Source organism: Mesorhizobium japonicum MAFF 303099, from assembly GCF_000009625.1.
Taxonomy (GTDB): domain Bacteria; phylum Pseudomonadota; class Alphaproteobacteria; order Rhizobiales; family Rhizobiaceae; genus Mesorhizobium; species Mesorhizobium japonicum.
The window spans coordinates 109875-165133 of the sequence record NC_002678.2; the positions used below are offsets into that span (position 1 = coordinate 109875).

Consider the following 55259-nt stretch of genomic DNA (forward strand, 5'->3'; position numbering starts at 1 on the left):
CAGTCGAAGCCGGGCGCGGTCATCGGCACGTCGACCGTCGGGTCGGCTGCGAGAGCCGGCACGGACAGGACGGCAAGAAGACCGGCACTTGCGACCACAAGGCGATACACTCGAACTCCCCGGACGAAGAGTCAGAAGAAATCTTGGCGACCAAGCTAGACCGATTTACGACAAAACGGAATCCTGTTTCTGGCTGCAACCGTTTGCCGTTGGCAGAACCGCGGCCTGCAAGCGCAGGACAGCCGGCATTGCCGGGAAAATGTCGGCGTGCAAAATGGCCGTCTTGCAAGGAAAAATCGTGATGAACGGCCTGACTCGTCTCATCGCTGGAACAGCCATCACACTGTTCGCCTGCGGTCTCGTCATGGCCGAGCCATTGACGCTCGCCATCGCCAAGGCCGCGGTCGTATCCGATCAAGCGTCGGGACAGAGGGCACTCAACCTGAAGATGACACCGGACAGCGCAAAGGCATTCGCCGACTTCACCAAGGCGAATGTCGGGAAGGTGGTCGATCTCAGCGTCGACGGTGCCGTGGTGGCGTCGCCGCGCCTGGTCGAACCCATCCTAGGCGGTGAGGTGATGCTCAGCGGCGCCTTCGCCGCGGGCGAACTCCAGCGCCTCGCGGAACGGATTTCGGCGGGAGGTGCGAAAGTCACGGTCGAGGTGAAGGCTGAACAGCCTTTGTGAAGGCTGGGCAGGCCCGTTCGCTGTTTGGCGCTGGTCAAAACCAGGCAGGCTTGGCACAGTCGCGCAAACAGGAGTCCCTTCATGGCAAAGAAGCCGGCGGCGCATGCGACGAAACCAAAACCCTGGACCGAGATGGCGACGCATCTGGTCGACGTCGCCATGGGCCGCAAGCCCGCCGATCTCGTCATCCGCAACGGCCGCTGGGTGAACGTTCACTCCGGCGAGATCATCGCCGGCACCGATATCGCCATTGCCGGCGGCCGCTTCGCCTATTGCGGGCCGAATGCCAGCCACGCCATCGGCCAGGGCACCAAGGTTGTCGATGCCGGCGGGCGCTATCTGGTGCCAGGCCTCTGCGACGCGCACATGCATGTCGAGAGCGGCATGGTGACGGTGACCGAGTTCTGCCGTGCCGTCATCCCGCACGGCACCACGTCGATGTTCATCGATCCGCACGAGATCGCCAATGTGCTCGGCTTGCCGGGCGTGCGGCTGATGCATGACGAGGCGGTGGCGATGCCCATCAACGTGCATGTGCAGATGCCGTCCTGCGTGCCGTCGGCGCCCGGGTTGGAACATGCCGGCGCCGAGCTGACGGTCGCCGATGTTGCCGAGGCCATGACCTGGGAAAACATCATCGGGCTCGGCGAAGTGATGAATTTCCCCGGTGTCGCCGCAAACGATCCTGTCATGTCGGGCGAGATCGCGGCGACGGTTCGTGCTGGCAAGACGGTCGGCGGCCACTATGCCTCGCGCGACCTCGGCCTGCCGTTCCATGGCTACGTCGCCGGCGGACCCGAAGACGACCACGAAGGCACGCGCGCCGAGGATGCCATCGCACGTGTCCGCCAGGGCATGAAGGCGATGCTGCGGCTGGGCTCGGCCTGGTACGACGTTGCCTCGCAGATCAAGGCGGTGACCGAAGGCGGCATCGATCCGCGCAACTTCATCCTGTGCACCGACGACAGCCATTCCGGCACGCTGGTGCATGAAGGCCACATGGACCGGGTGGTGCGCCACGCCATCCAACAGGGGCTGAAGCCGGTGACGGCGATCCAGATGGCGACGATCAACACTGCCCAGCATTTCAGGCTGGAACGCGAAATCGGTTCGATCGCACCGGGACGGTTGGCCGACCTGCTGATTGTCTCCGACCTCGCCGCAATGACCATCGATGAGGTTTATGCGCGCGGTGTCAGGTTGGCCAAGGGTGGCAAGCTCGACATTGACATTCCGGCCTATGATTACCCGAAGACGGCGAAGAACACCGTCAAGTTGGGCAAAAAACTCAGGGCCGGCGATTTCGACATCACGGCGCCCAAGGGTGCCAACGAGGTGCGGGTGCGCGTCATCGGCGTCATCGAGAACCAGGCGCCGACACGGGCGCTGGAGGCCGATCTGCCGGTCGAGGACGGGCTGGTCGCCATGGACCGCCGCAACGACGTCTGCCAGATCGCGCTGGTCGAGCGGCACAGGGGCACGGGCGGCGTCACCAACGCCTTCGTCTCCGGCTTCGGCTATATGGGCGATTGCGCCATGGCCTCGAGCGTGGCGCATGACGCCCATCACATCATCTGCGTCGGCACCAACAAGCAGGACATGGCGCTGGCGGTCAACCGGCTGGGCCAAGTCGGCGGCGGCGTCGTGCTGTTCTCCAAGGGCAAGGAACTGGCGCTGGTCGAAATGCCGATCGCCGGCCTGATGTCGGACGAGCGCGCCGAGATCGTCGCCGCCAAGGCCGAGAAACTGACCGAGGCGATGCGCAAGATGGGGTGTTCCCTGAACAACGCATACATGCAGCACTCGCTGCTGGCGTTGGTGGTCATTCCGGAGCTGAGGATTTCCGACGTCGGGCTGATCGATGTGACGACGTTCCAGAAAGTCGATCTGTTCGTCTAGACCAAAGCCGCCGCCGGCGACTCGCTCACCCGCCGGTGACGATGGTCAGCACCTTGAACGGCGTGGTGATGACGACCTCGGCGACCGATCCGACGGCCTTGCCGAGGCCCTGGCCGAGATTGTTGAGTTGCGCCGGATCGGGTTCGTCGGAGGCCAGGCCGGCAGGGGTACGCAGCCGGTTGCCGAGCAACTGCACCAGGATCGGATTGTCGGCGAATTTCGCGTGGTTTAGGCCACCGTCGCCGCCCTTGGCCTTGGTCAGGTCGACCACGGAGACGCCATAGCTGGCGAGATCGGCCGCATTGCCGTAGTCGCCCACACGCGGCTTGTCGCCGGAGATAAATGAAGACAATTTGAGCGCCCGGTCATCGCCTGACAACAGCACGGCAAACGGCTTGTCCGGCTTGCCGTAACGCATCATCTGCTTTTTGAACACGTCGACATCGATGTCGGGCGAAGCCAGGACGACATAGCCGAGCTTGCCGCCGAGATCGCGGTCGCCGGTGATGGCGAGCTGGCGCAGCGCCTCCATGGTCAGCCAGGTTCCCATCGAATGAGCGATGATGTCGATGCTCTTGACCCGCGTCTTGGCGAGCATTCTGAGCGTCGCCTCGAGGTCGTCACGGGCGGCGTTGGCGCTGTCCTTGTCGTAGATATAGCCCGTCGTCTTGGCGCTCGACGCCCAGGAGAACAGCACCGGCGTACCGGGATATTTCGTATCATGGGCGATCTGCGTCAGCCGGTAGACGCCGTCGTCGAAGCCGTTGTTGAAGCCGTGCACGAACACCAGCGCGCGGTCGCCGCGCATGGCGATGTCGGCGCCGACCGCCTTGGCGAATTGCGGGGCGTCGCCATAATGGACGACATTGGTGGCCGTGAATTGCTTGGCCGGGTTCGAGTTGGCCGAGCCCTTGGCCCGCTCGATGGCGCCGACCTGGTGGACCTTCGGCACGGTGACGTCGACGCGGGCGTAGCTGGTGGTCAACGAGCGATCGCCGTTAAATACCTGCCGCGGATCCTTGGTCGCCTGCTGCCGGGTGGTGGCGACGAAAATTTCGTGCGTGGCCGCGATGTCGGACGCTGGTACCGAGACCGTCGTCTTGTTGAGCAGATCATGCGTGTTCTGGCCGGCACAACCGGCAATGGCGAGCGCCAACGCGACGACGAAACTGTTCAAGCGCAAGCTCAAGCGCCGGCTCCCGTAACGGGGGACGTCAAAGGCATGACGTCACCGCTATTCCGATAGAGCCAGAGACCGGCGCGGTCCAGTTCAAAATGGACCAAGGCCTCCGCAAGGCTGGATTGGCATGGCAAACGCGTGGCGCCGCATCTACTGCCCGAGCAGGCTGATGCGGTCGGTCACGTCCCGGTCGCTGGCAAAGCCGTCATCTTCGCGCAGCCGCTGGCCGATCATCTTCACCAGGACCGGATTGTCGGCGAATTTGGTATGGTTGAAGCTGTCGCTGCCCTTGACCTCGGAGAGATCGACCACCGTCACGCCATAGGAGGCAAGATCGGCTGCATCCTTGTAGTCGCCGACGCGCGGCCGTGAACCGGCGATCAGGCCGGAAAGCCTCAGCGCGCGGTCGTCGTCGGACAACAGCAGGATGAACGGCTTGTCGGGCTTGCCGTAGCGGCGCATCTGGCTCTTGAACACGTCGACATCGATGTCGGGCGAGGCGAGCACCACGTCGCCGAGCTTGCCGCCGAGGTCGCGGTCGCCGCTGATGGCCATCTGGCGGAGCGTTTCCATGGTTACCCAGGTTCCCATCGAATGCGCGACAATGTCGATGCGACGCGCGCCGGACTGCTGCAGCATGCGCAACGTCACTTCGAGCTGGTCGCGTGCCGCGCTGGCACTTTCCTTGTCATAGACATAGTCGGTGGTCTTGGCGCCCGACGCCCAGGAAAACAGCACCGGCGTGCCGGGATAGCCGGAATCGTGGACGATCTGGGTCAGGCGGTAGACTGCATCGTCGAAACCGGTGTTGTAGCCGTGCACGAAGACCATGACGCGGCCGCCACGCGCCGCGATGTCGGCGTTCAGCGCGCTGGAGAATTTCGGCTGCGTGTCGTAGCCGACAACCTCGGAAGCCATGAAATATTTGGCCGGATCATCCGACTTGCCGCGCGAGCGCCGCTCGATCTGGCCGGTCTGGTGGAGTCCCGGGACGGTGACGTTGACGCGGGCATAGTTCAGCGTTGCCGAGCGCTCGCCGTCGAAAACCTTGTTGGGATCGTCGGATTTCTTGCGCGTCGTGGCGATGAAGATCGAATGGTTGCCGGCGATTTCCGTCACCGGCGCGGCGACGATGGCGCTGCCAAGCAATTCCTGCGTTTGCGGGCCGGCGCAGCCGGCGACGAGCACGGCGAGACAAACAGTAACGATCTTCTTCAAAGGCACGTCTGAAATTTCCACTCCGGCCAAAAGGCCCATCTACCCCTGCGACACCTCCCGGACAGGCAGAGTGCGGCAGAACTAAGTCGTGTCCAGCCGAAATGTGGTCGGCGCCTGGTTAAGGCCATCATACTGTTGCGCGAAAGCCAAAGTGGCGGAAGAAACGCTGAGAAACGGCTCGAAGCGGATGCCGGGTGCGTCCGCGCCGAAGACTGGCATCGCTTCGATTTCGCGGCCAGCCGATACAAAGGTGTGAACAGATGCGTCCAAGCGATTGCAAATATTATACGAATTTCGGTCGAAGAGGGCTGTAAGCGGTCGGCCAATGGCGTTGCGAGGCCGGATATGCAATAGGCAGGATCGGCTGCGAGAGATCAGCATGCAATAAACAGACGTTGTGCGGCCAGGTTGATGACAGGGGGGCCGCGCAGACATGCGGCACAAGGTGGCTTTCCGATGAACAGTTTTTCCTCCCGCGTCGCCACCGCTGCGGCGGCGATCCGCCAGATCTTTCCGGAAACGCCGCTGCAGGAAAACGACTATCTGTCGAAGAAGACCGGCGCGCGGGTGCTGCTGAAGCGGGAGGACCTGTCGCCGGTGCGCTCCTACAAGATCCGTGGCGCCTTCAACTTCTTCCGCAAGGCGCTCGGCGAGGGCAACCAGGCAGAGCTGTTCGTCTGTGCGTCCGCCGGCAACCATGCCCAGGGTTTTGCCTTCGTCTGCCGCCATTTCGGCAAAAAGGGCGTGGTGTTCATGCCGGTGACAACGCCGCAGCAGAAGATCGACAAGACCAGGCTGTTCGGCGGTGATTTCGTCGAGATCAGGCTGGTCGGCGACTTTTTCGACGACTGCTATCGCGCCGCCTTCGAATTCACCGAAAGGTCGGGTGCCCACATGGTGCCGCCCTTCGACCACAAGGACATTATCGAGGGCCAGGCGACGGTCGCCTATGAGATCGCGGCCCAGATGGCGGGTGCGCGCATGCCTGACATCGTCATGCTGCCGGTCGGCGGTGGCGGGCTCGCCGCCGGCGTCACGCACTATTTCGCCGATCAGGGCCGCGAGGCGCGTTTTGTCTTCTGCGAGCCGGCCGGCGCGCCGAGCCTGCACGACAGCCTCGCGGCCGGAAAACGGCTGAAGCTCGCCAAGGTCGACAACTTCGTCGACGGCGCGGCGGTGGCCGAAATCGGCCGCGAACCCTTGCGGTTTCTCAAGGAATTCGCTGCTGACACCGTGCGGCTGATCCCGGAAAACCGGCTCTGCGCCACCATGATCGAGATGCTCAATGTCGAAGGCGTCGTGCTCGAGCCGGCCGGCGCATTGGCCATCGACGCATTGAAGGATTTTTCCAGGAAGGAGATCCGTGGCAAGACCATTGTCGCCGTGGTCTCAGGCGGCAATTTCGATTTCGAGCGGCTGCCGGATGTCAAGGAACGGGCGCTGCGCTTCGAAGGCCTGAAGAAATATTTCATCATCCGCTTCCCGCAGCGGCCGGGCGCGCTGCGCGACTTCCTCGAAATGCTGGGACCCGACGACGACATTGCCCGCTTCGAGTATCTGAAGAAGTCCGCGCGCAATTTCGGCTCGGTGCTGATCGGCATCGAAACCAAGGACCGTCGCAATTTCGACCTGCTCAAGGCAAATTTCGAGGCCGAGGGCGTCCAGTATCAGGACATCACCGACAACGAGACATTGGCGGGCTTCATCATATGAGCGCAAAGGTTTTCATCGCTCTGTTTTCCGGCATCAATGTCGGCGGCAACCGCATCGTCAAGATGGCGGAACTGCGCTCCTTCTTCGAGGATCTCGGCTTTTCCGACGTCGCCACCTATGTGCAGAGCGGCAATGTCGTGTTCCGGGCCGGCAAGGGCGACGCCACGGCGCTGACCAGACAGATCGAAGCGGCCTTCGAGAAGAAATGGGGTTTTCATTCGCGCATCTTGGTGCGCGATCTCTCCTGGTTCGAGCGGCTGGTGAGCGAAAATCCCTATCCGGAAGCGGCCGCCGACCACACCAAGCTCCACGCCTATGCGCTGGATCGTGAGCCGACCGCCGAAGAGGTGGCGCGGCTGGCTGAAAAATGCACCGGCCCCGAGCGCTTCGAGGTCAAGGGAGACGTGCTCTACCTCAGCGCGCCGGACGGGCTCGGCAAATCGGTCTTCGCCAACCTCATTCCGCGCGTTCTGAAGGTGCCGGGCACCGCGCGCAACTGGCGCTCGGTGCTGGCGCTGCTGGAGATGGCCGGTCAGGCCGGTAAGAACTAGGCTGGTTACGTCGCTGCCGGCTTCCAGTCGAAGGTCAGTTCTTCGCGGAAGGCAAAGCGCTTGATGTGGTCGGCGACGACACTTTCCAGGCGCTCGAGCGATCCCGCTTCGTCGCTTGATACCACGATGTGCAATGCTGCCGCGTCCGCATCCATGACGGTGCGGCCCAGCGACGTCAGGTCGATGGTGCCGTGGGTCGGGTTGAACTCGACGGGAAATTTGTGCGCCCAGTGCTTGCACAGCTGCTGCAGGTAGCGGCTGGCGTGCTCGGTGGCGACGTCGGCACGGCTGGATGGCATGAATGACTTCTCCTGGTCTTGGCGCTGGCCTGCCGGCCAGGCGTGATGACCGGTCAGATAGGTAGCGTGGTGCGAAACGGCAAAGGCGGCCGGCTTTTACCCCGGCCGCCTCGCTTCAAGATGGCGTGATTGCTACCAGCTTCCGGTGTTGGCCATCGAAGCCCAGGGTTCGGCCTTGGCTTTCGCCGGGCCCTTCTGCAGAAGCTCGATGGAGATGCCGTCCGGCGACCGGATGAAGGCCATATTGCCGTCGCGCGGCGGCCGGTTGATGGTGACGCCATTGTCCATCAGATGCTGGCAGGTGGCGTAGATGTCATCGACCTCATAGGCGAGGTGGCCGAAATTGCGCCCGCCCTTGTAGTCTTCCGGATCCCAGTTGTAGGTGAGTTCGATCAGCGGCGCCTTGTCGTTGATGCCGCTTTGCTCGTCTTCGGAGGCGGCGAGGAAGATCAGCGTGAAACGGCCCTGCTCGTTTTCGTAGCGGCGGACCTCCTTCAGCCCGAGCTTGTTGCAGTAGAAATCGAGCGAGGCATCGACGTCGGCGACGCGGACCATGGTGTGCAGATAGCGCATGAGTTTTCCTCGATCTGTTGGGGTGCGGCGCAACATAGAGTCGGCCCGGCGAAAGGGCAATCTCCCGCGGTCGGCGACGCCGGCAAAGAACAAATCCGGTATTCCCGCAATGAACCGTGAAAAAAGGCAGGGAAGGTCTTGCACACACCGGAAGCCGCGGTGTTAATCTGGTGTCAAGAATCAGTTGCGGTGTTCTTGAAAAAAGGGGGCATTCTTATGGGGGAAAAGGCCTCTTTGACGGGGCGGGCCGGAACCCTTGGCGACGCCTTGAAGCGCGACGAAGGCGGCGATGCCGCCGACCTGACCGAAATTGCCGGCGCCATCAAGTGGTTCGATGTGGCCAAAGGTTACGGGTTCATCCTACCCGATGACGGTGTCTCGGGCGATATCCTCCTCCATGTGACATGTCTTCGACGGGACGGTTTCCAAACTGCCCTGGAGGGCGCGCGCGTGGTCTGCCTTGTCAAGCAGGGCGATCGCGGTCTGCAGGCTTTCCGTGTGCTTTCCATGGATGTCACCACCGCCGTCCATCCCGCGGAAATGCAGGAACAGCGCACGCATGTCGCGGTGACGCCGGAGAGCGGGCTTGAACGCGCTTTGGTCAAGTGGTTCAACCGCACCAAGGGCTTCGGCTTCCTGACGCGTGGCGAAGGCACCGAGGACATTTTCGTCCATATGGAGACCTTGCGCCGTTATGGCATCACCGAGCTTCGGCCGGGGCAGGTCGTGCTTGTCCGTTTCGGCCGCGGTGACAAAGGCCTTATGGCCGCCGAAATTCACCCCGATATGGGCACCTTGCCGGTTTCGCACTAGGACGATTTCGGCCGAGGATCTTGGATGACTCGCAGGAACTGGCTGACGGCGGGCGTGTTTTGCGCCATTGCTGCGGTGATCGTCGCCGCAGGTGCTTTCTTCTATTCAGAACGGCCGACCTCGGCCGACAGCCGGGCGATGATCCTTCCGGTCGACCCGGCGCCGCTGGTCGTGGTGACGAAAGACGGGAATCGCTCTTTTTCCATCGAAATCGCCGACACCGATGCGGAGCGCGAGGCCGGCCTGATGTTTCGCCAGGACATGGCGGACGATCACGGCATGCTGTTCGTTTTCGAGATACAGCAGCAGGTCAGCTTCTGGATGCAGAACACGCCGATGCCGCTTGACCTGATCTTTGTCGGCCAGGATGGCAAGATCCGCGCCGTCAAGCATGGCGAGCCGCAATCCCAGGCCATCATTTCACCTGGCGTGCCCGTGCGCTTCGTGCTCGAGCTCAAGGCTGGCGCCGCCGCCAAATACGGCATCGGATATGGCGACCTGTTGCGCCACCCGGCAATCGGCACCGTATCCGGACCAGGCATGCCACCGCCGGACAATGGCGATGCACCCAACGGCGGCGGCTGAACGCGAGGTAGGGCAGCCGATGCAGTTCTTCTCCCATGGCGGGTTCGATCTTGCCTTCCTCGACCGCCAGCCGGCGTCGGGGCAGGGCGATCCCGTGCTCATGATCCACGGCTTCGCCTCGAGCCACTACGTCAACTGGGTGTCTCCCGGCTGGTTCAAGACGCTCAACGATGCCGGCTATCGCGCCATCGCCTTCGACAATCGCGGCCACGGCTCGTCGTCGAAGAGCTATGAAGAGGCCGATTATACGCCTGCGAAAATGGCCTCGGATGCCGCCGCCTTGCTCGATCATCTCGGTATCGAACGGGCCCATGTCATGGGCTATTCGATGGGTGCTCGCATCGCGGCGTTTCTGGCTCTGTCCGATCCGGACAAGGTGGCGACGCTGGTCTTTGGCGGCCTCGGCATCGGCATGATCGACGGCGTCGGCGATTGGGATCCGATCGCCGCGGCCCTGCTTGCCGACGATCCGGCCACGACCACCCATCCGCGTGGCCGCTCTTTCCGCGCCTTCGCCGACCAGACCCGCAGCGATCGCCGGGCGCTTGCCGCCTGCATCGCCACATCGCGGGAGTTGCTGAGCGAGCAGGACGTTGCCCGCATCGCCCAGCCGACGCTGGTCGCGGTCGGCACCACGGACGACATTGGCGGCTCGCCGGACGACCTCGCCGCCCTGATGCCGAACGCCAGGGCTTTCCACATCGAGGGCAGGGATCATATGCTGGCGGTCGGGGACAAGACCTTTAAGCAACGCGTGCTGGAGTTTTATGCTGAATATCCGCTTTGATCGGACGGCGCGGGGAAGCGGGCGACACTGGCACAGTGGGGAGAAGCGTGCCCGCGACACCGGGCGCGGTCGCGCGGGGTAATCTCGGCAAACGTTCCTGTCCTTGATGGCTGGGGCTGGCTCTCCTGGCGGCAATGACATCGATGATTGGGCGCTTTTGACTGATTGCTCTAACCGGCGGTGAGAGCCTCCAGCGACCGCGCCATGTTCAGCCTGGCCTGCGGCTCGAAGCGCTGGCGAAATTCCTCGGTGTGGAAAATGCGCGGGCGGGCGAGGAAATCCTTCAGCACGGCACCTCGCCCGGCACGCCACATCGGCTCCTCCACCCAGCCATATTCGCGGCGGACCGCGCGTTCATAGGCGTCGAATGCATGCGGCGCGGCGCCCAGGATCGAAAGGTCCATGTCGAGGAAGAGACTGGCGTCGCGTGTGGCCGCGTCGTCATGGAACCGAGGCACCTGGTGGGTGGCAGTGGCGAGGATCATCGCGCCGATGCGATCCAGGCGCTCCGGGTCGGTTCGGCTCGCGAGCTTTTGCGCGGCAAGCGCGGCACTTCTTGCCTCATTGTCCTTGGCCTTGCTGTCATAGATCGCGTCGTGGAACCAGATCGCCGCTTCAACAGCCTGGGGATCACTGAGCAGCGCTCGATGGTCTGCGGCCAGCGCCAGCATCGCCTCGATATGGGCGAGGTTGTGATAATGGCGATCCTCGGCTCGGTAGAGCGCCGAGAGTTCCTGTTTCAGCAGTTCGTCGATCAAGGGCTGGTCTTTCATTTTCGTCATCCGCCCAGTTAATCGATCTCAGCCTCTTCGAGCCAGTCACTTCGAACCCTTGCATGGGCCGGGGCTCTGAGGAATGTTGCCGGTCCAGGAATATCCAACCCAGGAGGCTGACATGACCAATACGTCCGGCAGCGAGAACCCTAGACCGGGGACGATTGACATGAAGCTGGAGGCCGTCATCATCGCCGTTGCGGATGCCGACCGGTCCAAGCGTTTCTACAGCGGCCTGGGTTGGCGGCTCGACGCGGACTTCGTCGTCGGCGATGCCTTTCGGGTCGTGCAGTTCACGCCCCAGGGTTCGCCGTGCTCGATCCATTTCGGCAAGGGCCTGACATCAGCCGCGCCGGGCTCGGCGAAGGGACTGTATCTCGTGGTGTCCGATATCGAGGCGGCGCATGCCGAACTCGTGGCGCGCGGCGTCGAAGCGAGCGAGGTGTTCCACCGCGCGGGGCCCGGGCAGCCGGCGATCAGCGGCAGGCATCCGGAAGGGCGCAGCTATTCATCCTATGTCACGTTCAGCGATCCGGACGGCAACAGCTTCATACTGCAGGAAATCACCCAGCGACTGCCTGGACGCGTGGATCCCACCGACACCCTATTCACGTCGTCGCGCGAGCTTGCCGCGGCGCTGCGCCGTGCGGCGGCGGCACATGGCGAACACGAGCAACGAACCGGCGGACAGTATGACGTGAACTGGCCCGACTGGTATGCCGAATATATGGTGGCGGAACAGGCCGGCACGCCACTGCCGACTTGAACCGAGGTCCATCGCAGCGCGGTGTCATCGGCACCGCGCTGACCTTGAGCCCGCCATTAGATCGTCCGGGCGGCTGGGCGCGGAAGGCCGCTTCTGACGGCTCGGCGATCAAGGGTTCGTTTTCCATGGCTGCTTGAATTCCTGCGAACCAAATCCATTTGACACAGCACTAAGGAAAATTGAGTTCAATCATGCTATGATCTGGCTTATATGTGCGGCCGGACAACAGGCAAGCCAGCAGGACGCAGGACGAGACGTCGATGAACAGCATCAGCATTTCCCGCCATAGCGCGTTGCAGCCGGTCGATCCGATCTGGCGTTCGATCCGCGACGAAGCGATGGACGCGGTCAACCGCGACCCCCTGCTGGCCGCTTTCCTCTATTCGACGATCCTCAACCAGGAGAGCCTGGAAGAGGCCGTCATCCACCGGATCGCCGAGCGGCTTGCCCATCAGGATATCGGCTCCGATCTGATCCGCCAGACCTTCAAGACCATGCTGGCCGACGACAAGGAATGGCCGACCACTGTGCGTGTCGACATCCAGGCCTATTACGACCGCGACCCGGCTTGCGACCGTTTCATCATGCCGGTGCTCTATTTCAAGGGCTTTCACGCCATCCAGACCCACAGGCTGGCGCATTGGCTGTGGAATCAGGGCCGCAAGGATTTCGCGCTCTATCTGCAAAGCCGCTCGTCCTCGGTCTTCCAGACCGACATCAACCCGGCCGCGCGGATCGGCAAGGGCATCTTCATCGACCACGCCACCGGCCTCGTCGTCGGCGAGACCGCGGTCATCGAGGACGATGTGTCGATCCTGCATGGCGTGACGCTGGGCGGCACCGGCAAGGCTGGCGGCGACCGCCATCCCAAGATCCGCCGTGGCGTGCTGATCGGCGCCGGCGCCAAGATTCTCGGCAATATCGAGATTGGCCATTGCTCCAAGGTCGCCGCCGGGTCGGTGGTGCTGTCGCCCGTGCCGCACAACAAGACTGTGGCCGGCGTGCCGGCCCGCGTGGTCGGTGAGACCGGCTGCGACCAGCCTTCGCGCCAGATGGACCAGCTCCTGCCGTCGCAGTCGATGGACCAGGTGGTCAGCTTCGATATCTGATTTCAGCGCCGGCGCGCCGTCCGGCGCGATTGCGATTTTGCCCGGCGGCGCTGCCGCTTCCGGTGCAATACGGCTGGCTTGCCTTTACATCGCCATTGTCGACGTGCCAGAAGCGCCCTTCAAACCAGCAAGCCCGATGATCGGAGAAGACTGTCGAAGCCGGACGAAATCAGAAAGCTGGACGCCTATTTCAAGCGCGTCTTCCAGAACCCCAAGCTTGAGGTCAAGGCACGGCCGCGCAAGGAAGATTCGGCCGAAGTCTATGTCGGAGACGAATTCCTTGGCATCGTCTTCAAGGACGAGGACGACGGCGACTATAATTTCTCGATGGCGATCCTCGACATCGATCTGGGCTGAGCTCGTATCAAATGGCAGGCCGCGCCTGACGCGGCCTGCCATTGTCTCTCAATGTCCGGTCTTCAGCATTCGCCCGGCCTCTGCCATCATCGCCGCGTCGAGTGCCTGCCAGTCGCCAAGGAATTCCTTGGGAAAGCGGTAAGTGAGGCTGAGATCGTCGCCGACATGGACGTCCCGTTCGCACGGCGCCAGCGATTGACCGGCATTCGGCCCGCTCAGGCAGCGGGCCACGAAAGGGTCCTTTCCCGCCCGCTTGCCGACCACCAGCACCTCGTTCAGATAGCCTGATTTCTCGTTGAAGCCGTAGACCGTCGTGCCGCCCGCTCCCGGAACGCCGGGCTGGACGATCAGCGCGCTGTAGATCGGCGCAAACCGGCCGCTCATGTCGCGCGACATCATCTGCTGTTCGAAGGACAGGAAGATGATGCTTCTGTTGGCTTCCGAGTGATTGAAATCGTCGCGGGCCGCCTCACTGTACCCGTCCATCTGGGGATAGCGCAGATAAAGGTCGAGACGCGAAGCGACGCCGTCACGCCGGGCCTGTTCGAAGCGGATGAAATTGGCCGGCACGGAAATCACATTGTTGCCGATCACGACCCGGCGCACCGTCGTGTCGTCGGTGTATCCGGCCATGGCGATGGCATGGCCGAACCATTTGCCGCCAAGGCTGATCGCCACCGACAGCAAGGCAAGTGCGGCGAAGGCATAGAACACCCGCTTCATCAGCGTGGAATCGACCACAGTGAGTTCAGGGCCGTCGGCGATCGCTGCCTGCTTCATCTCGGTCCTTATCCCAACCGCCATTCCCGGTGTCCCCCGGCGGCACACATCGCGCGGCACGGCTCTTGCAGCCTTCCAGAAACGACTGTGCGATTTCATGGTAAATGCAAGGTTAAGATGGCTCAGATGGAACTCTTCCTGTTTGCTTTTGTCGTCGGGCTGACGGTGTGCGGGCTGACAGGCTCGACCATGGAACTGGTCTCGGGCCGCAAGGTCGCCTTCGCCGAGCCCTATGTGTCGTCCGCGCATGTGCTGCGCTCGCTGGCGGCCACCGCTGGCGCAGGGCCGTTCATGCTGGTCAACGATGCCCTCGATGCCCGCCGCGAGAAGCGTATTTCGACGATGGCGCTCTTGTCATGCGGCTGCACGGCGATTGCCTGGTCCCTGGCGCTGGGCATCGTCGTGCTTACCATTGCCTCATGGGCGATCGGTCTCCTAGGGTCCGGCATCTGAGACGATTCGGAGGCCGACAATGCCGCTTTATGCGATCGATGGAGCGGAGCCCAGCTTCGCCGATGCCGGCTCGAACTGGATCGCGCCCGATGCAACGCTGATCGGCGACATCAGGGTCGGCCGCAATGCCGGCTTCTGGTTCGGCGTCGTCATTCGCGGCGACAATGAGCCGATCATTGTCGGCGCCGACACCAATGTGCAGGAACACACGGTCATGCACACCGATCCCGGCTTTCCGCTGACCATCGGCGAGGGCTGCACGATTGGCCATCGGGCCATGCTGCATGGCTGCACGATCGGCGACAACAGCCTGATCGGCATGGGCGCCATCGTGCTGAACGGCGCCAGGATCGGCAAGAATTCGCTGGTCGGCGCCGGCGCGCTGGTCACCGAAGGCAAGGAGTTTCCGGACAATTCGCTGATCGTCGGCTCTCCGGCCAAGGCGATCAGGGTGCTGGACGATGCGGCCGTCGAAAGATTGCGCGGCTCGGCCGCGCACTACGTCGCCAATGGCAAGCGCTTCAAGGCGGGGCTGAAGAAGGTCTGAGGCAGTCTCGGCCGATCCGTGTCGCCTGCGGTCTCATAGCGGGTCGAGCAATTATCTATTAAAGCCGCGCCTTGCTATGGCATCACGCAGCAATGAAGCACCGGCTTCAAAGCCGGCTTTGTCGGCTTCCTCGAAGGCTGTCGTATAGTCATCGATGCGGGTTGCGAGAGTCGGGTCGGCGCCAGCCGCCAAAAGCAGGTGGATCGCCTCGGCGCTACGAATGCCCACCGAATAGTGAAGCGGCGTCCAGTCGTTCACGCCCCGCATATTGGGATCGGCGCCAGCCTCGATCAACACCCGCACGACTTCCAGCCTGTCGGCCCGGTCGGTGGACAGCGCCGCAATGATTGCCGGAAACCCGCCGTGATCCTGATAATTCGGATCCGAACCTGCATCCAGCAACGTCGAGATGAAGCCGACCGGGCTCCAATAGATCGCGTACTCCAGCGGATGTCCGAGGCCGAGTTCGAACGGCATGCGCTCGTCGAACCAGCCGGGCGAACCGCCCAGCGCTTTGCCAAGGCCATCGAAGTCACCGGCCTTGAAGGCATCGTCGATCGCCTTGAACAGACGATGACGCTCGCATCGATCTTCCGGGATCTCCAACATCGCCGTGGTCCAGAGGACGAAACCAACAGCCTATGATGCCCCGATCCGCCGTCCGTGCAAAGGAGGCGCTGGATGGTCGGATGCGCCTGCCCAGCCCTGATTGGGTTTCGAGCTTCCGCCAGAAATGGCGGAGCCGGCCCGGGGACAGGGCCGGCTCCTTAGACCCGGTCGTTGGGGACGGGGAGGGTGGGGACTCGACCGGGTTTCTCCTCAAGCGTGTCGCGTCGATGCGGCGCGCTTAACCTCCGTTGCATGCATGTCGCAAACCACTGCCCCTGTGGGCGACATGCATTGGCGTCCTAGCGGACGCTGGCGACCGCGTCGGAGCGGCCGTCGTTGATCGTCACCCAAACGCCGGAATTCTCCGTCGATTGACGCTTGAGATAGGTGTAGTCGGTGTCCGTCCAGGACAGCACCTTGGTTTCCAGATTGTCGAGGATGAACTCGCCGAGGCTGGTGCGCACTGTCAGCACGGCGTGGCCGTCGCCATTCGGCTGGCGCGCAACCGTCATCAGGAGATCGCCCGCCGGCACGCCCGCGTCCATCAGTTCGCGGCGCTTCTCCAGCGCATAGTCCTCGCAATCGCCATAGCCATTGTCGGGATAGGCCCAGTACTCCTCGACGCCGTAGTTTTCCATGTCGGTGCGCGGCTTAACGCGGGTGTTGACCGAATTGTTGATGTTGACGATCGTCGCCCAGAGCTTGCGGCTCAGGTCGACCGGCGCGCCCTTGGGCGTCTTCTCGTTGCATTCGCCAGGGATGCGCTGGCAGAATTCATAGTGGCCGACAGGCTGCGTGGTACGGCCGCCCGTATGCATATAGGCCGGTCCCGCGGCATATGCTGATCCCCAAGCGGAAAGCTGCATCGCCATTGCCATCAGCAACAGCTTGCCCCTCGTTTTTTTCATTTTCTAGTCTCCCCGTTCGAAGGAGACATTGCCACAGCTGGATTTATTTGACGCAAAAGCGCGAAGCAGACTTTAAGTAAAACGCCAATAGAATAAACATAAAATTTGAATCATTTGAGTATTGAATTGTTTGGATTGCCCGGGTTGGCATCGGCGCCCGAGGCGTCGTGCCCGGCGCCTCGAATGGCAGCCTCGGCCTGTCCGAAGCGAACCCGCCCACTTGCGAAGAGACAGATCGCTGTCGCCCGGAAATAAAAAACCGGCCATGCAGGGCCGGTTTGATTGCAGCGTCCGTTGGATCCGGTCAGGCGCGCGGCGTGTTGAATTCGGAATCGAGCGTTTCGGGGCGCTGGATGACGGCGAACTCGATGGCGACGCCATCCTCGAAATGACGAACGATCTGCCCGCGCATGGTGCCGAGCATGACCTGGACGCCTATCGCCGGCTTGACGTCGATCTCGATCGCGGCGCCGGACAGCGACAGGTCGATGATCCGGCACTGGTATTGGCGGCCATCGGTGAGCTGCAGCACGCTGGTCGGATTGCGCGGCGCGACGCGCTCGTGGCGGCGGTCTTCCGGCAGGTCGAGTTCGTGCTTGTTGGCAAGCCAGGTCAGCTGCGCCGCCAGCTTGTCCTTCTTGCGGTCGGACGCGATCACCGTCATGGCGAAGCCGTCCTGCAGCGTGCGCGTGACAACGCCTTCGATGCGGCCGATATGGTCGATATAGGCGATCACCTTTTCGCCGGGCATGCCGATGCGATCGGTGCGGAACGCGACATTGCCGGGTGACATGTCGACAACCTGGCAAGGATGCTCGGTGCGGTCTTCCAGCATGAATCGCCCGTATATCTTGACCCGGACGCGCTGAAAGTTACGCCTTTCAGCTTGGGACGGCGCGTAGTCGACCGCCGCTGACCTCATGACTGCCTACACCCCGTTTGGCATTCCCACGCGTCAATGCGAGGAACTTCATCACAGAAGTACAACAAAGCGGGTTAACAAAGGGGAAAAACGAGCCTGCGAGACCGTGCGATCATCAACTATTCGTCGCGCCCGCCGTCGAAGACGACGAGATGGCGGATGCGGCGCGCCCGGCCAAGCGCCGAGATCGTATCGGGCGCCTCGAGTTCGGCTGGAACAAGCGAGGGAACGTCGATCGCCGGACGGTTGTTGAGCATCTCTTTCTCCGGGTCGATGACACGAATCGAATCGATCATTGCGTCCGTGATCGGGTCGGCGCCCAGCCAGAACGGCTTCTCAGCGGCACTGATCACGCCAAGGCAACGCGGGTTCTCGACGCCGCCGTCAAGCGGCAAGGCAAGCAATTCGAACTTGTTGGAGCGGCCATTGCGGCTGAAGCCCTCGAAATTGATCAGCACCACCGATTTCTGGTCGAAAACCCCGTGAATCAGCCGTGAGACCAGACGCTGATCCTTCTCGCGCCACAGCGACGGGAAGGAGAATCCCTTGAGTTCGCGGCCATAACAGGCGCAAAGCCTGGTGCCGGCCAGGCGGAAGACAGGTTGGCCGCGTGTGTCCTTTTCCAGGATGAACGTGTCGGCCAAAAGCGACTTGATATCGGCCGGCTCGACTTCCGAACGCTTCGGAGCGGGGCGTCCGTCACGCAGGCGATTCCAATAATGGAACAGCGTGATCGATCCGTTTTGGTTCATGGTATGCTGCTCCGCGCATTCTGTCGTCTGATGTCCCATCGGTGAACAGAAGGGCGCCCTCCGATGACCTACATGCGTTGCGGAGCAGGAAGCGTGCCAGCGTCGTTAACACTTGTTCACGGGTCGGGGCCGTTAAGGTTAACAACTGGTTTACGTTGCCCCCGAGCAGGCCCTGTGGCACACCAAAACCACTCCAGAAGCGGTCGTTTCGCGACGATCGGCAGCACTTCAGTCAAGAGTTTTAGGGGAGCAGGGGGCTCGACCGGCCGTTCAAGGGAAACCTTGGACGGCTTCTTTTTGATTCGCACTGGGGCGATTCGCCGTTTGCGGTTCCAATTGCCGTGATCTAGATGCTCGCCAGATCGAACTAGCCCAAGATCGAACCACCACCGAGTGCGATTGCAGATGAGCGAGCCGCAAAATCCAACCGAGGCCGAACCGGCCGAAAGCATGCCGCCGCCTGCGCGCGAACCGGTGTTCAATCTGCCGCCGATCGTACTGGCGGTGATCGGCATTTGCGCGGCCGTCTTCCTGCTGCAGCAATATGTGCTGAACGACGCGCAGCAGATAACGCTGCTCTACGATGGAGCCTTCATTCCAGTCCTCTATACCGGGCAATACGGCTTCGACTGGTTCCTGTTCACACGACCCTTCACCTATGCCTTCATGCATGGCGGGTTTGCCCATATCGCCATCAATATGGTGTGGCTCGCCGCCTTTGGTTCGCCACTAGCCAATCGGCTCGGCGGGCTCCGGTTCGCTCTGTTCTTCGCTGTTACCGGACTGGCTTCCGTGGCGCTCTTCTGGGCCATGCACCCCTATGGTGAAGCACCGCTGGTCGGCGCCTCCGGTGCCATATCAGGCATGATGGGTGCCGCGGCGCGCTTCGGTTTCCGCACCGACCGTTCGGCCGGCAAGGCGGCCTTCGCCGGCCCCGTGCTGCCGATCTCGCTTGTCGTGCGTTCGCGCGGTGTCGTGGTCTTCCTTGCCGTGTGGATGATCATCAACCTCGCCACAGGCCTGCTCGGATTTGCGCCTGGAGTAGATGGGCAGATCGCCTGGGAGGCTCATATTGGTGGCTTCGTCGCCGGCTTTTTCGGCCTGCGCTGGTTCGATCGGCGATGGCCGCCGCCCGAATGGGAGACCGCCGACCGTCGCACTTGAAATGCAACCGATCACGGCGCACGATGTTCACTCTTACGTGAAAACCGGTCTGGGCAGGGACCGGCAGGCGAAGCAGAGGAGGACGCCATGACGGTTAAGGCAATTCTGGAAAAAAAGGGCCACGACGTGCTGACGCTCGGGCCGAACGAAAAGCTCAGCGAAGCCATCCGCATCCTGGCCGAACACAAGATCGGCGCGCTGGTCATCACCAATGGCGATCACAAGATTGTCGGCATCCTGTCGGAACGCGACATCGTGCGGGTTGTCGCCAAGGAAGGTGCCGCCGCGCTCGATATCGCTGTGCGTTCGGCAATGACGCCGAAGGTGAAGATCTGCAACGAGAACCACACCGTCAATGAGGTGATGGAGATCATGACCAGGGGTCGTTTCCGCCATCTGCCGGTGGAGAAGGACGGTCTGCTCGATGGCATCGTCTCCATCGGCGACGTGGTCAAGCGCCGCATCGAGGATGTCGAGCGCGAGGCCGACGAGATCAGGGCCTACATCGCCACCGCTTGAGCGGTGAAAGGAACCGCCGGCCGGAGACCCGACCGGCGGAACCGTAGTCTATCGGTTGTCGAGTTCGGAGCGGACGAGTTCGAGGCCGCGCCGGGTGATGCGATAGGGACCGCCGCCCGACGACGAAACCGCCTTCTTGCGTTTCAGCTTTCGAAACAGGTCGAGATCGACGCCCGGATGGTGCCAGCCATCGCGGGTCAGGCATTTGACGGAGGCGATCCGTTTCTTCTGGTTCTTTTCGATTTCAATGCGTCCGCCCTGCGCAAGCATGTGCAGGATGCGTTGTCCCACAGCGCCGCGCGTCCTCTTGGACGCGCAAAGGACGCTGTGGCAATTATAATGTGGCACATGATCCTTTCCGAAAATCAATTCCGATTTTCGGGGTCATGTGCTGCGCGAAATATCCATGTGGAGAGTTTCCGGGAAACGAAAAATGCCGCCGCCGCGAAGCTTCGCGGCACGGGGTTTCAGGTTTTCTGCCCTGCCTCGCTACGAGGTCAGGGCCTTACCGGGACTGAGCGTAAGTGGACATCCACTCTCCATTGGGATGGGCGTCCTATAGGCAAAGGCGGCTGAAAAGGCCAGCCTGCGGCTTTGCGCTTGTCTCTTTTGGCGGTTTGCACTAGCGAAGCGGGTACGATTTGTGCCCCTGAATGTGTAGTGACATTCAGCATCCATCCCGAATTTGACGGCAGGCCATGACCATCATCGATACCCGCACGCCCGACGCAAAACGCCTGATCCCCGGCGCCACCGGTGACTGGGAAATCATCATCGGTCTCGAAGTGCACGCGCAGGTCATCTCGGAAGCAAAACTGTTTTCCGGCGCCTCGACTGCCTTCGGCGCGGCCCCCAACGCCAATGTCAGCCTGGTCGATGCGGCAATGCCGGGCATGCTGCCTGTCATCAACGAGGAATGCGTCAAGCAGGCGATCCGCACCGGGCTCGGGCTGAAGGCGCAGATCAACCACAAGTCGGTTTTCGACCGGAAGAACTATTTTTATCCCGATCTGCCGCAGGGCTATCAGATCTCGCAGTTCAAGCAGCCGATCGTCGGCGAGGGCACCGTCATCGTTTCGGTCGGCCCCGACCGCCAGGGCGAGTTCGAGGACATCGAGGTCGGCATCGAGCGGCTGCATCTGGAACAGGATGCCGGCAAGTCGATGCACGACCAGCATCCGACCATGTCCTATGTCGACCTCAACCGCTCCGGCGTGGCGCTGATGGAAATCGTCTCCAAGCCCGACCTGCGTTCCGGCGACGAGGCCAAGGCTTATGTCACCAAGCTGCGCACCATCATGCGCTATCTCGGCACCTGCGACGGCAACATGGATGAAGGCTCGCTGCGCGCCGACGTCAACGTCTCGGTGCGCCGGCCCGGTGGCGAGTTCGGCACCCGCTGCGAGATCAAGAACATGAACTCGATCCGCTTCATCGGCCAGGCCATCGACTATGAGGCGCGGCGCCAGATCGCCATTCTCGAGGACGGCGGCAAGATCGATCAGGAAACGCGGCTGTACGATGCCGTCAAGGGCGAGACGCGCTCCATGCGCTCGAAGGAAGAAGCGCACGACTACCGCTATTTCCCTGATCCCGATCTTCTGCCGCTGGAATTCGATCAGGCCTATGTCGATGCTTTGGCCAAAGAGCTGCCGGAACTGCCCGACGACAAGAAGGCGCGGCTGATCACCTCGCTGGGTCTCTCGACCTACGACGCTTCGATCCTGGTGTCGGAAAAGTCGGTCGCCGACTATTTCGAGAAGGTGGCCGCCGGCCGCGACGGCAAGCTCGCCGCCAACTGGGTCATCAACGATCTGCTCGGCCAGTTGAACAAGGTCGGCAAGGACATTGAAAATGCTCCCGTTTCGCCCGACCAGCTCGGCGCGATCATCGACCTGATCAAGGACGGCACCATCTCCGGCAAGATCGCCAAGGACCTGTTCGAGATCGTCTGGAGCGAAGGCGGCGATCCACGTGCGCTGGTCGAAAGCCGTGGCATGAAGCAGGTCACCGACACCGGCGCCATCGAGAAGGCGGTCGACGAGGTGATCGCGGCCAATCCCGACAAGGTGGAACAGGCGCGCGCCAAGCCGACCATGGCCGGCTGGTTCGTTGGCCAGGTGATGAAAGCGACGGGCGGCAAGGCCAATCCGCAGGCGGTCAACGACCTCGTCAAGGCCAAGCTCGGCATCGAGTAAGGTCATGTTCGTCCGCACCGCAGGCGAACGCGATCTCGTTGCCATCCGCGCGCTGCTGGTCGAAACTTGGCATGCCACCTATGACGCGATCTATGGCGCTGCCAAGGTCACCGAAATCACCGATGCGTGGCACTCGATCGCCTCGTTGAAGGCGCGGCTGATCAAGCCGAACAGCGAGTTCCTCGTCGCCGATGACGGCAAGCGCATCGGCGGCGTGGCCTTTGCCGAGGGCATTGGTGGCGGAGAAGAAGTTGTCCTGAAACAGCTCTTCGTGTTTCCAGCCCTGCAGAGCAGGGGCATCGGCGGCATGTTGCTGGACGAGATCATCGAGAGTTTTCCGGAAGCCCGGGCCATCCGTCTGGAAGTGGAGGCGCAAAACGCCCGCGCCATCGCCTTCTACGAAGCGAACGGCTTCGTGCGATCCGGCGATGCCGGCGAACACGCGGATGCCTCCGGCGAGCCGACATTGGTCTACCGCCGGTCTCTTGCCGGCTGATTCCTTCGAAGCGAGCCTCTCTTGTTCACCTTCGCGCGAGCGGCGCTGCATGCGCCCGTTTTCGTTTGACGGCCTGAAGGCCCCACACCAAAGCTACCGGTGCTGGCCGCGCGGAAGCCGGAATGGACCGGAACGCTGGGCAGCGCTGGGGGGAACCATGCCAAGCTTGCCGGAACTGATGCCGACGCAGGTGTCGGACGAAACCTTTGGTGGCGTCACCTACCACATAGCGGGCGAACTGGTGCCCGTGCTTTCGGTCGATGTGACGCAAATGCCTGTCTATTTCGAGCACCACATCCTGTTGTGGAAGAACTCCACCATCACCATCGGCCTGAAAACGCTGAAGGGCGCGCTGAAGCGTATGATGGCCGGCATGCAGATCTTCGTCACCGAGGCGTCGGGAGCGGGCATCATCGCCTTCAGCCGTGATGGACCCGGCCACATCGTGCCGATCCATCTCAGGCGTGGCGAGGAGATCCAGGTGCGCGAACACCAGTTCCTCGCCGCCACTGGCAATGTCGACTACACATTCGAGCGTGTGCGCGGCCTGGCGACGATGCTGTTCGGCCAGAGCGGCTTCTTCATCGACCGTTTTCGCGGCGATGGCGGCGACGGCATTGTCTGGCTGCACGGCTACGGCAATGTCTTCGAAAAGACGCTTGCTGCTGGCGAGACCATCGACATCGAGCCGGGCGGCTGGCTGTTCAAGGATGCCTCCGTCAGGATGGAAACCAAGATCGATCGCCTGTCGAGCGGCTTCTTCGGCGCCAATATGAACTTCATCGTCAACCGCTTCACCGGCCCGGGCCGCGTCGGCATCCAGTCGATGTATCTGCATATGCCGACGGAGGAGTAAGCGTGTGCCGGAGATCGCGGATGGGTGGCGCCAGGGCACAAAGCGTGGCGTAGCCCGATCCGCTCAGGCAACGGGAACGTCCACATTGTCGATCAGTCGCGTCTTGCCCAGCCAGGCGGCGGCGAGAACACGGCCCGCGCGGTCGCGGCGCCAGGGCGCAAGCGTCAGGCTTTCGCGGGCCTCGACATAGTCGATCTTCTGGAAGCCTGCAGCGATGAGCGCGCGGTTGGCTTCTCCGGTTGCGTCATCTTGATGGGTGCCTGCCGCCAGTGCCGCTGCCGCCTTGTGCAGGATCACGTTGAGCCGGCGGGCGACAGCGAGTTCAGCCTCGTCGAGATAGGCGTTGCGTGACGACATTGCGAGGCCATGCGCGTCGCGTATGGTCGGGGCGCCGATGATCTCGACGGGAAGGTCGAGGTCGCGGCAGAGCTGCCTGACGACGCAAAGCTGCTGGTAGTCCTTCTCGCCAAAGACCGCACAGTCGGGCGTCGCCTGCAGAAAAAGCTTGGCCACCACGGTGGCGACGCCCTCGAAGAAGGTGGGGCGGAAGTCCGATTCGAGCCCGGCGGACGGGCCGCCGACCGAGATCCTGGTGGCAAAGCCGGCGGGATACATCGCGCCGACCGTCGGCGTGAAGGCAAGATCGGCCTTGACCCTTGCCAGCAGGTCGAGGTCGCGGGCGAGCTGGCGCGGGTACTTGTCGAGATCCTCGCTCGGCGCGAATTGCGTCGGGTTGACGAAGATCGACACCACGCAGCGCTCTGCTTTTTCCCTGGCGATCCTGATCAGGGAGAGATGACCCTCATGCAGCGCGCCCATGGTTGGCACCATGGCAACGCGCAGGCCGTCGCGCCGCCAGTCACTGACCTGCGCGCGAAGTGCAGCGACGCTGTTGACGACCTCGGGACGGCTCATGATTCATCCCCGCCGTTTAAGTCCGAAGAGGCTTTTGAACCCGAAAAGACATGGCTAGGGCCGGGGAAAGTCCGGTCTCGCACCTCCGCTGCGTAGCGCTCGGCGGCGTTCGCGATCACGCTGCGCAGGTCGGCATATTCCTTGACGAATTTCGGCACGCGATCGACGGTTAGCCCGACCATGTCGTCGATGACCAGAATCTGGCCATCGCAGTCGCCGCTGGCACCGATGCCGATGGTTGGAATGGCGATGCGGCGTGTGATGTCGGCGGCGACCGCCTCGATGGTGCCCTCGATGACCACGGAGAACGCGCCGGCCTTTTCGACGGCGCGCGCGTCCGCCATCAGCGCCGCGACAGTCTCATCCGTGCGGCCCTTGATCTTGTAGCCGCCGTCCTTTTCCACCGATTGCGGCAGCAGGCCGATATGACCCATGACCGGAATGCCGGCGGCGGCGATTGCCGCAATCTGCCCGGCCATGTCGACGCCGCCTTCAAGCTTCACCGCCTGGCAGCCGGTCTCGTCAACGATGCGCCGCGCTGAGGCCACAGCCTGCGCCGCCGAATCCTCGTAGCTGCCGGCCGGCATATCGACGACCACGCAGGCCCTGGCCGAGCCGCGCATCACCGCTTGCCCATGCGCGATCATCATCCCCAGCGAGGCGCCGAGCGTCGTCGCATGGCCATGCAGGACCATGGAGACGCTGTCGCCGACCAGAAGCAGGTCGACATGCGGGTCGAGCAGGCGGGCGACGGGATAGGTGTAGGCGGTCAGGCAGACCAACGGGACGCCGCCCTTACGGCGGCGAATCAGCTCCGCGCCGATGCGAATGTCGGTGGTCGGCAGTTTCGTGGCCAATCGTCACCTCCCTCGGCCCATGGCTGGATTGGATATCCGCATGGGCGCGCTGAGCTTTAGAAAGAGCGCAAAGGCTTGGCAAGCGCACATCCTGTCGCCTCTGCGGATCGCAGGCCTGTGTCGGCACCCCGGCGCGCCATTTGCGCGCTCCCCGTGGCAAAACCCTTGCCTTCCCGAAGGCCTGACGCCATAAGCAGGAAACAGGCGCCGCCAGCGCAAAGGGCTCTGAGATGAAGACTTTCCTGACGCAGTTTTTCACCTGGTGGAACAGCCAGACGCTGGGAACACGTCTGCACACCTGGCGGTACGGCAAGAGGGTTGGCCAGGACGAGGTCGGCAATGTTTATTACGAAGGTGGCATCGATTCGGAAGGTCGCACGCGCCGCTGGGTCATCTACCGCAACTATTCGGAAGCTTCGGCCATACCGCCGGGCTGGCATGGCTGGATCCACCACCGCGTCGATCTCGCCCCGGCCAGCGAGGACTACAAGCCGCGCGACTGGCAGAAGCCGCATCAGCCCAATCTGACCGGCACGCCGGCGGCCTACCGCCCGAAGGGCTCGGTGCTGACCAATCAGCATCGCCCACAGGTTACCGGTGACTACGACGCCTGGACGCCAGGGTCGTAACGGCCCCGGCTTGTACGATACTCCGACTTGTCACAGCACGAAGTGCAGGCCGGTCCTTTGTCGCCACAATTGGTGTTTAGCTGCTTGCTGATCAGAAAACGGCGACTAGCCTTGGCGATCGACGGAATCACCCGGGCACGAACCACCGGTACCCCTATATGAGCTTTTTCAATCGGATATCGACGGGCGGTCTGACGCTAGCCGCCGGCCTCGCCGTCAGCACCGCGGCCTTTGCGGCGTCGCCCGCACCGGCGACACCCGCCGCTCCCGCACCAGCCGCGCCCGCGGGATCGGATCGCATCACCAACCCGGTTGCCGAGTTTGCCGGCATCGACAAGATCACCGGCCGCATCATCACCTTCGACGTCTACATCGATGAGACGGTGCAGTTCGGCGCTTTGCAGGTGACGCCGCGCGTCTGTTATTCCCGGCCGCAGAACGAGGAGCCGAAGACCGATTCCTTCGTCGAGGTCGACGAGATCACGCTCGACCGCAAGATCCGCCGCATCTTCACCGGCTGGATGTTCGCCGAAAGCCCGGGCCTCAACGCCGTCGAGCATGCCGTCTATGACGTCTGGCTGAAGGAATGCAAACAGAAGTCCGATGTGCCGGCGCCGGATGCCACCAAGGCTGATGCACCCAAGGCCGATGCTTCGAAGCCGGTCGCGACCAAACCAGCCGCCGCCAAGCCTGCGGCCAGCCCGGATGCGGAACAGCCCGATCCCACGCAACCGGATACATCAGACGCCAACTGATCCCTGGGAACCGTCGTGGCCACCATGCGTTGGACCACAGACGACCGCGCATCGACGCGCCCGGAGGATATTTCGATGTCGGACACCAAGCGAATCACGGCCAGCAAGAAAGAACTGCTGGAACTCGAAAAAGGGTTCTGGACCGGCGACGCGGCCTATTACGCGGCCAATGCCGATACGGAATGCCTGGTGGCCTTTCCGCAAATGGCAAAGGCGATGGACAATGCCGACTTGGCCAAGACCGCGACCAAACCCAATCGCTGGCGCGATCTCGATATCGAGCTCAAGGGAATAATCGAGCCTGGCAGCGACATCATCATGCTGACCTATGAGGCGCATGCGACACGCGAGAACGGCGAACCCTACGCCGCGCTGGTCAGCACCGGCTATGTCCATCGCGTCAACGGCTGGAAGATGATGTTCCACTCGCAGACGCCGATCGAGGTAGCGGCCGCGAAGTAGGGCCCAATCCCTACGGAAAAAAGATAGCCTCGCCCTTCAGTGCTTCGGCCAACATCTTCTCATACTTGCCGCGCGGGACGTCGACAGCGCCGAAGCGCTTGAGGTGCTCTGTGGTGAATTGCGTATCAAGCAGAGCGAAGCCACGTGCCTTCAAGCGCTCGACAAGATGCACGAGGCAGATTTTCGACGCATCCGTCTCCTTGGAAAACATGCTTTCGCCGAAGAAAACCCGTCCAAGCGACACGCCATAGAGGCCGCCGACCAACTGGTCCTCGCGCCAGGCCTCGACCGAATGGCAATGGCCCATTCGGTGCAACTGGACATAGGCCTCGCGGATCGGCGCGTTGATCCAGGTCGAGCGCCGCTCCTCGCGCTTTTCGGCACAGCCGTCGATCGTCGCCTCGAAATCGAAGTCGAAACGGATGTCGAACAGGCTTTTGCGGATCGTCTTCCGCAGGCTTTTGGGCGTGTGGAACCCGTCGAGCGGGATGATGCCGCGCGTCTCCGGCCGCACCCAGAACACTTCTGGGTCGCTGGCGCTTTCGGCCATCGGGAAGACGCCCGAAGCGTAGGCCTTGAGCAGAAGGTCGGTAGGGATGCGATAGCCAGGCGCGTAAGGGCGGGTCATCGCGTCCCCGGACTACTCTTCCTTGGCCAGGTATTTTTCCAGCCAGTGGATGTCATAGTCGCCATTGGCGATGTCGGCATTGCCGACCAGATCGCGAAACAGCGGCAACGTCGTCTTGATGCCGTCGACGACGAATTCATCCAGCGCCCGGCGCAGCCGCATCATGCATTCGACGCGGTTGCGCCCATGCACGATCAGCTTGCCGATCAGGCTGTCGTAATAGGGCGGGATCTTGTAGCCGGAATAGACGCCGGAATCGACGCGGATGCCGAGACCGCCTGGCGTGTGGAAATGCGTGATGGTGCCGGGCGAGGGGGTGAAGGTGCGCGGATCCTCGGCATTGATACGGCATTCGATGGCGTGGCCATTGAACTTGATGTCTTCCTGCTTGACCGAAAGACCGCCGCCGGAAGCGACGCGGATCTGTTCATGCACGAGATCGATGCCGGTGATTGCTTCCGTCACCGGATGCTCGACCTGCAGGCGCGTGTTCATCTCGATGAAATAGAACTCGCCATTCTCGTAGAGGAACTCGATCGTGCCGGCGCCGGAATAGCCGAGATCGGCAATGGCCTTGGCGCAGATGCCGCCGATGCGGGACCGCTCCTCGGCGTTGAGCGCCGGCGAATTGGCCTCTTCCCAGACCTTCTGGTGACGCCGTTGCAGCGAACAGTCGCGCTCACCAAAATGCACGCCGCGGCCAAATCCGTCGCCGAACACTTGCACTTCGATGTGCCGCGGCTTCTGCAGGTACTTCTCGATGTAGACGGCGTCGTCGCCAAAAGCCGCGCCTGCTTCCGAGCGCGCCGTCTGCAGGGCGACCTCGAGGTCGGCCTCGCTGTGCGCGACCTTCATGCCGCGCCCGCCGCCGCCGGCCGAAGCCTTGATGATCACGGGATAGCCGATTTCGGCGGCGATGCGCTTGGCTTCCTTCTCCTCGGTCACCGCGCCGTCGGAACCGGGCACCACCGGAATGCCGAGGCGCTTGGCGGTGCGCTTGGCCTCGATCTTGTCGCCCATGATGCGGATATGATCGCCGGACGGGCCGATGAAGGTGATGTTGTGCGCGGCCAATATGTCGGCGAACTTGGCATTCTCAGACAGGAATCCATAGCCCGGATGCACTGCGTCGGCGCCGGTGATCTCGCAGGCCGCGACGATCTGATGGATGTTGAGATAGCTGTCGCGCGATGGCGGCGGGCCAATGCAGACGCTCTCGTCGGCAAGCCGCACATGCATGGCGTCGGCGTCGGCGGTCGAATGCACCACCACCGTCTGGATGCCGAGTTCCTTGCAGGCGCGCAGCACCCGAAGCGCGATTTCGCCGCGATTGGCGATGAGGATCTTCTGGAACATCCGGCCCGCTCTACTCGATCACGACGAGCGGCATGCCGTATTCGACCGGCGTCGCATCCTCGAACAGGATCGCCGTCACGGTGCCGGCGCGCGGCGAGGGGATCTGATTCATCGTCTTCATTGCCTCGATGATCAGCAGCGTCTGGCCTTCCTTGACCTTCTGGCCGACCTCGATGAACGGCTTGGCATCGGGCGACGGCGCCAGATAGGCGGTGCCGACCATTGGCGAGGCTACCGCGTTCTTCGACACGTCGACCGTGGCCGGAGCGGCCGCGACCGCAGGCTGGGCTGCTGCCGACGCATAGCTGGGCTGGGATGCGGCGATCGCATGGACGGCAGGGGCCTGCCGCGACACGCGCACCTTCAGGTCGCCCAGTTCAACCTCGATCTCGGTCAGGTTGGTGTCGTTCAGTATGCCCGCCAGATCGCGGATCAGTTGCTGGTCAACACCGGTCTTCTTTATCGACATTTTCGAGCCTTCTGTTTGTTGGCCAGTCATAGGCGTGCGGCCAGCGCCTGTAGCGCCAGCGTGTAGCCGAGCGGCCCAAAGCCACAGATCATGCCGACGGCGACCGGCGCGACCATGGAGACGTGGCGGAATGATTCCCGCGCATGGATGTTGGAAAGGTGAACTTCGGCGACCGGCAGCGGCGCGATCGAACGGATGGCGTCGTGGATCGCGATCGAGGTGTGGCTGTAGGCGCCTGGATTGATGACGATGCCGGCAGCCTTGTCGCCGGCTTCCTGGATCCAGTCGACGAGGTCACCCTCGTGGTTCGACTGGCGGAAATCGATCCCGAGCCCGAGCGACGCGCCGGCCTGCTTGCAGTCGTCAGCGATCGCGGCAAGCGTCTTGCCGCCATAGATGCCCGGCTCGCGCTTGCCGAGCGCGTTGAGATTGGGACCGTTCAGGACGAAAACCGTTTTCAAAAAACCCGACCTTTTCCGGCGCCGGTATCAAACCGGCGCGCTGGGCCTCTATACCGGGCATAGTCGTCCGCGAAAAGAGCGCAAGTGCGTTCTTTCACTGTCCACAACAGGCCGAAATGCGCCGGTGAAGGAAACCCCGGGCTGATCAAAGCGCGGCTTTCGCCGCCTTGATCTTTTCCGCCAACACGTCCTGCCCGAGAGCCCCGAACACGACCTCGTTGCCGACCACGTAGGACGGCGTTCCGGTGATCGCCAGCTTGTTGGCAAGATCGTAGGTCTTGGAGAAGGCCTCGGGGATCGAAGCATCCTTCATCTTCTCGCGCAGCGTCGCCTCGTCGGCGCCCAGCGAAAGCGCGACCTTGATCGCGGCCGCCTCGGTGGCGCGTCCCTGGCCGCCGAGCAGCGCATTGTGGAACTCGCCGTACTTTTCCGGCATCATCAGGTGGAACGCCATCGAAACGACGCTGGCTTTCTGCGAATCCGGGCCGAGGATCGGGAATTCCTTGAGCACGAAGCGCAGATCCGGATCGGATTTGGTCAGCGCCCGCATGTCCTCGATGGCGCGTTTGCAGAAGCCGCAATTGTAGTCGTAGAACTCGACGATCGTCACCTTGCCGTTCGGATTGCCGACGACGCCGTCGAAGGCGGAGTTGAAGATCTGGTCCTTGGCGCCCTTGATGACGCCGAGCGAGGCGATGCGCTGCTCTTCCTTCTGCTTGGCCTCGAGCGCGTCCTGCACTTCGAGCAGCACCTCAGGGTTCTTCAGGAGATAGTCACGGATGATCCCTTCGACCTCGGCACGGTCGATCTTGGTATCGGCGGCCGTCTGGACAGGCTGCGCCGTACCGGCCTTGGCCATCTGTGGGCTGCCGGCCACGAAACCGAAAGCCAGCATGGCAAGGACTACAGCGACCCCCGTGGTGCCCAGCAGCAGTGCCTTTTTCATCGTTTTCGTTCCTTTTGCCTGTTTCCTGGTCCGGCTGTGTCGCAGTGCGTGACCGGAAGGTTCACTAGATCTTGTTTGACGATTTGTAGTTTATGATGTCCTGGGCGCGTATCCAGCGCGGCTCGCCGCGCTTCATCTGCTGCTGCGCCCGCATGGCGAAGATCTTCGCATCCTTGTAGTTACCGGAATAGAAATGACCTTCCGCCGTGGCCAGCTCGGCGCCCGGTATGTCACCCAGCTCGCCGTAAGCCTGGGCCAGGTAGCGATAGCCTTCGGAATTTTCCTTGTCGCGGCCCAGGCCATTGTTGATCTGCACGACGGCTTTCTTCAGCGAGTCTGGCGTGCCGACCGCCATCAGCGCCTGGCCGAGCGAGACAGGCAGCAAGCCGGACCGCGCCGGATCGAGGCTGACCGCCTTGGCGTAGGCTTCCGCCGCGTCCTTGGGCTTGTTCGCCTTCATCAAGATGTCGCCGCGCAACTCCTGGAAATAGGCATTCTTCGGCTGCGCCTTGATCAGGGCATTGGTCTTGGCGAGTGCGCCGGCGATGTCGCCGTAAAGGTAGGTCGATTGGGCGTCGCCATACTGCGCGGCGAGGCTGCCTCTCATCTTTTGCAGCAGCCGCGCCGCGGCGGCCTGGCCTTCCATGTAGACGGCGATCTTCACCCGCATCATGTCATGGCGCTGCTGCAGCGTCGGCGGGTCGAGCTTGTCGACATTGGGGCTCTGCTTCACCAGCACTTCGAGATTGGCGATGCGCTCCTGCGGCATCGGATGGCTGATCCGATAGGGATCGACTTGCGCACCCGACAGCGACAGCGCGGTCTGGAACCTCCGGAACGTCTTCAGCATGCCCATGCCGGACTGGCCGGTGGCGTTGAGATAGGTGATGGCGGAGCGGTCGGCCGTTATCTCCTCGGTGCGCTGATAGGCGAGGATGCTGCGCTGTGCCATCTCGCCGCCGCCGGCGGCCACGCCCATGCCGGCGCCGGCAAGGCCGCGGCTGTTGGTGGTCGCGCCAGCGACGATCGCGCCCGCGCCAAGCAAGGTCGCAATGATGGCCATCGTCTTGGCGCGCTCGAGCTGGTCACGCAGTTTCTGCTGGTGGCCGCCGGCGATATGGCCGGCCTCGTGCGCGATGACGCCGATGATCTCGTTGGGCGTTTCCGCCGTCATCAGCGCGCCGGTGTTGATGAACAGCCGTCGCCCGGTGACAAAAGCGTTGAAGCTGGAATCATTGACCAGCACGATGTCGATGCCGTCATTCGCCAGCCCGGCTGCCTTGAAGATCGGCCGTGCATAGTCGCGCACCAAAGCCTCGATCTCGGCATCGCGCACCACCGGAACGCTCTGGGCGAAGGCGGTGACCGAACTTGCCACGGCAACGGCAAGGCCGAGCGAAAGCGTCGTGAAAACACGCGCGATCCTGGCAATCGTCGATCTGGGTCGGCTCAACATGACGTGTTCACTGGTAGACGAGCGGGCGAAAGATGAAAAGTCGGCACCGGAAAACTTCCTCAACTTGTGATCCTCACATCAATCGGGCATTTGTGCGGCGCATGTATTCGGGGGCGTGGCGCGCCCAACCGTCGGGATAGGGATAAAATGGTCGTTTCGCTCTCGCGTCGTGGCAATGTCGAGCCGTTCCACGCCATGGATGTGCTGGCCGAAGCGAACCGGCTGAAAGCGCAGGGTGTGCCGGTGATCTCCATGGCGGTCGGCCAACCGTCCGATCCGGCGCCCGTACGGGTCCGAGCCGCCGCGGCCAGGGCCTTGCAGGACGGTCGCATCGGCTACACCGACACGCTGGGGCTAGCTGGCCTGCGCAAGGCGATCGCCGAGCACTACGCGGATCACTATAGGCTGGAAGTCGAGCCCGCCCGGATCGCGGTGACCACCGGATCGTCCGCGGCCTTCAATCTCGCCTTCTTGGCTATGTTCGATCCGGGCGATCGCGTTGCCATCGCGGCACCCGGCTACCCTGCCTATCGCAACATCATGGCGGCGCTCGGCATCGATGTGGTCGAGATCGAGCTCGGCGACGCGGCCTATCTGCATGCCGGTCATCTTGAGACCGCGCATCGCGAGAAACCGCTGAAGGGTGTGCTTTTTGCAAGTCCGGCCAATCCGACCGGTGCCGTCATACCGGCCGACGAACTGTCGGCGCTGGTCAATACGGCGGAGGCACTGGGGATCGCCGTCATTTCCGACGAAATCTACCACCGGTTGGCCTATGGTGCGCCTGACACCACCGCACTTGCCTTCGGCAACAGCGTCACGGTGATCAATTCCTTCTCGAAATACTACTGCATGACCGGTTGGCGCATCGGCTGGATGGTGTTGCCGGAAGAGCTGGTGCGGCCCGTCGAGCGCATCGCCCAGAGCCTCTACATTTCGCCGCCGGAACTCTCGCAGATCGCCGCGATCGAGGCCTTTGCCGCCACCGAAGAGCTGGAGGCGGTCAAAGGCCGCTATGCCTGGAATCGCGAACTGCTGATGAAGCGCCTGCCGGAACTCGGCTTTCCGCTGGCCGCGCCCATGGACGGCGCCTTCTATGCGTTTTGCGATGTCACCCGCCACAGCAATGACAGCATGGCCTTCGCGCGCAAGATGCTGGCCGAGGCGCATGTCGCGGCGACGCCCGGCCGCGATTTCGACACCCAGGCCGGACATCGCACGATGCGGTTTTCCTACGCCGGCAGCCATGACGACATGGTCGAGGCGATGGCGCGCATCGAACGCTGGTTGAGGTAGCGCCATGCCGGAACTCGAACGGGCCCCCAAACTTGATCAAGCATTGGCCGAAGTCGCCGCCGAAATGGCCGAACGCACCGATCGCGGCGATGTCGCCACCTACATTCCTCAGCTGGGCAAGGTCGATCCAAGGAAATTCGGCATTGCCGCCGTCACCAATGACGGCCGCGTCCTGGTGGCCGGCGATGCCGACCAGGCTTTTTCGATCCAGAGCATCTCCAAGGTGTTCACCTTGACGCTGGCGCTCGGCAATGTCGGCGACGCGCTGTGGCAGAGGGTCGGGCGCGAGCCGTCGGGCAATCCGTTCAATTCGATCGTCCAGCTCGAACACGAGAACGGCATTCCGCGCAATCCGTTCATCAATGCCGGCGCCATCGTCATTTCCGACATCCTGCTTGCCGGTCATCAGCCGCGCGAGGCGATCGGCGAGATCCTGCGCTTCATCCAGTTCCTGGCCGACGACGACACCATCATCATCGACCGCGAGGTCGCTGCCTCCGAGCGCGCCACCGGCTATCGCAACTTCGCGCTCGCCAACTACATGAAATCCTTCGGCAATCTTCATCATGCACCGGAACTGGCGCTGGGCGTCTATTTCCACCATTGCGCCATCGCCATGAGCTGCCGGCAACTGGCGATGGCCGGCCGCTTCCTCGCCAATGGCGGCAAGAACCCGGCCACCGGTCATTCCGTGGTATCGGCGGAGCGAGCGCGGCGCATCGGCGCCATGATGCTGACCTGCGGCCACTATGATGGCTCCGGCGATTTCGCCTTCCGCGTCGGCATTCCGGGAAAAAGCGGCGTCGGTGGCGGCATATTGGGCATTGTGCCGGGTGTGGCGTCGCTTGCGGTGTGGTCGCCCGGGCTCAACGCCAACGGCAATTCCAAGCTGGGTTCGATCGCGCTGGAGAAGCTGGCCAGGATGATGAACTGGTCGATCTTCGCGCCATAAATTTTTGCAGCCTGCCGCACGTGAAAAATCCCGCGCCGTCTTTCGATCGGCGCGGGATTTTCTTATTAAAAAGTCACATCAACCAGTTGAAAGGCTTAGAAAAAGCCCTTCCGCTGCCACCAGCCGGCGCGCTTCGGCTTTTCTTCGGTCTTGGCTTCCGGCTCATCGGCGACGGTCGACGACACCACAGGCACGACGGGCGCATCGATGGCCGCCGGCTTGCGCCTGGACGGACGGGCCTTGGAAGGCTCTTCCGCGACGGGCACAACCGCTGTCTCTTCAACAACCGTCACCGGCGCCTCGACCGGCGTTTCCGCGGCCGCTTCCACAACAGGGGTTTCGGCGGCGGCTTCGGCGGCTGCCTTCTTCGGCTTGGCTGCTCGACGCGGCTTCTTGGGCTTCTCGGTGCTTGGCACCTCTTCGCTCACCGCGGCCACTGGCTCTTCCGTCACCGCGGCAACAGCCGCCGGTTCGATCGAGGCAGGCTCGCTTTCGGAAGCATCGGCTTCGGAAGCCTCGGTCGCCTCGCCGGCGCTTGCTTCGGTCTCGCCTTCGCCGTCTTCACGACGGTTGCGCTTGCCGCCGCGCTTGCCGCGCCGGCGCTTCTTGCCCTGGCTGTCATCCGCAGCCTGCACCGCCTCGTCGGAAGCGCTGGCAGCGATCGGGGCAGCGTCGTCCTGTTCGCCGTCATCGTCGCCTGCCGCGTCTGCCGCGCCGACGAATTCGCCGGCCGGAGCCGAGATGGCTGAGCCGTCCGCCGGAGCGCCATGCTCGCGGTCGCGATCCCTGCCGCCGCGCCGTCTGCGGCGCTTGCGACGCTTGCGGTCGCGGCCTTCGCCATCTTCGCTGCCGGCAGGCCGCGGCTGCTGGTGCTGCTGCGGCTGCTGGCGTGGCTGCTCGGCCTGGACCACGACCTCATCGTCTTCCTCGACGACGGCAATCTCGTCCTCGGGTTCCTCCGGCTCGACATAGGCCGGCAGGCTGCGCGCCTCGACGAAGCCCTCGGGCTTCTCGGCCAGCGCGCCGCGGAAGATTGCGTAGTGCTGCGCGCCAACCGTATCGTCGGCCTCGATGGTGATGGTCAGGCCGAAGCGGCTTTCCAGTTCCACCAGCGTGCCGCGCTTGTGGTTGAGCACGTAGAGCGCGGTTGCCGCCGGCGTGCGCACGGTGATGTGGCTGCGTGAATCCTTGAGCAGGAATTCCTCGATCGCCCGCACCACCATCAGCGCGACCGACGAATCGGACCTGACATGGCCGGTGCCGCCGCAATGCGGGCAGGGCTTCATGGTCGATTCCAGCACGCTGGCGCGGATGCGCTGGCGTGACATCTCCATCAGGCCGAAATGCGAGATTCGGCCGACCTGGATGCGGGCCCGGTCGTTCTTGAGGTGATCCTTCAGCCGCTTCTCGACGGAACGGTTGTTGCGGTTCTCCTCCATGTCGATGAAGTCGATGACGATCAGGCCGGCGAGATCGCGAAGCCTGAGCTGACGGGCAACCTCCTCGGCCGCTTCCAGATTGGTGTGGAGTGCGGTGTCCTCGATCGAGTGCTCCTTGGTGGAGCGGCCCGAATTGACGTCGATGGCGACCAGCGCCTCGGTCTGGTTGATGATGATGTAGCCACCGCTCTTCAGCGTCACCTGCGGCTGCAGCATGCGGTCGAGCTGCGCCTCGATGCCGTTGCGCACGAAGATCGGCGTCGTGTCGCGGAACGGCTGAACCACCTTGGCGTGGCTCGGCATCAGCATGCGCATGAAGTCCTTGGCTTCGCGGTAGCCTTCCTCGCCGGAGACAAGGATCTCGTCGATATCCTTGTTGTAGAGATCGCGCACCGAGCGCTTGATCAGGCTGCCTTCCTCATAAACGAGGGCAGGGGCCGTCGATTGCAAGGTGAGACTGCGGACATTTTCCCAAAGCCGCATCAGATATTCGTAATCGCGCTTGATCTCTGCCTTGGTGCGGCTCTCGCCGGCGGTGCGCAGGATGACGCCCATGCCTTGCGGCACTTCGAGGTCGGCAACCACCTCCTTAAGGCGCTTGCGGTCGACCGCGCTGGTGATCTTGCGCGAAATGCCGCCGCCGCGCGCCGTGTTCGGCATCAGCACCGAATAGCGGCCGGCAAGCGACAGATAGGTGGTGAGAGCGGCACCCTTGTTGCCGCGCTCTTCCTTGACGACTTGAACCAGCAGGATCTGCCGGCGCTTGATCACTTCCTGGATCTTGTACTGGCGGCGCACCGGCTTGCGGCGGTTGCGCACCTCTTCCAGCGCATCCTCGGCGCCCACCGATTCGACCTCGTGATCATCGGGATGCGAGGACTGGACTTCCTCCAGCATGCCGCGATCATTGTCGCTGGAGGAGGCTTCAGTGGTCTGTTCCGTGTGCGAGACGGGTTCGGAAATCACATCGCCTTCGACCGCGGCGGCGATCGATGTCGGGCCACCCTCGCGGGTTTCGGTTTCCTCCTGTTCGGCGGAACCTTCGTCATGGCCTGATGTATCGGCATGCTCCGAGGGACCTGAATGTTCCGATGTATCGGCTGCGTGTTCGATGATCTCGGAGGTGTGGGAAATCTCCTCGACAACGATGTCGCCATTGTCGCCGCCTTCGCCTGGCTCGCCGGCGCCTTCGCCTGCCTCGCCAGTATCGCGCTTGTGCTCACCGCGCTCCCGGCTCTTGCCGCCGCGCCGGCGTCCGCGCCGTCCGCGATCGCGGCTCTGGCGGTCATCGCCGTCACCATCCTCGTCCTCCTCGTCCTCGGCCTCCTGCGCTTCGGCGCGCAGCAGTGCCTGACGGTCGGCGACCGGGATCTGGTAGTAGTCGGGGTGTATTTCACTGAAGGCGAGAAAACCGTGACGGTTGCCGCCATATTCGACAAAGGCTGCCTGAAGGGAGGGTTCGACGCGCGTTACGCGGGCGAGGTAGATATTTCCTTTGAGCTGCTTCTTGTCCTGGGATTCAAAGTCGAATTCTTCGATACGGTTACCGCGTACGACGACAACGCGTGTTTCCTCCGGGTGGGAGGCGTCTATCAGCATTTTGTTGGGCATTATTTCGTTTCCCCCCGGCAGCCGTCAGCCGCAGCTGGCGGGGCAAAGCCCGCTGCTGTGTGTCTGGAGAGTGGGTGCCGGATAATTGAATGTCCGCCGGACGGTGCCTGCGTGTCATGGCGGTGCCGCCCGCTGCCATACTGGCGCGGTTTGATGCGGACCTTTCCATGATTGCGCTTGAAGCCATCGTCACCAGCAGAACCTTTTGAACCAAAGCCCGGAAACCGGACCAGCTTGTTTGCTCATACAGAGCCGGCACGGGGACAAACCCGGCCGTTTTCCTCACGCAGGTGATTCCCCCGCCACGGGAGCACACCTGCGAAATTCGTCGCAATCACCTGAAGCCTTTTCGCGTGAAGCGAAAGGAGCCGCCTTTCATCTGACCCTGTAGCAGGAAGCTGCGGAGGAGGGCGGTTCCAGGATTGCAGTGATCCACTATCGCTTTTATGATTTGGCGGGTTGGAAGGCAACCCCGATTTCCGATGCCGGCAAAAAGCAGTTCCGTAACGTAAGCCTGGGGTCCAATCCTTGCGTGAAAAGGCTTGGTTAACCTTCTCTGGATACCAATCGTTAATCGAGTTCGCGGCCTAACCGGCACTTCGACGAAACGAGCGGGCGCCTGGCGCCAAACCGGGAGCGACTGTAAGAGAGATGGGACTGGCGGACTTCACAGACAAGGGATGTCGTGTTGGTGGCCGGATTCTTGGTGCTCTATTTCTCCTGCTGCTGGTGGCGATTTCCCAGGGCTTTTTCTCTATTGCCAATGCCGCCGATGCGCCGCTGGTGGCAAAAGGCTACAAGATGGCGGGCGATGCCACCAAGATGCGCATCGTCATGGATTTCGATCGCGAGCCTGACATCAAATGGTTCCTGCTGCGCGGACCCAATCGTCTGGTCATCGATCTGGCGAATACCAGGCTGGCCATCGACGCCAAGGATTTGAAGCCACGCGGCCTGGTCAAGGGCGTGCGCCTGGGCGCGCTCGGCGACGGCGTTTCGCGGCTGATCCTGACCGGCAAGGGACCGTTTGCCGTCGACAAGCTGGATGTGCTCAAGAATGAGGACGGAACCGGCTACCGCATTGCCATCGACATGTCGGCCGCCTCCGAACGGGAGTTCGACGCCGCCCTTGCCAACCAGGCGCTGACCACCGGCTCGACGGTTTCGACCGACAAGGGTGGGCGGGTTGGCACCGGACCGGTCTCCAATCCGGGCCACCGCTTCACCGTCGTCATCGATCCCGGCCATGGCGGCGTCGACGGCGGCGCCGAGGGCCTGAACGGCACCATCGAGAAGAACGTCACGCTGGCCTTCGCCACGGAACTGCGCGACAAGCTCGCAGCCATCGGCAAATACGATGTCTTCATGACCCGCGACACCGATGAATATCTGCGCCTGGACGACCGTGTGCGCATCGCCCGCCAGCATGAGGCCGACCTGCTGATTTCGATCCATGCCGACACGATCAGCGTCAAGGGCATTCGCGGCGCCACCGTCTACACCGTCTCCGAAAAGGCATCGGATCCGCAGGCGCAGGCGCTCGCCGACCGCGAAAATCTCTCCGATCAGTTCGCTGGTATGGTCATCAAGGACGACAACAAGGAAGTGACCGATATCCTGATCGACCTGATCCGCCGCGAGACGCACACCTTTTCGATGAGTTTCGCCCACACCTTGGTCGGCCAGCTGTCGACCAGCGTCGGGCTCATCAACAATCCGCAGCGTTCCGCGGGCTTCAAGGTGCTGAAGGCACCGGACGTACCATCCGTGCTGGTCGAACTCGGCTATCTCTCGAATGCCAAGGACGAAGCGCAGCTGCTTAACGCCGAATGGCGCGGCAAGGCCGCACAAAGCATCACCAATGCCGTTGCGCTGTTCGCGTCCGCCAAGGCAGGGGCTAGAACCGGAGGTTGACATGCCTTGCGGTGCCTGCAACCAGAGGCGGCGTTGCTGGATGACAACACCCGGTGCCTTTATTTCCTGCGCGCGGTCACGAAATCAGGCCTTGCCGTATTTTGTCCACATGATGGCGACATGGGTTTTCGAATACGGATTGGGACCAGCTCGAAAGCTTGCGTGGAAGGCGGCTTCGTTTAGGAAATTCCCGAACCAAGGACTGGAGCGGGTATGATTCGTCTCATTGGCTATTTCTTCGGCATCGGCACGACGCTGGCCCTTCTGGTCGCGGCGGGCGTTGCCATTTACATCAGCCATCTGTCGAAGGATCTGCCCGACTACGAGGTGCTGGCCAAATACGAGCCGCCGGTGACCACCCGCATTCACGCCTCGGACGGCTCGCTGATGGCCGAATATGCGCGCGAGCGGCGGCTATATTTGCCGATCCAGGCCATCCCGGATCGCGTCAAGGCGGCCTTCCTGTCGGCGGAAGACAAGAACTTCTACAATCACCCCGGCATCGACGTGACCGGCCTTGGCCGCGCCATCATCGTCAACCTGCAGAATTTTGGCTCGGGCAGGCGCCAGGTCGGCGCCTCGACGATCACCCAGCAGGTGGCCAAGAACTTCCTGTTGACCGCGGACCAGACCTACGAGCGCAAGATCAAGGAAATGATCCTGGCCTTCCGCATCGAGCAGGCCTACCCCAAGGATCGTATCCTCGAGCTCTACCTCAACGAAATCTTCTTCGGTTTCGGCGCCTACGGTGTCGCCGGCGCGGCGCTCACCTACTTCGACAAGTCGGTGAACGAACTGACCGTGGCCGAGGCCGCCTACCTGGCTTCGTTGCCGAAGGGCCCCAACAACTACCATCCTTTCAAGCATGCCGATCGCGCGATCGAGCGCCGCAACTGGGTCATCGACCAGATGGTCGAAAATGGCTACGTCACGCGTGAGGAAGGCAACAAGGCCAAGGCCGAGCCGCTCGGCGTGACGCCGCGCCGTACCGGCACCTATCTGTTCGCCGGCGAATACTTCACCGAAGAGGTGCGCCGCCAGATCATCGCCCGTTACGGCGAGAACGCGCTCTACGAAGGCGGCCTGTCCGTCCGCACCACGCTTGATCCGAAAGTCCAGCTCATCGCCCGCAAGGCGATGCAGAACGGCTTGATCAAATACGATACGCTGCGCGGCTATCGCGGGCCGGTGACGTCAATCGACGTGTCCGGCGACTGGGGCGTCCCGCTGGGCGCCGTCAAGGGACTGGAGGACGTCCCCGAATGGTCGCTGGCCGTCGTGCTCGACTCCTCCGCGTCAGGTCTCTCGATAGGCCTGCAGCCCGCACGCCAGGCATCGGGCGACATCGTCAAGGAACGCGTCGAAGGCACTGTCAGCAAGGACGACATGGGCTTTGCCATGCGCCATATGGTGGACGGCAAGACGGTAAAGGCCAAGTCGCCGGCCGATGTGCTGAAGCCCGGCGACGTCATCTTCGTGCAGAAGAACGAAGGCTCCGACAACACCTACAGCCTGCGCCAGGTTCCCGAGGTGGAAGGCGGCCTGATCGCCATGGATCCGCACACCGGCCGTGTGCTGGCCATGGTCGGCGGTTTCTCCTATGCGCAGTCCGAATTCAACCGCGCCACCCAGGCGATGCGTCAGCCGGGCTCCTCGTTCAAGCCGATCGTCTACTCGGCGGCGCTCGACAATGGCTATACGCCGGCCTCGGTGATCATGGACGGACCGATCACCATACAGAGCGGCAACACGACCTGGACGCCGAAGAACTATGACGGCACCGTCGCCGGGCCGGCAACGCTGCGTTCCGGCATCGAGAAGTCGCGCAATTTGATGACGGTGCGGCTTGCCAACGACATGGGCATGAAGCTGGTCGTCGAATATGCCGAGCGCTTTGGTGTCTACGATCATCTGGCGCCGTATCTGCCGATGGCGCTGGGCTCCGGCGAGACCACCGTGATGCGCATGGTTTCGGCCTATTCGATCATGGCCAATGGCGGCAAGTCGATCAAACCGTCGCTGATCGACCGCATCCAGGACCGCTACGGCAAGACCGTGTTCAAGCAGGATGAGCGTGGCTGCGAAGGCTGCAACGCGCTTGAATGGAAGAACCAGCCAGAGCCGGAACTGGTCGACAATTCCGAGCAGGTGCTCGATCCGATGACCGCTTATCAGATCACCTCGATGATGGAAGGCGTGGTCCAGCGCGGCACCGGCGCCACCATTGGCGAACTCGGCCGCCACATTGCCGGCAAGACAGGCACCACCAACGACGAAAAGGACGCCTGGTTCATCGGTTTCACGCCGAACCTCGTGGTTGGCCTCTACATGGGCTACGACACGCCGCGCGGCCTTGGCCACGGCGCCACCGGTGGCGGTCTCGCCGCCCCGATCTTCAAGGATTTCATGCGCGTTGCGCTGGACGGCACGCCCAACGTCGACTTCAAGGTCCCAGACGGCATGAACCTGATCGCCATCAATCGTAAGACCGGCATGCGTGCCGCGTCGGGCGATCCGGGCACCATCATCGAGGCCTTCAAGCCGGGCACCGGTCCCGCCGACAGCTATTGGGTGATCGGCATGGGTGCCGACGGCTCCAACGCGTCGGGCGGCGCACTGTCACCGCAGGCCAACCAGGCCATCCAGGACGGCGGCGGCGGCCTCTACTGACGGGGCCGGATGCGGATCGCTGGGCTGGCTGGGGGCCGGCCCATTTCGCTTTACACATGGCGGCGCCGTCCCTATGTATCGCGCCGACCGAAGTGTCACTTCAGCAACAGGACAAAATACCAGGCCATGCGCGCGGAAACGCAGAATATTGTCGACGAGATCAGGCAGGCGATAACCCTGCTGAGGAGGCATCTTTGACTGGGATCAGGCCATAAAGCGGCTTGAATACCTGAATGTGCGGGCCGAGGACGCCAGCCTCTGGAACGAACCGCTGGAAGCGCAGAAGCTGATGCGCGAGCGTCAGGGCCTCGAGGAAGGCATCGCGGCGGTCAAGGGCCTGACCCAGGCGCTGGAAGACAATATCGGCCTGATCGAGCTCGGCGAGGAAGAGGGCGACGAGGGCGTCATCACCGAGGCCGAAGCGGCGATCCGCTCGATGCAGGGCGAGGCCAAGGCCCGCCAGGTCGAAACGCTGCTGTCGGGTGAAGCCGACGCCAACGACACCTATCTCGAAATCCATGCCGGCGCCGGCGGCACCGAAAGCCAGGACTGGGCCTCGATGCTTTTGCGCATGTACACGCGCTGGGCCGAACGCCGCCGCTTCAAAGTCGAAGTGCTGGAAGTGCATGACGGCGAAGAGGCCGGCATCAAGTCCGCGACGCTGATGATCAAGGGCCACAATGCCTATGGCTGGCTGAAGACTGAATCCGGCGTCCATCGCCTGGTCCGCATTTCGCCCTATGACAGCAATGCGCGCCGGCACACTTCCTTCGCCAGCGTCTGGGTCTATCCGGTCATCGACGACACGATCGAGATCGATGTTTCAGAATCGGACGTGCGCATCGACACCTATCGCTCGTCGGGCTCTGGCGGCCAGCACGTCAACACCACCGATTCGGCTGTGCGCATCACCCATATCGCCACCGGCATCGCGGTCGCCTGCCAGGCCGAGCGTTCGCAGCACAAGAACCGGGCGAAGGCCTGGGAGATGCTGCGCTCGCGCCTTTACGAGGAAGAGCTGAAGAAGCGTGAGGCCATCGCCAACGCCACCGAAGCCTCGAAGAGCGACATCGGCTGGGGCCACCAGATCCGCTCCTACGTGCTGCAGCCGTACCAGTTGGTGAAGGATCTGCGCACCGGCGTCGAAAGCACCAGCCCGTCGAGCGTGCTCGATGGCGACCTCGACGACTTCATGGAAGCCTCGCTGTCGCAACGCATCGAAGGCGGCGCAGGCGAGGCCGTGGCGGATCTGGACTAGCACCGTCCGCCGCCATTGCGCCCGCTCGCATTTTCTGCGGACCAGGTGGGCCGCCTTGGGCGGCCCGCGGCTCCACGCAGCAATTTCTTGCGCCGACTCACATTTCGGCTCACCATTTGCCGCAGGAGGAGACAAAAGCATTTATGGCCGGTCGCGGCATATCTGCTGACGATTGGCCGCTGGGAAGACACGTTCCGGGAACGGGCAAGCGAAACGCTTGAACCTCGTTTGAAAGGAACGTTCCCATGTTTGCCGCCAATTCCAGATCGGCCATCGCCGTTCCATCGGTTGGCCAGCTTGTCCTCCCCCTTTGCGCGGTGATCGCGCTCCTGTCGGCGCCGGCCATGGCGCACGACGCCAAGCCGACCGCGGCCAAGCCGCAAGGCTGGAGTTATCCGTTCGCCTGCTGCGCGAATTACGATTGTCACGAGGTGTCGCAGACCTCGATCAGCGAGCGTCCGGAAGGCTATGTCATCAAGGACACCGGGGAGGTGCTGGCCTACAGCGACAGGCGCATCAAGGATTCGCCGGACGGTGAATACCATTGGTGCGCGCATGAGGCCGGGCTCGACGCCGGCAAGACCATCTGCCTGTTCGTGCCGCCATCGTCCTACTGAGTTCGTTGCCTGCCGTTCAGAGTAGAACCTGCTGACAGGCAGTTGTCAGGATCACTTCTTTATGGTGCCTTGCCTCGTGGGCGGCCGACAATGGAGAGGTGATGTTGATGACCATCAAGGGAAGCTGCCACTGCAAGGCGACGACATTCGAGGTTTCAGAGGCACCGGAAACGGTGACGCAATGCACCTGCTCGTTCTGCTCGAAACGCGGCTCGCTCTGGGCCTATTATACCCCGTCGCAGTTCAAGCTCATCACGCCACTGAAAAACGTCTCCTTCTATGAGTGGGGCTCGAAAACCGTGAAACATGGTTTTTGCGCCAACTGCGGCTGCGGCACGTTCACCGAGACGCCGGATTGGTCGACCGGCGAGCCGGATTTCGACAATCCGAAGATCAGCGTCAACTCGCGGCTGTTCGACGACTTCAATCTCGACAAGGTGGAAGTGGTGGTCATTGACGGCAAGAATCTCTGGTAACTGATCCCGGGAAAAGCCGTCGCGGGCGCTTTTGCCGTTCCGTTTTTCGCCGCAATTCATGGTACAAGTCGCGGGAAGGGCTGATTTGGCGCCGTCGAAAAAGGCGCGACTTGGAGAGGGACCATCTATGAAGAAGACCGTGCTCGTCGCCGTGGCGACGGCTTTGCTCGTGAGCGCATGCACCACCACCGATCCGTATACGGGCGACCAGAAGATTTCCAACACAGCCGCAGGTGCCGGTCTCGGCGCCCTGGCAGGTGCCAGCCTTGGTCTGCTTGCCGGCGGCAACGACCGCCGCAACGCGCTGATCGGCGCCGGCATCGGTGCGCTTGCCGGCGGCGCCATCGGCGCCACCATGGATCAGAACGAAGCTGAACTGCGCCGGCAGCTCGAGGGCACCGGTGTCAGCGTCACCCGCAGTGGCGACCAGATCATCCTCAACATGCCGTCGGACATTACCTTCAATGTCGATCAGGATGCGGTGAAGCCCGGCTTCTATCCGGTGCTGAACTCGGTTGCGCTGGTGTTGAAGAAATTCAAGCAGACCACGGTCGATGTTTTCGGTCACACCGATTCGACCGGCGGCGACCAGCACAATTTCGATCTGTCGCAGCGCCGCGCACTCGCGGTTGCCAACTATCTGTCCGGTCAGGGCGTCGATCAGCGCCGCTTCGCCGTCACCGGCTTCGGCAAGACGCGACCGATCGCATCCAATGCGACGGCTGCCGGCCGCGAGCAGAACCGTCGCGTCGAGATCCAGTTGTCGCCGCTCACCTGACGATCTGTACGGCAACGAATGTGAAAACGGCCCCAATGCGGGGCCGTTTTTGTGTGAGCGGCCATCGCACCCCTGCAGCTGTCGCACCTAAGAATTAGCAACAGCTAAATAACAGCTTTCCTACAGTCACGGAAAGGAATAGCATCATCGCTGTTCCAGAGGGGATGAGGCGGTACAACTGGCCGCGTAACAAGCATTTTCCCGCCTCGGTCTTGCACGGCCAGATGAAATATCTGGGAGGAATGCATGACAAGAACAACCTGCCTCGGGCGCTGCGGCGTCCTCGCTTTGACTAGTATTGCAGGTCTGTGGTTGGGTCTCGCCACGGCTCAGGCCGAGGACGCCAACAAGGCCGACATCGAAGCCTTGAAGAAATCATTGGCCAAGTATGAAGACTATACCGCAGCTGTCCGCGACCTCTATCTGTCGACGGTCGGCTGCGTCTTCTACAGTGGAGAAAAGATACCGGGCTCGATGGATTACCCGAAAGGCGCCATGGGCGTCCATTTCGTCAACGTCCCAAGCGTCGGCCAGAAGCTCGACCCTATGAAGCCCAACGTGCTGATCTACGAGCCGACCAAGAAAGGCCTCAAGTTGGTCGGCGTGGAGTGGCTGGTGCCGTTGACACCGAACGTCAAGGAAGTCCCCACACTGTTTGGCCAGAAATTCATGGGTCCGATGGAGGGACACTATCCGCTCATCCCGAGGGAGTTCGTCCACTACGATCTTCACGCTTGGCTGTTCAGGGACAATCCGAACGGCATGTTCAGTCCGACGAACCCGAACGTGAAATGCAGCAAGGCCGATTTTCCGATGCTGGAGAAGCCGACCAAGATGATGCCTGGGCCGATGTAAGCGGCCGGCCAAGCCAATACATGTCGGCGCTGAATTCCGTTGCGTCGGTCCTGAAGACGTTGCGCCGGACTATTTCCGGCTTGGCCCAGTCAGACCTTGGCGACGATGCGCATGAAGGCCGGCATGTCGTCGCCGAAGCCAACGGTGGTGTCGTTGTCTTCCTGGTGGCGATGGCGGGCAGGGCGGCTGTTGTCGCGCTGCGGCCGGGTGTCACCCCGTTCCGGTGCGCGCGGTTCGTTGCGATCGGAGGATTTGCGTTCGGTGTTTTCCGAACGGATCGCCTCCTTGCGCGCGCGCCGCTCGCTGATATCGGCGACGGCCGTCTCAGCCACATCGGGCTGTTCTTGCTGTGCGACCGCGGCATCTTCCTCGCTGTGTCTGGCACGGCGTTCGCCGCCCTTCTTGCGCTCGCCCCTGTCCTTGCGATCGTCGTCCTTGCGGCCGGCGCGACGCGGTGCGCCTTTGCCCCGGCGCGGAGCATCGTCCTCGCCTTCGCTGGCGACCACGGTCGACAGGTCACCGTCATGCCATTCGATCTTGTTGCCGATCAGCCGTTCGATGGCGTCGATATATTTGGTGTCGGACTTGGTCGCGATAGTGAAGGACTTGCCGGAGCGCCCGGCGCGGCCGGTGCGGCCGATGCGGTGGACATAGTCCTCGGCATGGATCGGCACGTCATAGTTGAAGACGTGGCTGACATCGGGGATGTCGAGGCCGCGCGCGGCAACGTCAGAAGCCACGAGGTAGCGAAGCTTGCCGTCACGGAAATTGGCCAGCATCTGCATGCGGGCGCGCTGGTCCATGTCGCCATGCAGAGCGCCGGCATCGAAATCATATTTCAGCAGCGAGCGGAACAGCTCCGACACCTCGACCTTGCGGTTGCAGAAGATGATGGCGTTCTTCAACTCCGCGTCTTCAGCTTTGATGAGGTTGCGCAACGTCTCGCGCTTGTCCCAGGGCTTCGAGCCGGATTTGACCAGCCGTTGGGTGATGTTGGTGGCAGCCGACGCGGCCTTCGAAACTTCGACACGCACCGGCGCGTGCAGAAACTTCTCCGTCAGCTTGGTGATTTCCGGCGGCATGGTCGCCGAGAAGAACAGCGTCTGCCGGGTGAACGGGATCATCTCGCAGATGCGCTCGATATCGGGAATGAAGCCCATGTCGAGCATCCGGTCGGCCTCGTCGATGACGAGGATCTCAACGCCGTTGAGCAAAAGCTTGCCGCGCTCGCGATGGTCGAGCAGACGGCCAGGCGTGGCGATCAGCACGTCGGCGCCGCGCTCCAGCTTCTTGTCCTGCTCGTCGAAGGAAACACCGCCAATTAACAGCGCGATGTTGAGCTTGTGGTTCTTGCCGTATTTGACGAAGTTTTCCTCGACCTGCGCGGCAAGCTCACGCGTCGGTTCGAGAATCAGGGTGCGCGGCATACGGGCGCGGGCGCGGCCCTTTTCCAGTCGGGTCAGCATCGGCAGCACGAAGGAGGCTGTCTTGCCGGTGCCGGTCTGGGCTATGCCCAAAATATCCTTGCCGAGCAAGGCGTGTGGGATGGCGCCCGCCTGGATCGGCGTCGGCACGGTATAGCCGGCATCGGTGACTGCGGAAAGGACCTTCGGCGACAGGCCGAGGTCTGAAAAGGTCAACGCTTCTGGAGCGATCGTGGTGTCTGAGGACAAGTGTTGTTGTCTTTGGCTGGTTCGGGGAAGCGCAACAGCGTGTGTCGCGGCAAGCGCCACGCGCCTGCAAGATTGGTATTGCGATTAGGCGCAAGCCCGCGATTTGTCAACAGAAACGGGCGGGATTGGCACGATTGTGAAGTTGTAGCCTTAATCGCGATGCTTAATCCGGCCGTTTGTCACTATCGGCTCAGTAACGGAACTGCTCGGCCAGGATGCGCTCGTTCCAGGAGTGATTGGGGTCGAACAGCAAGGTTGCCGTCGCTGTCGGCGACTCCCGCACCGTTACCGAGGTCACCGCCTTGACCTCCGTATGGTCGGCGGCGGCGTTCACCGGCCGCTTTTCCGGCTCCAGGATGTCGAAGCGCACAGTCGCCTTGTTGGAAAGCAACGCGCCACGCCAGCGGCGCGGGCGAAACGGACTGACGGGTGTCAGTGCCAGAAGCGGCGCGTCGAGCGGCAGGATCGGACCATGCGCGGAAAGATTGTAGGCGGTGGATCCGGCCGGCGTCGCGATCATGACACCATCGCAGCTGAGTTCCTCGAGCCGTATCTGGTCATCGACGCTGATGCGGATCTTAGCCGTCTGGTAGGATTGGCGCCACAGCGCAACCTCGTTGATCGCCAGCGCCGAGACGGTTTCGCCTTCCGAGGTGACGGCCAGCATCTCCAGCGGCCGGATGGTTTCGGCGACCGCGGCCGCGATGCGCTCGGTGAGCCCCCCCGAACGGTACTCATTCATCAGGAACCCGATGGTGCCACGGTTCATGCCGTAGACCTTCTTTCCCGTTCCCATCGTGTCACGCAAGGTCTGCAGCAGGAAGCCGTCACCGCCCAGGGCCACCACAACCACGGCCTCGGCGACCGAACACTGGCCATAGCGCGCCGACAGACTTTCCAGCGCCGCCTTGGCGTCGGCTGTGTCGGACGAGACGAAGGCGATGCTGTTGGCGGCTGTGCTCATGGCTTCCCGATCGCGACCGATTGGCGGCGGCAGGTCTGGCCGCGCCCGCGCCGGGGTAGCACGGGGTGGGCAGCTCTGCAAAGAGAGCCGTTGCGGCGGCGTGCAAGGCTGCGGCGACAGCATCGTGCGAACCTGCGGATCGCGCTTCATGACAGGGCACGCGCGAATGTGATGGTTAAGGCTGGGCTTAAAGTCTCGTAAAGGCGGATCGATCATGTTAGCCGGCATGAATGGCGTGGGGGCGCCCGCAGCACGCTTGTATCCTTCGGGATGCCAAAAGGATGCTGCGGCACTTTTGATTAGTGCGCATGATCCCCGGGAAATCTGAAGTTCGGGGCACGCACCAACCAGACGAGGCCGACATATTGCCGGTAGCACGCCTGATCATCGTCTTTGTCATGCTGGGTAGCTTCGCGCTGGTCTTCGCCGAGCTTGTGCGCCAGTCGGAAAACATGAGCATGAGACCGCTGCCGACAGCGTCGCGCTGCGGCGATGCCACCGGAATGCCTTGCCCGCAACGGGCACTGTAGGTCGCCGCAATACGCTTGCTCGTCTGTAGGGACAGCCGACGCCCGGCCTAAAGCGCCTGAGAAACCAAAACTTGGCGGCTCAGGCCATCATGCCGAGTGCGAAAGAGATCGATTCTACCCCGCGCCACCTGCCATTCCATCCGCAGCTTGCTGTCTGGTCCAGGGCAACTGGCGAACCGCGGCAACACCTGAGAATAGATATTGACTGTATAGTTAGTTATAATTAATCCTAGCGCAGATCACCAAGTTGGCCAGCTGGCATCCGCCGGTGAATGGCCACGAAAAGGGGAATATTTTGACAGCCAGCCGGCCCACCTTGGGCCGAAGGGCAGAGCCAGGCTTGTTCATCAGCAGGAGACGGACCGAGGCGGCGACGCAGCCGGTCCCAACAATGGGAGCACTAGCATGAACTGGAAACTGACCGCGGCGGCCGCCGGGCTGTCGCTGCTCGCCGCAACCGGCGTTGCCCGCGCCGATGGCGAACTCAACATCTACAATTGGGGCAACTACACCAGCCCGGACCTCATCAAGAAGTTCGAGGACACCTACAAGGTCAAGGTCACCGTCACCGACTATGATTCCAATGACACCGCATTGGCCAAGGTCCGCCAGGGCGCGTCCGGCTATGACATCGTCGTGCCGTCGGCCAGCGTCGTGCCGGTCTGGATCAGCGAAGGTCTGCTCCTGGAGACCGACCCTAACAAGATGGAGAATTTCAAGAATGTCGATCCGCGATGGGCCGACGTTCCCTTCGATCCAGGCCGCAAATACACTGTTCCATGGCAGTGGGGCACGACAGGCATTTCGGTGAACAAGTCGGTGTATTCCGGCGACCCGAACACCTCGGCGATTTTCCTCGACCCGCCGCCGGAGCTTGTCGGCAAGATCAATGTCGTGCCCGAAATGGGGGACATCATGTTCCTCGCCATCGCTTATGAAGGCGGTAAATATTGCACCAACGATATGCAGGTGCTGAAAAAGGTGCACGACAAGCTGGTCGAGGCGAAGGCGAAATGGCTCTCGCTCGACTACGCGGCCGTAGACGGCCTGGGCCGGGGCGACATTGCCGCCGGCGTCAACTGGAACGGCATATCGCTGCGCGAGCGGCTGCAGAACAACAAGATCGTCTACGGCTATCCCAAGGAAGGCTTTCCGATCTGGATGGACAATGTCGCCGTCCTCAAGGACGCCAAGAATGTCGAGAACGCCAAGCTGTTCCAGAACTTCATCATGGACCCGAAGAACGCGGCGATGATCTCGGCTTTCGCCCGCTACGCCAACGGCATCAAGGGCTCCGAGGCTTTCATGCCGGACGACATGAAGACGGCGCCGGAAGTGGACGTTCCGGCTGAATTTGCCGCCAAGGGCCAGTTCATGCCGGCCTGTCCATCGGATGTGCAGGCGCTCTACACGAAGATCTGGACCGACCTCCAGAAATAGCGTCGCCGGACCACCCAACCAATAGCCACCGGACCGCGACGCGCGGTCCGGCAACCCTTCATGCCAGGTGCGGTCTCGCGATCGCGGGAGATTTCCGATGTCCGATCTCGACCTTTGCTACATGCCGGCCCATGAGGCGCTGCGGCTGTTCAAGGCGAAGAAACTCTCGCCTGTCGAATTGATGCAGGCCACTATTCGCCGCGCCGAAGCCACCAGATCGTCGATCAACTGCTTCACCTTCACGCATTTCGAAGAGGCGATGAAGCTGGCCGCCAGGGCCGAGGCGAAATACGCCAGGGGCGCCAGGGCCGGCGCGCTCGAAGGCCTGCCGATCGGCATCAAGGACGAGAGCTACATCAAGGGCAAGCCGACCTCGCATGGCTCGCTGCTGTCCAGGGATGCAATAGGCGGCCACACCTCGACGATGAACGAGCGCATCATGAAGGCCGGCGGCATCGTGCATGCCCGCACGGCGACACCCGAGTTCAGCTGCGCGGGCTATACCTGGTCGAAGCGGTGGGGCGTCACCCGCAACCCGTGGAATCCAGACTTCACGCCGGGCGGTTCGTCGGGTGGTGCTGCGGCAACGCTCGCTTCCGGAACATCATCGATCGCCACCGGTTCGGACATTGCCGGATCGATCCGCATTCCCGCCTCAGCCTGCGGTCTCGTCGGCTACAAGCCGCCTTACGGCCGCAATCCCGATGAGCCGCCCTTCAACCTCGATTTCTACTGCCACACCGGGCCGCTGGCGCGAAACGTCAGGGATGCGATCCTGCTGCAGAACGTCATGGCCGGACCGAGCCCACTCGACATCGCCACGCTGCGTCCCAAATTACGCCTGCCGTTCGACTTCAAGCCGATCAAAGGCTGGAGAATAGCCTTTTCCATGGACCTCGGCTCCTTCGAGGTGGACCCTGACGTGCGCAAGAACACGCTCGCCGCCTGCGATGTGTTCCGTTCGCTCGGCGCCACGGTCGAGGAAGTCGATCTTGGCTGGGATGATGGGGTGCTCAAGGCCGGGATGGCCTATCTCGAGCACCTGTTCGGCGCGTCGCTGTCGCAACTGCTCGCGGAGCACGCCAAAGACATGACCAGCTATGCCCGGCGGTTTGCCGAGGATGGGCGAAAGTCCAAGGCCACCGACTTTGTGGCGACGCTGGATGTGGCGGCCAGGATGTACCAGACGCTCGGTCCGCTGCTGGAGACCTACGATGTGCTGATCTGCCCGACAAACGCGCTGCCCGCGGTGCCGGCGGAGTTCGACCAGACCACGGACAGGGTCGAAATCAACGGCACAGAGGTGAACCCCTCGCTGGGCTGGGTGATGACGACGCCGTTCAACATGCTGAGCCGTTGCCCGGTTCTGTCCATACCGTCGGGCCACGCCGCCAGCGGCGTGCCGACAGGCATCCAGATCGTCGGCCGCACCTATAGCGACGCCGATGTCTTTCGGGCCGGGCTGGCCTATGAAACGGCCCGGGGGCAATGGTATGGGGACACCGGGACACGCCCGTCGCTCTGAGTCATTCCGGGATCAGCCGGCGTGGCATATGTAGCAAGGCAATCTGTGCGGCGGGATATGTCCGCCGCGGGTCCGAAAGGCCTGACGAACATGGCGCAACGCAAGACAACCGCGAAGCCGGAGAAACGCAAGGTCGTGACCAAGGGCGCGGCAAACGATGCCGCGCCGCCCAAGGACCGTCGGCGCGAGCGCGGCGAAGCGAGCGTACAGCGCATCATCGACGCCACCATCGAGCTCATCGCCGAGGAGGGCCTGGCAAGCCTTACCATGCAGCGCATCGCCGAACATGTCGGCTCGTCCAACGCGCTGGTCGTCTTTCATTTCCGCAGCAAGGAAAACCTGTTCCGCGCCGTGCTGCAGTATCTCAGCGATCAGTATGACGCGCTGTGGATCACCCTGGTGCGGGCGCCCGGCCTGTCTCCGGTCGAAAGGCTGCTCGGTGCCGTCGATTGTGCGCAGCGTTTCGCCCGGCAGCATCCGAAATGGGTGTCGGTCTTTGTCGTGTTCTCGAGTGACCGCAAGAGCATGCAGATCTACAACGAAATCGGCCTGCCGAGCGATCTTGCCTACACCGCCGAAGCGCGCGAACTGCTGATCGAGATTTCGCGCAGCGGCGGCTATGCCGGTGTCGACATCAACACCTTGTCGGAGAGCCTGAATTATCTGGTTCACGGCGCATGGTACTGGGACCACCTGAACCCTTCAAGCCGTGACACCAATGTGCTGCGCAAGACCATGCTGCTCCTGCTGCACCAGGCATTTCCGCGGCATTTTGAACTGATGCCGTAGCTGTTCTCAGGGCCGCTGCCGCAGATGGCAGCCGGCCCGGCGTTTCTGCGCCAGATACTCGTCGATCAGCTGGCGATAGCGCACCTTACCGAAGCTCGGGAAATGGCCACCATGCACGACAGAGACGTCAAGCTCGCGCATGGCGAGCAGCGTCGCCATGTAGTCTGGAATATCCGAATGGTAGACGTCGTCGATCAGCGGGCCGTCATAGATGATATCGCCGGACAACAGTATGCCGGTCTTCTTTTCGTAGAGCGCGATGCCGCCGGGTGAATGGCCCGGTGTGTGTATGACCTCGAAGGCGCGGTCGCCGAGATCGACGACGTCACCATGGTCGAGCAGGCGGTCGGCCGGGGCAGGCAGGATCCGGTAGCGGGAGGACTCCCAGCCTTGCGGCAATCCATCGAACATATCGTCGGTCGCATAGCGGTCAGCCACCGTCCATTCGTTGCGCGGATCGGCGAGGATTTTTGCTTCCGCCGGGTGCACGCCGCGGTCGGGAAATTCGTGATGACAGCCAATATGGTCGAAATGCGTATGGCTGGCGACGCAGGTCAGCTTGCGTTCCGTGACCAGCGGCACATGTGTGCGCAGGCTGAAATGGCCGAGGCCGGTGTCGAACAGAAGGTCGCGGTCGCGGCCGCGCACATGCCAGATGTTGCAACGGAAGAACGGCTTGATCCACGGCTCGTGGATCAGCGTGACGCCGTCGGCCATACGGATGGTCTCGTACCAGCCTGGTGCGTCGATGACCGCAAGAGATCCCATTTCAGTCCGCCAAAACGATGATCTGGTCGGTATCGCACGAAACGGCAAGCGTGTCGCCGGGCTGGACGGTGGCGGACGCCGGCAGCTTGGCGATGAACTGCAGTGAGGGGTCTTCGACGGAGACGGCAAGCACGCGTTTGAAACTGCCCTGGAAGACGACATCGCTCACTTTCGCCATGCCGAGGCTTGCGGTTCCGGCGGTCCCGCCGAGCATGAGATGCTCCGGCCGGATGGCCAGTGCGACGGCCGAACCGACAGGCAAGGCGCTGCGCACCAAAACCGGGCCGGCCGGCGTCGTGACCGTGCTTGTCCTGTCCCTGGTCTCTGCCACCCTGCCGGCAAGGATCGTGCTTTCGCCCATGAAGGTCGCCGAGAAACGCGTCGCCGGCCTGGCGTAGACGCGTTCGGGCGGGCCTTCGTCCTCGATGCGGCCGTCATTCATCACCACGCAATGGTCGGCCAGCGCCATCGCCTCTTCCTGGTCGTGGGTGACGTGGATGAAGGCGGTGCCGACGCGCTTCTGGATCGCCTTCAGCTCGTCCTGCATCTGCCGGCGCAATTTCAGATCAAGCGCGCCGAGCGGCTCGTCGAGCAGCAGCACCGCCGGCTCGATGACCAGCGCCCGCGCCAGCGCCACGCGCTGCCTTTGCCCGCCGGAGAGCTGGTGCGGCTTCTTGTCGAAGGCGGAGGCCAGCCCCACAAGTGCCAGTGCCTCGCGCGCCTTTGCGGCCCGCGTCGCGCCGTCGACGCCCTGCATCCGCAGCCCAAAGCCGACATTGCCGCCGACGCTCATATGCGGGAACAGTGCATAATCCTGGAACACGGTCGTCGTCGGGCGCCTGGCAGGCGCCACCGTGGTGCAATCCTCGCCGCGGATGAACACCTTGCCTTCACTGGGCGTGACGAAGCCGCCCAGGATGGACAACAGCGTCGTCTTGCCCGAGCCCGACGGCCCAAGCAGGATGGTGTAGCTGCCGGGCTCGATGCGCAGCGACACGTTCTTCAGCACGGCCAGCTGCCCGAAACGGTGCGAGACCGCGCGGATGTCGACTAGAGGCGCGGTCATGTCTTTCTCCGGCGCAGCAATGTCAGTTCGAACAGCACGACCAGCACGATGGAAACGGCGAAGACCAGCGAGCCGACCGCGTTGGTCTTGGGATTGAGGCCCGAGCGCAGCAGGTTCCAGATCTCCACCGGCAGCGTGGTGTCGAAGCGGGTCAGCAGGAACGAAATCACGAACTCGTCCCAGGAGAAG

The 55259-nt window shown here is 62.6% G+C and carries 60 protein-coding genes (2 of these 60 cut by a window edge); 34 read left to right on the forward strand and 26 right to left on the reverse strand.

What is annotated here, in order from left to right:
- A protein-coding gene (locus MAFF_RS01680) for an outer membrane protein (protein WP_010909170.1) crosses the window boundary here: on the reverse strand, positions 1-110 show its 5' end (the start). 556 nt of this gene lie to the left of the window's left edge; 110 of the gene's 666 nt are visible here — the first part of the coding sequence; its start codon is at positions 108-110; the stop codon falls past the left edge of the window.
- A gap of 191 nt (positions 111-301) precedes the next feature.
- Here MAFF_RS01680 and MAFF_RS01685 point away from each other — a divergent pair, with 191 nt between their 5' ends.
- Both MAFF_RS01685 and ade read left to right on the forward strand, forming a co-directional pair.
- On the forward strand, positions 302-688 hold the full coding sequence (locus tag MAFF_RS01685) for a SecDF P1 head subdomain-containing protein (protein WP_010909171.1): 387 nt from the start codon (positions 302-304) through the stop codon (positions 686-688).
- Between the two features lie 81 nt (positions 689-769).
- Positions 770-2587 carry an adenine deaminase gene (ade, locus tag MAFF_RS01690; protein ID WP_010909172.1) on the forward strand — a complete coding sequence of 606 codons (1818 nt, stop codon included), beginning with the start codon at positions 770-772 and terminating at the stop codon, positions 2585-2587.
- 25 nt (positions 2588-2612) lie between these two features.
- Here ade and MAFF_RS01695 read toward each other — a convergent pair whose 3' ends face one another.
- Both MAFF_RS01695 and MAFF_RS01700 read right to left on the reverse strand, forming a co-directional pair.
- Positions 2613-3776, reverse strand: coding sequence for an alpha/beta hydrolase (locus MAFF_RS01695; protein ID WP_044547465.1), 1164 nt, complete (start codon positions 3774-3776; stop codon positions 2613-2615).
- Between the two features lie 141 nt (positions 3777-3917).
- Positions 3918-5024, reverse strand: a complete 1107-nt coding sequence (locus MAFF_RS01700) for an alpha/beta hydrolase (protein WP_010909175.1) — start codon at positions 5022-5024, stop codon at positions 3918-3920.
- A gap of 417 nt (positions 5025-5441) precedes the next feature.
- On the opposite strand from MAFF_RS01700, the gene ilvA reads away from it, so the two are divergent.
- On the forward strand, positions 5442-6698 hold the full coding sequence (gene ilvA, locus MAFF_RS01705) for a threonine ammonia-lyase IlvA (RefSeq protein WP_044547466.1): 1257 nt from the start codon (positions 5442-5444) through the stop codon (positions 6696-6698).
- Positions 6695-7249: a DUF1697 domain-containing protein gene (locus MAFF_RS01710; RefSeq protein WP_010909177.1), complete on the forward strand. Its 555-nt coding sequence runs from the start codon at positions 6695-6697 to the stop codon at positions 7247-7249. Before ilvA ends, MAFF_RS01710 begins: the two co-directional genes overlap by 4 nt.
- Positions 7250-7254: 5 nt before the next feature.
- Here MAFF_RS01710 and MAFF_RS01715 read toward each other — a convergent pair whose 3' ends face one another.
- Positions 7255-7548: a DUF2218 domain-containing protein gene (locus tag MAFF_RS01715; RefSeq protein ID WP_010909178.1), complete on the reverse strand. Its 294-nt coding sequence runs from the start codon at positions 7546-7548 to the stop codon at positions 7255-7257.
- Between the two features lie 132 nt (positions 7549-7680).
- Positions 7681-8121, reverse strand: a complete 441-nt coding sequence (gloA, locus tag MAFF_RS01720) for a lactoylglutathione lyase (protein WP_010909179.1) — start codon at positions 8119-8121, stop codon at positions 7681-7683.
- Between the two features lie 216 nt (positions 8122-8337).
- On the opposite strand from gloA, the gene MAFF_RS01725 reads away from it, so the two are divergent.
- The 3 genes from MAFF_RS01725 to MAFF_RS01735 are packed head-to-tail and all read left to right on the forward strand — an operon-like array spanning position 8338 to position 10306.
- Positions 8338-8934, forward strand: a complete 597-nt coding sequence (locus tag MAFF_RS01725) for a cold-shock protein (RefSeq protein ID WP_032920553.1) — start codon at positions 8338-8340, stop codon at positions 8932-8934.
- A gap of 24 nt (positions 8935-8958) precedes the next feature.
- Entirely contained in the window at positions 8959-9519 is a 561-nt protein-coding gene (locus tag MAFF_RS01730) for a DUF192 domain-containing protein (RefSeq protein ID WP_044547469.1), read from the forward strand.
- Between the two features lie 19 nt (positions 9520-9538).
- The gene (locus MAFF_RS01735; RefSeq protein WP_044550352.1) at positions 9539-10306 is read left to right on the forward strand and encodes an alpha/beta fold hydrolase; all 768 of its coding nucleotides are present in this window, start codon (positions 9539-9541) and stop codon (positions 10304-10306) included.
- Positions 10307-10476: 170 nt separating this feature from the next.
- On the opposite strand, the gene MAFF_RS01740 is transcribed toward MAFF_RS01735, so the two are convergent.
- Positions 10477-11079 carry an HD domain-containing protein gene (locus MAFF_RS01740; RefSeq protein WP_080512019.1) on the reverse strand — a complete coding sequence of 201 codons (603 nt, stop codon included), beginning with the start codon at positions 11077-11079 and terminating at the stop codon, positions 10477-10479.
- 121 nt (positions 11080-11200) lie between these two features.
- On the opposite strand from MAFF_RS01740, the gene MAFF_RS01745 reads away from it, so the two are divergent.
- From MAFF_RS01745 to MAFF_RS01755, 3 genes are all read left to right on the forward strand, one after another.
- The gene (locus MAFF_RS01745; RefSeq protein ID WP_044550355.1) at positions 11201-11845 is read left to right on the forward strand and encodes a VOC family protein; all 645 of its coding nucleotides are present in this window, start codon (positions 11201-11203) and stop codon (positions 11843-11845) included.
- A 260-nt stretch (positions 11846-12105) separates the two neighbouring features.
- On the forward strand, positions 12106-12954 hold the full coding sequence (gene cysE / locus MAFF_RS01750) for a serine O-acetyltransferase (protein WP_027046788.1): 849 nt from the start codon (positions 12106-12108) through the stop codon (positions 12952-12954).
- A gap of 150 nt (positions 12955-13104) precedes the next feature.
- Positions 13105-13311, forward strand: a complete 207-nt coding sequence (locus tag MAFF_RS01755) for a DUF3126 family protein (protein WP_044550358.1) — start codon at positions 13105-13107, stop codon at positions 13309-13311.
- Between the two features lie 48 nt (positions 13312-13359).
- Here the strand turns inward: MAFF_RS01755 and MAFF_RS01760 are convergent, their stop codons facing one another.
- The gene (locus MAFF_RS01760; RefSeq protein ID WP_044547472.1) at positions 13360-14091 is read right to left on the reverse strand and encodes a hypothetical protein; all 732 of its coding nucleotides are present in this window, start codon (positions 14089-14091) and stop codon (positions 13360-13362) included.
- 126 nt (positions 14092-14217) lie between these two features.
- Between MAFF_RS01760 and MAFF_RS01765 the strand changes: the two genes are divergently transcribed.
- Both MAFF_RS01765 and MAFF_RS01770 read left to right on the forward strand, forming a co-directional pair.
- Complete coding sequence (locus MAFF_RS01765; RefSeq protein ID WP_420651731.1) at positions 14218-14544, forward strand: DUF6949 family protein; 327 nt, start codon at positions 14218-14220, stop codon at positions 14542-14544.
- A 19-nt stretch (positions 14545-14563) separates the two neighbouring features.
- Positions 14564-15091, forward strand: coding sequence for a gamma carbonic anhydrase family protein (locus MAFF_RS01770; RefSeq protein ID WP_010909190.1), 528 nt, complete (start codon positions 14564-14566; stop codon positions 15089-15091).
- A 51-nt stretch (positions 15092-15142) separates the two neighbouring features.
- Here MAFF_RS01770 and MAFF_RS01775 read toward each other — a convergent pair whose 3' ends face one another.
- Positions 15143-15568, reverse strand: a complete 426-nt coding sequence (locus MAFF_RS01775) for an ankyrin repeat domain-containing protein (RefSeq protein WP_244420701.1) — start codon at positions 15566-15568, stop codon at positions 15143-15145.
- On the opposite strand from MAFF_RS01775, the gene MAFF_RS40470 reads away from it, so the two are divergent.
- On the forward strand, positions 15542-15736 hold the full coding sequence (locus MAFF_RS40470; RefSeq protein ID WP_244420702.1) for a hypothetical protein: 195 nt from the start codon (positions 15542-15544) through the stop codon (positions 15734-15736). The two genes, MAFF_RS01775 and MAFF_RS40470, sit on opposite strands and share 27 nt — an antisense overlap.
- A 263-nt stretch (positions 15737-15999) precedes the next feature.
- Here the strand turns inward: MAFF_RS40470 and MAFF_RS01785 are convergent, their stop codons facing one another.
- The 3 genes from MAFF_RS01785 to MAFF_RS01795 all read right to left on the reverse strand — a co-directional run bounded on the left by MAFF_RS01785 (position 16000) and on the right by MAFF_RS01795 (position 18282).
- Positions 16000-16608, reverse strand: coding sequence for a transglutaminase-like cysteine peptidase (locus MAFF_RS01785; RefSeq protein ID WP_010909192.1), 609 nt, complete (start codon positions 16606-16608; stop codon positions 16000-16002).
- A 304-nt stretch (positions 16609-16912) separates the two neighbouring features.
- Positions 16913-17530, reverse strand: a complete 618-nt coding sequence (locus MAFF_RS01790) for a PilZ domain-containing protein (RefSeq protein ID WP_010909193.1) — start codon at positions 17528-17530, stop codon at positions 16913-16915.
- A 119-nt stretch (positions 17531-17649) separates the two neighbouring features.
- On the reverse strand, positions 17650-18282 hold the full coding sequence (locus MAFF_RS01795) for a PAS domain-containing protein (protein ID WP_044547476.1): 633 nt from the start codon (positions 18280-18282) through the stop codon (positions 17650-17652).
- A 405-nt stretch (positions 18283-18687) separates the two neighbouring features.
- Here MAFF_RS01795 and MAFF_RS01800 point away from each other — a divergent pair, with 405 nt between their 5' ends.
- Positions 18688-19446, forward strand: a complete 759-nt coding sequence (locus MAFF_RS01800; protein WP_032930124.1) for a rhomboid family intramembrane serine protease — start codon at positions 18688-18690, stop codon at positions 19444-19446.
- Positions 19447-19533: 87 nt separating this feature from the next.
- The gene (locus tag MAFF_RS01805) at positions 19534-19965 is read left to right on the forward strand and encodes a CBS domain-containing protein (RefSeq protein WP_010909196.1); all 432 of its coding nucleotides are present in this window, start codon (positions 19534-19536) and stop codon (positions 19963-19965) included.
- Positions 19966-20013: 48 nt separating this feature from the next.
- Here MAFF_RS01805 and MAFF_RS01810 read toward each other — a convergent pair whose 3' ends face one another.
- Positions 20014-20256, reverse strand: coding sequence for a YjhX family toxin (locus tag MAFF_RS01810; protein WP_280113115.1), 243 nt, complete (start codon positions 20254-20256; stop codon positions 20014-20016).
- A gap of 407 nt (positions 20257-20663) precedes the next feature.
- Here MAFF_RS01810 and gatB point away from each other — a divergent pair, with 407 nt between their 5' ends.
- The 3 genes from gatB to MAFF_RS01825 all read left to right on the forward strand — a co-directional run bounded on the left by gatB (position 20664) and on the right by MAFF_RS01825 (position 23515).
- The gene (gene gatB, locus MAFF_RS01815; RefSeq protein WP_010909198.1) at positions 20664-22163 is read left to right on the forward strand and encodes an Asp-tRNA(Asn)/Glu-tRNA(Gln) amidotransferase subunit GatB; all 1500 of its coding nucleotides are present in this window, start codon (positions 20664-20666) and stop codon (positions 22161-22163) included.
- Between the two features lie 4 nt (positions 22164-22167).
- Complete coding sequence (locus tag MAFF_RS01820) at positions 22168-22659, forward strand: GNAT family N-acetyltransferase (protein ID WP_010909199.1); 492 nt, start codon at positions 22168-22170, stop codon at positions 22657-22659.
- Positions 22660-22816: 157 nt separating this feature from the next.
- A complete protein-coding gene (locus MAFF_RS01825; protein WP_044547484.1) occupies positions 22817-23515 on the forward strand; it encodes an AIM24 family protein in 699 nt (232 codons plus the stop codon).
- Positions 23516-23578: 63 nt separating this feature from the next.
- Here MAFF_RS01825 and panC read toward each other — a convergent pair whose 3' ends face one another.
- Both panC and panB read right to left on the reverse strand, forming a co-directional pair.
- Entirely contained in the window at positions 23579-24430 is an 852-nt protein-coding gene (gene panC, locus MAFF_RS01830) for a pantoate--beta-alanine ligase (RefSeq protein ID WP_010909201.1), read from the reverse strand.
- Positions 24427-25287, reverse strand: coding sequence for a 3-methyl-2-oxobutanoate hydroxymethyltransferase (panB, locus tag MAFF_RS01835; RefSeq protein WP_010909202.1), 861 nt, complete (start codon positions 25285-25287; stop codon positions 24427-24429). The genes panC and panB overlap by 4 nt, the downstream gene beginning before the upstream one ends.
- A gap of 230 nt (positions 25288-25517) precedes the next feature.
- On the opposite strand from panB, the gene MAFF_RS01840 reads away from it, so the two are divergent.
- The 3 genes from MAFF_RS01840 to MAFF_RS01850 all read left to right on the forward strand — a co-directional run bounded on the left by MAFF_RS01840 (position 25518) and on the right by MAFF_RS01850 (position 27133).
- The gene (locus MAFF_RS01840; RefSeq protein ID WP_010909204.1) at positions 25518-25916 is read left to right on the forward strand and encodes an NADH:ubiquinone oxidoreductase subunit NDUFA12; all 399 of its coding nucleotides are present in this window, start codon (positions 25518-25520) and stop codon (positions 25914-25916) included.
- Between the two features lie 158 nt (positions 25917-26074).
- Entirely contained in the window at positions 26075-26671 is a 597-nt protein-coding gene (locus MAFF_RS01845) for a DUF2155 domain-containing protein (RefSeq protein WP_010909205.1), read from the forward strand.
- 75 nt (positions 26672-26746) lie between these two features.
- On the forward strand, positions 26747-27133 hold the full coding sequence (locus MAFF_RS01850; protein ID WP_032930134.1) for a hypothetical protein: 387 nt from the start codon (positions 26747-26749) through the stop codon (positions 27131-27133).
- 10 nt (positions 27134-27143) lie between these two features.
- On the opposite strand, the gene aat is transcribed toward MAFF_RS01850, so the two are convergent.
- The 6 genes from aat to MAFF_RS01880 form a co-directional block, all read right to left on the reverse strand.
- Entirely contained in the window at positions 27144-27761 is a 618-nt protein-coding gene (aat, locus tag MAFF_RS01855) for a leucyl/phenylalanyl-tRNA--protein transferase (protein WP_010909207.1), read from the reverse strand.
- Between the two features lie 12 nt (positions 27762-27773).
- The gene (gene accC / locus MAFF_RS01860) at positions 27774-29117 is read right to left on the reverse strand and encodes an acetyl-CoA carboxylase biotin carboxylase subunit (protein ID WP_010909208.1); all 1344 of its coding nucleotides are present in this window, start codon (positions 29115-29117) and stop codon (positions 27774-27776) included.
- Between the two features lie 10 nt (positions 29118-29127).
- Entirely contained in the window at positions 29128-29586 is a 459-nt protein-coding gene (gene accB, locus MAFF_RS01865) for an acetyl-CoA carboxylase biotin carboxyl carrier protein (protein WP_010909209.1), read from the reverse strand.
- 26 nt (positions 29587-29612) lie between these two features.
- Positions 29613-30047 (reverse strand): type II 3-dehydroquinate dehydratase, encoded by a 435-nt coding sequence (aroQ, locus tag MAFF_RS01870; RefSeq protein ID WP_010909210.1) that lies wholly within the window; start codon positions 30045-30047, stop codon positions 29613-29615.
- A gap of 145 nt (positions 30048-30192) precedes the next feature.
- Entirely contained in the window at positions 30193-30993 is an 801-nt protein-coding gene (locus MAFF_RS01875) for a DsbA family protein (RefSeq protein WP_010909211.1), read from the reverse strand.
- A 64-nt stretch (positions 30994-31057) separates the two neighbouring features.
- On the reverse strand, positions 31058-32449 hold the full coding sequence (locus MAFF_RS01880; protein ID WP_080511766.1) for a tetratricopeptide repeat protein: 1392 nt from the start codon (positions 32447-32449) through the stop codon (positions 31058-31060).
- Between the two features lie 147 nt (positions 32450-32596).
- On the opposite strand from MAFF_RS01880, the gene MAFF_RS01885 reads away from it, so the two are divergent.
- Together MAFF_RS01885 and MAFF_RS01890 are read left to right on the forward strand one after the other, a co-directional pair.
- Positions 32597-33745: a pyridoxal phosphate-dependent aminotransferase gene (locus MAFF_RS01885; RefSeq protein ID WP_010909213.1), complete on the forward strand. Its 1149-nt coding sequence runs from the start codon at positions 32597-32599 to the stop codon at positions 33743-33745.
- A gap of 4 nt (positions 33746-33749) precedes the next feature.
- Entirely contained in the window at positions 33750-34697 is a 948-nt protein-coding gene (locus MAFF_RS01890) for a glutaminase (RefSeq protein WP_010909214.1), read from the forward strand.
- Positions 34698-34792: 95 nt separating this feature from the next.
- On the opposite strand, the gene MAFF_RS01895 is transcribed toward MAFF_RS01890, so the two are convergent.
- Positions 34793-37747, reverse strand: a complete 2955-nt coding sequence (locus tag MAFF_RS01895; RefSeq protein ID WP_010909215.1) for an Rne/Rng family ribonuclease — start codon at positions 37745-37747, stop codon at positions 34793-34795.
- A gap of 651 nt (positions 37748-38398) precedes the next feature.
- On the opposite strand from MAFF_RS01895, the gene MAFF_RS01900 reads away from it, so the two are divergent.
- The 7 genes from MAFF_RS01900 to MAFF_RS01930 all read left to right on the forward strand — a co-directional run bounded on the left by MAFF_RS01900 (position 38399) and on the right by MAFF_RS01930 (position 46315).
- Positions 38399-39661: an N-acetylmuramoyl-L-alanine amidase gene (locus MAFF_RS01900; RefSeq protein ID WP_010909216.1), complete on the forward strand. Its 1263-nt coding sequence runs from the start codon at positions 38399-38401 to the stop codon at positions 39659-39661.
- Positions 39662-39874: 213 nt separating this feature from the next.
- On the forward strand, positions 39875-42331 hold the full coding sequence (locus tag MAFF_RS01905) for a penicillin-binding protein 1A (protein WP_010909217.1): 2457 nt from the start codon (positions 39875-39877) through the stop codon (positions 42329-42331).
- 126 nt (positions 42332-42457) lie between these two features.
- A protein-coding gene (gene prfB, locus MAFF_RS01910) for a peptide chain release factor 2 (protein ID WP_106406542.1) occupies positions 42458-43589 on the forward strand; the annotation gives its coding sequence in 2 pieces (ribosomal slippage) (positions 42458-42523 and positions 42525-43589; 1131 coding nt in all).
- 245 nt (positions 43590-43834) lie between these two features.
- Positions 43835-44206 carry a hypothetical protein gene (locus MAFF_RS01915; protein WP_010909219.1) on the forward strand — a complete coding sequence of 124 codons (372 nt, stop codon included), beginning with the start codon at positions 43835-43837 and terminating at the stop codon, positions 44204-44206.
- Positions 44207-44313: 107 nt separating this feature from the next.
- Entirely contained in the window at positions 44314-44682 is a 369-nt protein-coding gene (locus MAFF_RS01920) for a GFA family protein (RefSeq protein ID WP_032933394.1), read from the forward strand.
- 127 nt (positions 44683-44809) lie between these two features.
- Positions 44810-45460, forward strand: a complete 651-nt coding sequence (locus tag MAFF_RS01925; RefSeq protein WP_010909222.1) for an OmpA family protein — start codon at positions 44810-44812, stop codon at positions 45458-45460.
- A gap of 246 nt (positions 45461-45706) precedes the next feature.
- Positions 45707-46315 carry a hypothetical protein gene (locus tag MAFF_RS01930; protein WP_027046797.1) on the forward strand — a complete coding sequence of 203 codons (609 nt, stop codon included), beginning with the start codon at positions 45707-45709 and terminating at the stop codon, positions 46313-46315.
- Positions 46316-46404: 89 nt separating this feature from the next.
- On the opposite strand, the gene MAFF_RS01935 is transcribed toward MAFF_RS01930, so the two are convergent.
- Both MAFF_RS01935 and MAFF_RS01940 read right to left on the reverse strand, forming a co-directional pair.
- Positions 46405-47988, reverse strand: a complete 1584-nt coding sequence (locus MAFF_RS01935; protein WP_010909224.1) for a DEAD/DEAH box helicase — start codon at positions 47986-47988, stop codon at positions 46405-46407.
- 190 nt (positions 47989-48178) lie between these two features.
- Positions 48179-48952: an NAD kinase gene (locus MAFF_RS01940; protein WP_044547489.1), complete on the reverse strand. Its 774-nt coding sequence runs from the start codon at positions 48950-48952 to the stop codon at positions 48179-48181.
- Positions 48953-49317: 365 nt separating this feature from the next.
- Between MAFF_RS01940 and MAFF_RS01945 the strand changes: the two genes are divergently transcribed.
- From MAFF_RS01945 to MAFF_RS01960, 4 genes are all read left to right on the forward strand, one after another.
- Positions 49318-49482 (forward strand): hypothetical protein, encoded by a 165-nt coding sequence (locus MAFF_RS01945; protein ID WP_244420703.1) that lies wholly within the window; start codon positions 49318-49320, stop codon positions 49480-49482.
- Between the two features lie 405 nt (positions 49483-49887).
- The gene (locus MAFF_RS01950; protein WP_010909227.1) at positions 49888-50922 is read left to right on the forward strand and encodes an extracellular solute-binding protein; all 1035 of its coding nucleotides are present in this window, start codon (positions 49888-49890) and stop codon (positions 50920-50922) included.
- 97 nt (positions 50923-51019) lie between these two features.
- Positions 51020-52447 carry an amidase gene (locus MAFF_RS01955; RefSeq protein WP_010909228.1) on the forward strand — a complete coding sequence of 476 codons (1428 nt, stop codon included), beginning with the start codon at positions 51020-51022 and terminating at the stop codon, positions 52445-52447.
- A gap of 90 nt (positions 52448-52537) precedes the next feature.
- Complete coding sequence (locus tag MAFF_RS01960; RefSeq protein WP_044550360.1) at positions 52538-53236, forward strand: TetR/AcrR family transcriptional regulator; 699 nt, start codon at positions 52538-52540, stop codon at positions 53234-53236.
- A gap of 6 nt (positions 53237-53242) precedes the next feature.
- On the opposite strand, the gene MAFF_RS01965 is transcribed toward MAFF_RS01960, so the two are convergent.
- The 3 genes in view from MAFF_RS01965 to MAFF_RS01975 are tightly spaced (at most 1 nt apart) and all read right to left on the reverse strand, a layout consistent with a single transcriptional unit that may run on beyond the window.
- Positions 53243-54004 (reverse strand): MBL fold metallo-hydrolase, encoded by a 762-nt coding sequence (locus MAFF_RS01965; RefSeq protein WP_010909230.1) that lies wholly within the window; start codon positions 54002-54004, stop codon positions 53243-53245.
- A 1-nt stretch (position 54005) separates the two neighbouring features.
- Entirely contained in the window at positions 54006-55070 is a 1065-nt protein-coding gene (locus MAFF_RS01970; protein ID WP_010909231.1) for an ABC transporter ATP-binding protein, read from the reverse strand.
- Positions 55067-55259: the end of an ABC transporter permease gene (locus tag MAFF_RS01975; protein ID WP_010909232.1), read on the reverse strand. The gene runs 590 nt beyond the window's last position; only the last 193 of its 783 coding nucleotides appear in the window; its start codon lies beyond the right edge, outside the window; its stop codon occupies positions 55067-55069. Before MAFF_RS01975 ends, MAFF_RS01970 begins: the two co-directional genes overlap by 4 nt.

Bases quoted from the DNA above. Each gene is read 5' to 3' on its own strand.
- MAFF_RS01745 (WP_044550355.1), top strand. From the start codon at position 11,201: ATGACCAATACGTCCGGCAGCGAGAACCCTAGACCGGGGACGATTGAC.
- MAFF_RS01800 (WP_032930124.1), top strand. From the start codon at position 18,688: ATGAGCGAGCCGCAAAATCCAACCGAGGCCGAACCGGCCGAAAGCATG.
- MAFF_RS01825 (WP_044547484.1), top strand. From the start codon at position 22,817: ATGCCAAGCTTGCCGGAACTGATGCCGACGCAGGTGTCGGACGAAACC.
- MAFF_RS01700 (WP_010909175.1), bottom strand. From the start codon at position 5,024: ATGGGCCTTTTGGCCGGAGTGGAAATTTCAGACGTGCCTTTGAAGAAG.
- MAFF_RS01960 (WP_044550360.1), top strand. From the start codon at position 52,538: ATGGCGCAACGCAAGACAACCGCGAAGCCGGAGAAACGCAAGGTCGTG.
- MAFF_RS01735 (WP_044550352.1), top strand. From the start codon at position 9,539: ATGCAGTTCTTCTCCCATGGCGGGTTCGATCTTGCCTTCCTCGACCGC.
- MAFF_RS01765 (WP_420651731.1), top strand. From the start codon at position 14,218: ATGGAACTCTTCCTGTTTGCTTTTGTCGTCGGGCTGACGGTGTGCGGG.
- MAFF_RS01730 (WP_044547469.1), top strand. From the start codon at position 8,959: ATGACTCGCAGGAACTGGCTGACGGCGGGCGTGTTTTGCGCCATTGCT.
- MAFF_RS01795 (WP_044547476.1), bottom strand. From the start codon at position 18,282: ATGAACCAAAACGGATCGATCACGCTGTTCCATTATTGGAATCGCCTG.
- MAFF_RS01845 (WP_010909205.1), top strand. From the start codon at position 26,075: ATGAGCTTTTTCAATCGGATATCGACGGGCGGTCTGACGCTAGCCGCC.
- MAFF_RS01915 (WP_010909219.1), top strand. From the start codon at position 43,835: ATGTTTGCCGCCAATTCCAGATCGGCCATCGCCGTTCCATCGGTTGGC.
- ilvA (WP_044547466.1), top strand. From the start codon at position 5,442: ATGAACAGTTTTTCCTCCCGCGTCGCCACCGCTGCGGCGGCGATCCGC.
- MAFF_RS01930 (WP_027046797.1), top strand. From the start codon at position 45,707: ATGACAAGAACAACCTGCCTCGGGCGCTGCGGCGTCCTCGCTTTGACT.
- gloA (WP_010909179.1), bottom strand. From the start codon at position 8,121: ATGCGCTATCTGCACACCATGGTCCGCGTCGCCGACGTCGATGCCTCG.
- MAFF_RS01890 (WP_010909214.1), top strand. From the start codon at position 33,750: ATGCCGGAACTCGAACGGGCCCCCAAACTTGATCAAGCATTGGCCGAA.
- MAFF_RS01790 (WP_010909193.1), bottom strand. From the start codon at position 17,530: ATGAGGTCAGCGGCGGTCGACTACGCGCCGTCCCAAGCTGAAAGGCGT.
- MAFF_RS01685 (WP_010909171.1), top strand. From the start codon at position 302: ATGAACGGCCTGACTCGTCTCATCGCTGGAACAGCCATCACACTGTTC.
- MAFF_RS01775 (WP_244420701.1), bottom strand. From the start codon at position 15,568: ATGCCGTTCGAACTCGGCCTCGGACATCCGCTGGAGTACGCGATCTAT.
- aat (WP_010909207.1), bottom strand. From the start codon at position 27,761: ATGACCCGCCCTTACGCGCCTGGCTATCGCATCCCTACCGACCTTCTG.
- MAFF_RS01940 (WP_044547489.1), bottom strand. From the start codon at position 48,952: ATGAGCACAGCCGCCAACAGCATCGCCTTCGTCTCGTCCGACACAGCC.
- MAFF_RS01880 (WP_080511766.1), bottom strand. From the start codon at position 32,449: ATGTTGAGCCGACCCAGATCGACGATTGCCAGGATCGCGCGTGTTTTC.
- accB (WP_010909209.1), bottom strand. From the start codon at position 29,586: ATGTCGATAAAGAAGACCGGTGTTGACCAGCAACTGATCCGCGATCTG.
- MAFF_RS01885 (WP_010909213.1), top strand. From the start codon at position 32,597: ATGGTCGTTTCGCTCTCGCGTCGTGGCAATGTCGAGCCGTTCCACGCC.
- MAFF_RS01970 (WP_010909231.1), bottom strand. From the start codon at position 55,070: ATGACCGCGCCTCTAGTCGACATCCGCGCGGTCTCGCACCGTTTCGGG.
- MAFF_RS01770 (WP_010909190.1), top strand. From the start codon at position 14,564: ATGCCGCTTTATGCGATCGATGGAGCGGAGCCCAGCTTCGCCGATGCC.
- gatB (WP_010909198.1), top strand. From the start codon at position 20,664: ATGACCATCATCGATACCCGCACGCCCGACGCAAAACGCCTGATCCCC.
- MAFF_RS01820 (WP_010909199.1), top strand. From the start codon at position 22,168: ATGTTCGTCCGCACCGCAGGCGAACGCGATCTCGTTGCCATCCGCGCG.
- ade (WP_010909172.1), top strand. From the start codon at position 770: ATGGCAAAGAAGCCGGCGGCGCATGCGACGAAACCAAAACCCTGGACC.
- MAFF_RS01850 (WP_032930134.1), top strand. From the start codon at position 26,747: ATGTCGGACACCAAGCGAATCACGGCCAGCAAGAAAGAACTGCTGGAA.
- MAFF_RS01875 (WP_010909211.1), bottom strand. From the start codon at position 30,993: ATGAAAAAGGCACTGCTGCTGGGCACCACGGGGGTCGCTGTAGTCCTT.
- panC (WP_010909201.1), bottom strand. From the start codon at position 24,430: ATGAGCCGTCCCGAGGTCGTCAACAGCGTCGCTGCACTTCGCGCGCAG.
- MAFF_RS01710 (WP_010909177.1), top strand. From the start codon at position 6,695: ATGAGCGCAAAGGTTTTCATCGCTCTGTTTTCCGGCATCAATGTCGGC.
- MAFF_RS01920 (WP_032933394.1), top strand. From the start codon at position 44,314: ATGACCATCAAGGGAAGCTGCCACTGCAAGGCGACGACATTCGAGGTT.
- MAFF_RS01905 (WP_010909217.1), top strand. From the start codon at position 39,875: ATGATTCGTCTCATTGGCTATTTCTTCGGCATCGGCACGACGCTGGCC.
- MAFF_RS01715 (WP_010909178.1), bottom strand. From the start codon at position 7,548: ATGCCATCCAGCCGTGCCGACGTCGCCACCGAGCACGCCAGCCGCTAC.
- MAFF_RS01785 (WP_010909192.1), bottom strand. From the start codon at position 16,608: ATGAAAAAAACGAGGGGCAAGCTGTTGCTGATGGCAATGGCGATGCAG.
- MAFF_RS40470 (WP_244420702.1), top strand. From the start codon at position 15,542: ATGTCCGAGGCCGAGTTCGAACGGCATGCGCTCGTCGAACCAGCCGGG.
- MAFF_RS01725 (WP_032920553.1), top strand. From the start codon at position 8,338: ATGGGGGAAAAGGCCTCTTTGACGGGGCGGGCCGGAACCCTTGGCGAC.
- MAFF_RS01760 (WP_044547472.1), bottom strand. From the start codon at position 14,091: ATGAAGCAGGCAGCGATCGCCGACGGCCCTGAACTCACTGTGGTCGAT.
- MAFF_RS01900 (WP_010909216.1), top strand. From the start codon at position 38,399: ATGGGACTGGCGGACTTCACAGACAAGGGATGTCGTGTTGGTGGCCGG.
- MAFF_RS01895 (WP_010909215.1), bottom strand. From the start codon at position 37,747: ATGCCCAACAAAATGCTGATAGACGCCTCCCACCCGGAGGAAACACGC.
- MAFF_RS01965 (WP_010909230.1), bottom strand. From the start codon at position 54,004: ATGGGATCTCTTGCGGTCATCGACGCACCAGGCTGGTACGAGACCATC.
- MAFF_RS01840 (WP_010909204.1), top strand. From the start codon at position 25,518: ATGAAGACTTTCCTGACGCAGTTTTTCACCTGGTGGAACAGCCAGACG.
- MAFF_RS01955 (WP_010909228.1), top strand. From the start codon at position 51,020: ATGTCCGATCTCGACCTTTGCTACATGCCGGCCCATGAGGCGCTGCGG.
- MAFF_RS01950 (WP_010909227.1), top strand. From the start codon at position 49,888: ATGAACTGGAAACTGACCGCGGCGGCCGCCGGGCTGTCGCTGCTCGCC.
- MAFF_RS01740 (WP_080512019.1), bottom strand. From the start codon at position 11,079: ATGAAAGACCAGCCCTTGATCGACGAACTGCTGAAACAGGAACTCTCG.
- accC (WP_010909208.1), bottom strand. From the start codon at position 29,117: ATGTTCCAGAAGATCCTCATCGCCAATCGCGGCGAAATCGCGCTTCGG.
- MAFF_RS01805 (WP_010909196.1), top strand. From the start codon at position 19,534: ATGACGGTTAAGGCAATTCTGGAAAAAAAGGGCCACGACGTGCTGACG.
- cysE (WP_027046788.1), top strand. From the start codon at position 12,106: ATGAACAGCATCAGCATTTCCCGCCATAGCGCGTTGCAGCCGGTCGAT.
- MAFF_RS01925 (WP_010909222.1), top strand. From the start codon at position 44,810: ATGAAGAAGACCGTGCTCGTCGCCGTGGCGACGGCTTTGCTCGTGAGC.